The sequence below is a fragment of the Photorhabdus kayaii genome (genome assembly GCF_025384895.1).
GTDB classification, from domain to species: Bacteria; Pseudomonadota; Gammaproteobacteria; order Enterobacterales; family Enterobacteriaceae; genus Photorhabdus; species Photorhabdus kayaii.
Map to the genome: position 1 here is coordinate 1 of NZ_JAJAFZ010000014.1, position 57,671 is coordinate 57,671.

Genomic DNA, 57,671 nt, shown 5'->3' on the forward strand with positions numbered 1-57,671 from the left:
ACTATCCTGACTAGACTCTCTTAAATAATTACCCTCCGACATTAAGCAACTTATCCTTTCATAATTATCCCTTGTTGACGGAATATCTCTTAATACCGAAATGATTTCAGAAGATATTCTTATCTCCTGTACATCATACCTGAACGCATTAAGTTTCTTTGTTATAGAATCTCTAATTATTTCCAAATCTGTTCCTACAGCGCCAACTAACGCAATAACGACCTCAGAATCAAAATCACAAGGTATCTGATCATCCTCATATGGATATGTTTTATTTATATTAATCATGTTAAGTATTTCTGCCTATTATCGTTTTACTCTATTTAAAATAACCGTTAATTACATTTGTAAAAAACGGGCAATAACATTCAAACAAATATAATTTCGTAGCTAAATATAGTCTTTTTATTTACTATACCCTGTACATTCTGATTAGGAAATATGAATTAACATCACATAATTTACCCTTTTTCATAAATTTACCTCCCTTCTATTATAATAAAGACTAAATTGTATCTCTAATTAGAGGAAAGGTGTATCCTTAACATATCAAGAGCGATGAGAATATAAACCAAAAACAATCCATGAAGCAATTAAAATATCAAAATCATGTCGAACAGGCAGAACATCGTCATAATAGTTCTGCCTGAAAATAAATAGATTAGATAGAAAATATCTTTATGATCTCAATCTAATTTTCTTATCCTTCTAGAAAAACACGGTTCTTAATTCATATTTACAACCCTATCAATTAAACCAAGACGAATTCTATCTTCCAACAATATCCATCATTAACATAAACACGAGGTTCATTTGTATCAGAGTTAAATTCAAAATCAATAATCAACTCTGTCGCCGGAAGAAAATAACTGTTCCCATAAATCCACCGTAAAGCTTCTCTCTTTCCCGGTAAGATAATTGCATCAATATAAATCTCATCACCTAATACTTCAATATTGATAATCGATTCTGTTTCATGATTATAATAACGCCCTGACAATCGATGAATATCGATATCACCTTTATCGATCATCTTTTTCAAATAAAAAATATTGCCATTTTCATTAATCTGTTCCAATGCAATAACACGCTCATTTTCAATGATAGGTTTGAAGCGGATTTGCCCACCTTCTTCTTGAAATGTTCCATCCGCGTTAAAGATAATCGGATTGCCTTTTTCGAACAAATTACCTAATAAATAGCAATCTTCTTTGGTAATAATATAAGGAAAAGGCTCCATTCCTTTGAAAATACCGGTAATATCAATATTACTGGTCCGGCAAGGCTGTTTGTTTGGTTCAGTAACACCAGTATTAAACAACACATCAAGACACTGCCTGATAAACTTATAGACATTAGTATTTGCTGCGGAGGTAATAGCGATACCTAATTTAGCATCAGGCAAAATGCACGTTTCTGATTTGAAACCACTATAAGAACCACCATGTCGCATTATCGTTTGCCCTTCACGTTGGCTAATAATCAAACCGTAGGCATAATTGTTACGATCGCCGTTAGTTAGATCTGGCATATGGGATAACTGAGGCAATAATTCCTGAACAATCGATGGCGAATAAAATGCCCTTATCCAACGACACAAATCATTTACCGTAGAATAAAGCCCTGAACCACCAACCACCGCATCATTGAGATCATATCTTCTCCACTGACGCAACGCCTCGTTATAAGCATAACCCATTGCCCGATCAGAGATAATCTCGGTTATATCATCATAGAAAAAGGTATTTTTCATCTTTAATGGGGCGAAAACATTTTCTTCCGCATATTCTCTCAATGATTTACCTGAAACCACCCTGACTATTTCCGCTAATAAATTATAGCCCGTATTACTATAGAGATAATATTCTCCAGGCATAAAATTAAGCATTTGTTGCCGTTGAACCATTTTTCTCACCAAATCAATATGACGGTGGTCAAAGTCCGAGTTTTTACCTGCCAGATTATAAAGCCCAAATTGATCCTGTAATCCACTGGTATGGTGAATAAGATGTTCAATGGTAATATCAGAGAAGTGCGCAGGGAAATAATCCAAATATTGTCCAACTTTATCCTTGACGCTGAGCTTTCCTGCTTTCTCCAACAAAGCTATGCAAAAAGCGGTGAATTGTTTTGAAACACTCGCCAAATAGAATTTAGTATTAGGTTTTACCGCCACAGTATGTTCTATGTTAGCCTTTCCTATATGGCGCTGATAAATAGTTTTATTGCCGTGGGTAACAGCAACAGCGAATGCTCCACCCTTTTTTTTATTTTCAATATTAACTAGTTCGTCTATTTTTTTGAGAAAAGAATTAATGTTATCTGTAGATATGGTAGATTTCATTATGCATTTCCTTATTTAAGGTTATAAGACAAAACATATATATTCAGCCTAATAGCGATATATATGTGGGCAGTACTGTAAGACGTAAACAGGAAACATCCAAGTGGTAATGGTTATCATTTAATATATTAAAGGCAATATAAAGTAGCTACGGCTGTAAATCAAAATTGGTTAACCTTTGCAAACAGTTATTCGCTGTCAATAATCATTTTGGTGCTGATATTTTCAAAAAACAGGCAGAACATAAATATGATAGTTCTGCCGGGTAAAAAGTATATCTAAATAAAAATATCTTTAAAATCTCAATAATGTCAATTCCATTCTATCCGTCAAACCGCAACGAATTTTATCTTCCAACAACGTGAATTACTGATATAAAAATGAGGTTTATTGGCATCAGTATCTAATTCAAAATCAATAATCAGTTCAGTACTGGGAGAGAAATAACTATTCCCGTAAATCCGCCGTAAGACTTCCTTTTTACCAATATAAACTACCCCATCAATATAAATCCCATCGCCAAAAGAGGAAACAGTCATCGTTGCTTCTGTTTCATGACTATAATATCGCCCTGCCAATCGCTGAATATCGATACCTCCGTCATCAACCCTCTTTTTAAGATAAAAGACATTGCCATTTTCATTAATCTGTTCCAGTGCAGTAACACTGTCATTTTCAATGATGGGTCTGAATCGGATTTTACCCCCTTTCTCTTGGAATGTACCGTCAGAGTTAAAAATAATCGGGTTACCTTTTTCGAATAAATTACCTAACAAATAAGTCTCTTCCTTGGTAATAATATAAGGATAAGGCTCTTCCCCTCGGAAAATACCGGTGATATCGATATCACTGGTTAGGCTATACGGTTCTTCTGGCTTAATATCGGTGTCAAACAAGATATCAATATTCTGTTCCACCCATTTAGAAACATCAACACCTATTGCAGCGGTAATCGCGATACCTAATTTAGCATCCGGTAAAATACAAACATGAGATTTGAAGCCAGCATAAGAACCACCGTGTTCTATTATCGTTTGCCCTTCGCGTTGGCTGATAATCAAACCGTACGCATAATTGTTGCGATTACCGTTGGTTAAATCTGGCGTGCGGGATAATTGAGGCAACAGATCCTGAACAATCGATGGTGAATAAAAGGCTCTGATCCAACGACACAAATCACTTACCGTAGAATGAAGCCCTGAACCACCGACCACTGTATCGTTGAGATCATCTCTTATCCAACGGCATGAATCCTCGTTATAAGTGTAGCCCATTGCCCGATCAACGATAATTTCAGTGACATCATCATAGAAAAAGGTATCTTTCATCTTTAATGGGGCAAAAACATTTTCTTCTGCATATTCTCTTAACGATTTACCTGAAACCACTCTGACTATTTCCGCCAGCAAATTATAGCCGGTATTACTATACAGATGATATTCCCCAGGAGTAAAGTTAAGCGCTTGTTGCCGTTGAGCCAATTTTCTGACTAAATCAATATGGCGGTGATCAAAGTCCGAATTTTTACCTGCCAGCTCATAAAGTAAAAACTCATCCCGTAACCCGCTGGTATGGTGAATAAGATGTTCAATGGTAATATCAGAGAATTCCGCAGGGAAATAATTCAAATATTGCCCAACTTTATCCTTGACGCAAAGCTTCCCTGCTTTTTCTAGCAAAGTAATACAAAAAGCTGCGAATTGTTTTGAAACACTCGCCAAATAGAATTTAGTATTAGGCTTTACAGCCACAGCATGTTCAATGCTGGCTTTCCCGATATGACGCTGATAAATGATTTTATTGCCGAGGATAACCGCAACGGCGAGAGCGCCCCCCTTCTTTTTATTTTCAATATTCATTAATTCGTCTATTTTCTTGAGAAATAACTTAATCTTATCTGTAGATATAGTAGATTTCATCATGAAACTCCTTATTTAAGGTTACAAAATAGAATATATACGGCCTGATATCAATACATATACAAACAGTACTGTAAGACGTAAATAAGAAATATCCAAGTGATAATGGTTATCATTTAATGTGTGAATGGCAATATAAAGTAATTATCGAAGCTGATGTTTAAAAAACAGGCAGAACTAAATATAATATTTCTGCCTGGAACAAAATGCATCTAATGGAAAATATCTTTAGGCCCTCAACAACATTAATTACACCCTGTTATAACAATGCCATTCTTCATTCTGATTTATCACTTTAAAAATTAAACTGCAACAAATTCTACCCTCCAGCAACCCCAGTCATTGATATAAAGGTGAGGCTTATTCATATCAGAGTCAAATTCAAAATCGATAACAAATTCAGTACTCGTGGAGAAATAACTATTACCGTAAATCCGCCGTAAAACCTCTTTTTTCTCAGAATAAGTAACCCCATCAATATAAATTTCATCTCCAGAAGCAGAAATAGTCACCGTTGCTTCTATTTCATGACTATAATAATTCCATAACAATCTCTGAATATCGATAACATCGTCATCAGTCATCTTGTTAAAATAAAAAACATTGCCATTTTCATCAATCTTTTCCAATGCGATAACACTATTATTTTCAATGATAGGTCTGAATCGGGTTTTACTTCCCTGCTGTTGGAATGAGCCATCAGAGTTAAAAGTAATCGGTTCGCCTTTTCCGAATAAATTACCCAATAAATAGCAATCCTCTTTGGTGATAATATAAGGATAAGGCGTTGCTCCTCGGAAAATTCCTGTGATATCGATATCACAGATTAGACAATGTGGTTTTTCCGGTTCAATTATATTCGTGTTAAACAACACATCAAGACACTGTTCAATCCATTGAATGACATTAATATTCGTTGCAGAGGTAATAGCGATACCTAATTTAGCGTCAGGTAAAATACAAACATCAGATTTGAAACCAGCATAGGAACCATCATGCTGTATTATTTTTTGCCCTTCTCGTTGGCTGATAATCAAGCCGTAAGCATAATTATTGTGATTGCCATTGGTTAAATCTGGTGTACGAGATAATTGAGGCAACAGTTCCTGAACAATGGATGGTGAATAAAATGCTCTGATCCAACGACACAAGTCATTCACCGTAGAATAAGCCCCTGTGCCACCTACCACCGAACCATTGAGATCATATCTTGCCCACCGGTTCGGTTCCTTGTTATAAGTGTAACCCATCGCCCGATCAAAAATAATCTCTGTGACATCATCATAGAAAGAAGTATCTTTCATCTTTAACGGAGCGAAAATATTTTCTTCTGCATATTTTCTCAATGATTTACCTGAAACCACACTGACGATTTCCGCCAGCAAATGATAGCCCGTGTTGCTATAAGTATAATATTCGCCAGGCGTAAAATTAAGCGCTCGTTGCCGCTGCGTCAGTTTTCTTATCAAATCAATATCATGGTAATCAAAACGCGAGTTTTTACCTGCCAAGCGATAAAGTAAAGATTCATCACGTAATCCACTGGTATGATAAATAAGATGTTCAATAGTAATATCAGAAAATTCTATCGGGAAATAATCCAAATATTGCCCAACTTTATCTTTGACGCTGAGCTTTCCTTCTTTCTCCAATAAGGCAATGCAAAAAGCTGCGAATTGTTTTGAAACACTCGCCAAATAGAATTTAGTATTAGGTTTTGCAGCCACAGCATGTTCAATGCTGGCTTTCCCGATATGACGCTGATAAATGATTTTATTGCCGAGGATAACTGCAACGGCGAGAGCGCCACCCTTCTTTTTATTTTCAATATTAACTAATTCGTCTATTTTCTTGAGAAATAACTTAATCTTATCTGTAGATATAGTAGATTTCATCATGAAACTCCTTATTTAAGGTTACAAAATAAAATATACACGGCCTGATATCAATACATATACAAACAGTACTGTAGGACGTAAATAAGAAATACCCAAGTGATAATGGTTATCATTTAATATGTGAATGGCAATATAAAGTAATTATCGGAGCTGATGTTTAAAAAAACAGGCAGAACTAAATATAATATTTCTGCCTGGAACAAAGTGCACCTAATAGAAAATATCTCTATCTCCTCAATAGTATTAATTCCATTCTACTATAACCATATCGCTCCTAATTCTAATTTATCATTTTATAAATTAAACTGTGACGAATTCTATCTTCCAACAACGTGAATTACTGATATAGATATGAGGTTTATTGCTATTAGGGTCTAATTCAAAATCAATAATCAGTTCAGTACTGGGAGAAAAATAACTATTTCCGTAAATCCGCCGCAAGACCTCCTTTTTACCAATATAAACTACCCCATCAATATAAATCCCATCGCCAGAAGGGGAAACAGTTATCGTTGCTTCTGTTTCATGACTATAATATCGCCCTGCCAATCGCTGAATATCGATACCTCCGTCATCAATCCTCTTTTTAAGATAAAAGACATTGCCATTTTCATTAATCTGTTCCAGTGCAGTAACACTGTCATTTTCAATTATAGGTCTGAACCGGATTTTGCCTCCTTGCTCTTGGAATGTACCGTCAGAGTTAAAAATAATCGGGTTACCTTTTTCGAATAAATTACCTAACAAATAAGTCTCTTCCTTGGTAATAATATAAGGATAAGGCTCTTCCCCTCGGAAAATACCGGTGATATCGATATCACTGGTTAGGCAATACAGTTCTTCTGGCTTAATATCGGTGCCAAACAAGATATCAATATTCTGTTCCACCCATTTAGAAACATCAACACCTATTGCAGCGGTAATCGCGATACCTAATTTAGCATCTGGTAAAATATAAACGTGAGATTTGAAGCCAGCATAAGAACCACCGTGTTGTATTATCGTTTGCCCTTCGCGTTGGCTGATAATCAAACCGTAAGCATAATTGTTGCGATTGCCATTGGTTAAATCTGGTGTGCGGGATAATTGAAGCAACAGATCCTGAACAATCGATGGTGAATAAAATGCTCTCATCCAACGACACAAATCATTCACGGTGGAGTGAAGCCCACCACCACCCACAGCAGAATTATTGATATCGTTTCTTACCCACTGGTGCAGCTTCTTATTATAAGCATAACCTATAGCCCGATCAGGAATAATCTCGGTTATATCATCATAGAAAAAGGTATCTTTCATCTTTAATGGGGCAAAAACATTTTCTTCTGCATATTTCCTCAACGATTTACCTGAAACTACGCTGACTATTTCCGCCAGTAAACTATAGCCCGTGTTGCTATAGAGATAATACTCCCCAGACGTGAAATTAAGTGCCTGTTGCCGTTGGACCAATTTTCTCACCAAATCAATATGACGGTGATCAAAGTCTGAATTTTTACCTGCCAGGTGATAAAGTAAAAATTTATCCCGTAACCCGCTGGTATGGTGAATAAGATGTTCAATGGTAATGTCAGAAAATTCTGCGGGGAAATAATCCAAATATTGTCCGACTTTATCCTTAACCCTGATCTTTCCTTCTTTCTCCAATAAAGCTATGCAAAAAGCCGTGAATTGTTTTGAAACACTCGCTAAATAGAATTTAGTATCAGGTTTTACAGCTACAGTATGTTCAATGCTAGCTTGCCCAATATGACGCTGATAAATGGTTTTATCGCCGTGGGTAACCGCAACGGCAAGAGCCCCTCCCTTTTTTTTATTTTCAATATTAACCAGTTCATCTATTTTATTGATAAATAATTTAATATTATCTGTAGATATTGTCAGTTCCACCATTAATTTCCTAATATTTAAAGTTATACAAGCAGGGCACATATATACAATCTGGTGATACAACATATGCGGGCAGAACTATAAGGCGTAAACAAGAAACACCCAAGTGATAATGATTATCATTTAATGTATGGATGACAATATAAAGTAACTGTGGGTGAAAATCAAAATTAGCTAACTTTTATAAATAGTTATTTGATTTCAGAAATCATTTTAGATCTAATGTTTACAAAAAACAGGCAGAACATAAATATAACCGTTCTGCCTAGGATGAAGTGCATCTAATATAAAATATCTCCAGACTCTCACAATAGTATCAATCCTATCCTACTAACGAAATACTGTCCTAAATTTGCATTTACTAACCTGTTAATTAAACCGAAACAAATTCCAAATTCAAGCAGCGCGAATTACTGACATAGAGACGATATTTATTTGAATCTGGATCAAATTCAAAATCAACAATAAGATCAGTTCCTGGGGATAAATAACTATTCCCATAAATATGCCGCAAAACCTCTTTTTTTACCGGATGGATAATCGCATCAATATAAACATTTTCATCAGCCGATATAACATTAATTACCGCCTCTGTTTCGTAACTATAATAGCACCCTGACAATAGTTTAATATCGATACTCTCTTCATCATTCATTTTTTTAAAATAAAAAACATTACCATTTTCATCAATCCGTTCTAGTGCGATAACATTGTCATTTTCAATGATAGGTCTGAACCGGGTTCTACCTCCTTGCTCTTGGAATGTACCGTCAGGATTAAAAGTAATCGGGTTACCTTTTTCGAATAAATTACCTAAAAAATAAACATCTTCTTTGGTAATAACATAAGGATAAGACTCTATCCCTCGGAAAATACCGGTGATATCAATATTATCGGTTAGGTAATGCGGCTTTTCTGGCCCAACATCGGTATTAAGCAATATATCAATATACTGATCCACCCATTTAGCAACATTAACACCTATTGCAGCGGTTATCACGATACCTAATTTAGCATCCGGTAAAATACAAATATTATTTCTGAAGCCAGCATAAGCACCACTGTGTTGTATTATCGTTTGCCCTTCGCGTTGACTGATAATCAAACCGTAAGCATAATTGTTACGATTTCCATTGGTCAAATCTGGTGTACGGAATAATTGAGGCAACAGATCCTGAACAATCGATGGCGAATAAAACGCTCTCATCCAACGGCACAAATCATTCACGGTGGAATGAACCCCTGCACTACCCACCACAGAATTGTTGATATCGCTTCTTATCCACCGTTGAGAATTCTCATTATAAGTGTAACCCATCGCCCTGTCAGAGATAATCTCGGTTATATCATCGCAGATAAAGGTATCTTTCATCTTTAATGGGGCGAAAACATTTTCTTCTACATATTTTTTCAACGGCTGGCCTGAAACTACGCTGATGATTTCCCCCAGCAAATAATAGCCCGTGTTGTTATAAAGATAATATTCCCCTGTGGGGACATTCAATGCCTGTTGTCGTTGAATCAGTTTTCTGACTAAATCAGCATGGCAGTAGTCAAGATCTGAATTTTTACCTGCCAGACCATAAAGTAAAAACATATCCCGTAACCCACTGGTATGATGAATAAGATTTTCAATGGCAATATCAGAGAAATGCACGGGTAAATAATCCAAATATTGTTTGATTTTATCCTTGACGTTGAGCTTTCCTTCTTTCTCCAGCAAAGCTATACAAAAAGCCGTGAATTGTTTTGAAACACTCGCTAAGTAGAATTTAGTATTAGGTTTTATAGCCACAGCATGTTCAATGCTCGCTTTCCCAATATAACGCTGATAAATGGTTTTATTACCGTGGGTAATCGCAACGGCGAGAGCGCCACCCTTTTTTTTATCCTCAATATTAACTAATTCATCTATTTTCTTGATAAATAATTTAATATTATCTGTGGATATTGTCAGTTTCATGATTAATCTCCTAATATTTATAAAAAACAGACAGAACATAAATATAATCGTTCTGCCTGGAACAAAGTGTATCTAATAGAAAATATCTTTAGGTCCTCATAATATTAATTCTATACCCGTCATCTTTCAAGTTGCCTCTTTGTTGGATTCACTCCCTTGCCGTCGCGATGCATCTTGAAATCTATAGGGTATATACTCAAGATACTTCAAAGTGCATGTTTGAAAAACGATTATGTTGTTGAATTTAAATGTTTTTATATCTGACGGCTCAAGCATTTTGAAGTTCATTCGGTATATATTTACTAACCTGTGACTAAATTTCAACGAATTCCACATTCAAGCAACGTGAATTACCGATATAAAAACGAGATTTATTCGTGTCAGGATCAAATTCAAAATCAACAACAAATTCAGTACTGGGAGAGAAATAACTATTCCCATAAATACGTCGCAAAACCTCTTTTTTTACCGGATGGATAATCCCATCAATATAAATATCATCACCAGACGCTATAATATTAATTACTGCCTCTGTTTCGTGACTATAATATCGCCCTGACAATAACTGAATATCAACACTATCTTCATAGTTCATCTTTTTCAAATAAAAAACGTTACCAATTTCATCAATATGTTCCAATGCGATAACACTGTCATTTTCAATGACGGGCCTGAACTGGATTTTACTTCCTTGTTCTTGGAATGTACCGTCAGAGTTAAAAATAATCGGGTTACCTTTTGTAAATAAATTACCTAAAAGATAAACATCTTCTTTAGTAATAATATAAGGGTAAGGCTCTATCCCTCGGAAAATACCGGTGATATCAATATTACTGGTTAAGCAATGTGGTTTTTCTGGCTCAGCATCGGTATTAAACAATATATCAATATACTTATCCGTCCATTTACCAACATCAACATCGGTTGCAGCAGTCATCGCAATACCTAATTTAGCATCTGGCAAAATACAAATATTAGCCCTGAAGCCAGCATAGGTACCACTGTGTTGTATTATCCTTTGCCCTGCGCGTTGGTCGATAATCAAACCGTAAGCATAATTGTTACGATTGCCATTGGTTAAATCTGGTGTACGAGATAATTGAGGCAGTAAATCCTGAACAATAGATGGCGAATAAAATGCTTTAGCCCAACGACATAAATCATTCACGGTGGAGTGAACCGCTGCACTACCCGTCACAGAATTATTAATATCGCTTCTTATCCACTGTTGCGAATTCTCATTATAAGTGTAACCCATCGCCCGATTAGAGATAATCTCGGTTATATCATCACAGATAATGGTATCTTTCATCTCTAATGGAGCGAAAATATTTTCTTCTGAATATTTTTTTAACGACTTACCTGAAACCACTCTGATGATTTCCCCCAGCAAATAATAGCCTGTGTTGCTATAAATATTATATTCCCCAATGGGAGCGTTTAGTGTCTGTTGTCGTTGAATCAGTTTTTTCACTAAATCAGCATGGCAGTAGTCGAAACTTGAGTTTTTACCTGCCAGATTATAAAGTAAAAATACATCCCGTAACCCGCTGGTGTGATGAATAAGATGCTCAATGGTAATGTCAGAGAAATGCTCGGGTAAATAATCTAAATATTGCCTGACTTTATCCTTGACATTGAGCTTTTCTTCTTTCTCCAGCAAGGCTATGCAAAAAGCCGTGAATTGTTTTGAAGCACTCGCCAAATAGAATTTAGTATTAGGCTGTATAGCCACAGCATGTTCAATGCTCGCCTGCCCGATATGACGCTGATAAATTATCTTATCATCGTGGATAATAGCAACTGCGAAAGCCCCACCTTTTTTTTCATTTTCAATATTAACCAGTTCATCTATTTTTTTGATAAATAAATTAATATTATCTTTAGATATCATCGATTTCATCATGAATTTCCTTATATAAGATTATAAAACAAGACATATATATGCAGTCTGATAGCAATAAATATGTTGTGAGTACTGTAAGACGGAAATAACCAACATCCAAGTAATAATGATTATCATTTAATATATAAAGAGAAACAGAAAGTAACTGTGGTTACTCATCAGAACAGATGAATTCGTGCTAGTACTGATTTCAACATTCATAAAAAAGCAATTACCGGACTAATTGTAAGCCCGGTAACCCAGATTTATTCAGTGGCAAGAGAGACTCTCTTTGTACGAAAGACTAATACAAGTCCTGATAAAATGGCTACCATTCCCAACAAACTTAGAGCAGGTAATGAATTTCCCAGAAACAAATAATCCATTACAGCGGTTACACTAGGAACGAGATAAAAAAGACTGGTTACATTCACCAAATTACCTTCCCGAATGAGTCGGTAAAGTAATAATTGAGCCACAACAGAGATAATTAACCCTAACCATAGCAATGAAATAATAAAGCCAGGCACCAGTTGAAACTCAAAAGGTTGGAAAGGAACAAACAATAAACAAAGTAGTAGGCTAACACTATATTGCAGGGGTAAAACCGCAGAGGGAGCTTGATGAATTCGTTTCTGTAAAATCGCACCAATACTAATACAAGCCAATGCGGCTAAGGCAAAAGTAATACCAGCAATAGAAAACCGAGACAGCACCAAGCTTTGATACACCACTAATACCAAACCCAGTAATGCTAATAATAAACCCGCTAAACGTACAACCGAGAAACGACGTTCGATCACCAACAATGTGATAATCGGTTGAATTCCCATAACTGTAGCCAAAACGCCAGGCGTGATCCCATTATCCAAAGCAAAAAAGTAACAAATAGAATAACCGCCAATTAACAAAATACCGGTGCCTGCTATCTGTTTGCGAGTACCATGCTCAGGTAAATAATAGCCCTTATGCCTGAATAATAATCCCAGAAATATCAAAAAAATAAGCGCAATAGCAAAACGCATCGTGAGAATGGCAAACGCGGTACTATGATCGAGTCCCCACCGAGAAAAAATCGCACCACTGCTCCACAATAAAACAAAAATCAAAGTCGAGCTATAAGAGATCCATTGAGCTTTAGAAATCATAGAGAATCCACACCCTGTCTTACATTTAATGTACACAAGTCAACGCAGCAGCCAAATCTAACACCGATTAAATATCAACCCTCTCTCAGAGGCAATCATATTATACGATTATATACCCGTCATCTTTCAAGTTGCCTCTTTGTTGGCTGCACTCGCTCACCCCGGTCTCATAGTTATCTATGCTCCCGGGGATTCACTCCCTTGCCGTCGCGATGCATCTTGAAATCCATAGGGTATAGATAAATATCTGTGAGCAGTTTTCAATCTCCATGAGCACGTTACGTTAGGTCCACCAAATAAGATCACCATTTTGCTGTAATCCCATAAAACAGGTCATCAGTAAACGCCGTTCTGGTGCAGAGATAGTATTACTATTCAGTACCGCATGGACCAAGTTCCCATTCAGTAATACCAAATCTCCCGCCTCAATATTAATCACCATACTTGCATGATCTTCCAATAACTCCGACGGGTATGGAAAACCACTGTAAGTTAAACCAAGGGCACTACGCGATTGGTCATCAGGTTGAATATTCCATACTTTTAATTGTCCGCCATTTTGAGGAACGTCAGCGTAAAAATTTACCGCCATAACACGATTAATCTGTTGGATCTCAAAATCACTCTGGCTCGGATCACTTAACTGTGCAAGATCATCATGAGGTAATAAAAGAAATTCGCCAAAATTATTCCAATACACAATTTTTACATTACCCGCCGCAACACCATGATACATTGCAGGACGTATTACCCGTAGGGTATTACTACTAAAATGAATTACTTGATCAATGAAATGATCAATTGGATTGATCGTATCTTGAAACACCTCATTAATTGAAGAACGGAAATGTTCCGCTTCTTCAATATATTGGCGGGTATCTTTTTCAATATGCGATGCTCCAATGAAATATCCCTCAACACCTTCAATACCTTCTCCGTAACGAGGAGTCCGTGCCGGGGAACGCCAAAAGTTCTCAATTATTTTCCTGCTTTGTTCTGACGGAAGAAAATTACGAACCCGACAAGCCGCAAGGCGACCATCCAAAAGGGCAGAAAGTGCGTGTATAGATATATTGTTTGATGTTTCATATATCATAAACTCCGATTCTGCCAGCGTTGCTCCTCTAATCTCGAATTTTTTTGCATTATAGTCGATTCACCCATTATTTTTGGTTTATACCCGTCATCTTTCAAGTTGCCTCTTTGTTGGCTGCACTCACTCACCCCGGTCACATAGTTCGCTATGCTCCCGGGGATTCACTCCCTTGCTGTCGCGATGCATCTTGAAATCCATAGGGTTTATAGATCTATGAAGTAACGATCTACGTCTATGTAAAAAACCCAATATTGCAGGTACCGGACTAATAACCCTCTTCTGTGCAGAAAGCTGAGTCGAATATTTCCTACGTAAATCAGGTAATAGCCTCCAATGCGTGTTTCCTGAGATATGATGTTCTTGGTGATAGCCATCATTAAACATCAAAAAATTATAGACACGACCATAGTAACTCGCTGAATTTGCAAATTTATTTTCCGGCAATGCACCATAATGCTCATAATAATTTTGTATATTAACCAGAACAAAGGCAAAATATAGAGAAGGTAGATAGCAAAATAAGCTCTATTCCCAAGACCAAGTGAATAAGATAATAACCCACATCGCTTGAAATAATCTATCCAGTCTCAATTGCCACAACTCTTTCATTCTCCTAACTTTTACTCTTGAAAGAAGTTTTTCATATCCTCTATCAGCTTTACTAAGCGGTTTATGCCATATAAATATAGCCCATAACATACGAATTAAACTGTTATAAAGAGTAAATATTCCACCAATGGTAGAATAACGCCAAAGAGCATTATGTTCCCCTATTTCTTTTCCATTGATAAAGGTTGAAGAAGTATCCTGAGGTCCACTTTCGCCGACTCCCCGGTCGTTATTATATTTGTGGTGATTACGAACATGGGACAAATGATAAGACTGTATAGATTGCCCAATATTCATTGAATTCAATATAGACACAAACATATTCATGGTATTAGAAACAAACCAGGGAGTATGGGTAAAAAAATGCGAGATCACCATTATGTTGTAAGTTATCATCAATGTCAGGAGAATAACATGAGTCAACCACCCCATAATAGTGAAACCATTCCAATAAACAACTAGCGTAATAGTGGCTACCGTATGCAAGATACTTAATGCAAACATTGCTGCATCCCAAAGGGAATATCTCCAGATAGCCATCATTATTCCTAGTCAAGATAAGACTGTAAAGTTCCACGCCGTCTTACATCCACTGTTGCACAATGGAAGGAACCGCCGAACGTATTAAAATTCCTGAAATTACATGGAATAGGCGTAAAGCCCCAGCGTTTCATCGCAGCGATCATTGGTTCATCCTGCTTTTCAACAATCACTCGCTGTTCATCCAACATCAGAATATTCATGTTGATCCATTTACTGGTCGTATACAGAGGATGGTCATCAGGAATAACCGGTTTCGGTGCATGTAATACATCCCAGTTCCTAAACAATTCAGGAATTTTTAATACTTTTTCTGGGTGAATTAACAGTTTTCCTGGCGCCATAGGAACAAAAGTGGCATCAATGTGCATAGGGCTATCATCGTTAAATTCAAAAACATGAATACGATATTCATCACCTATATGACGACGAAGCCATTCAATACCAAATTCATTTGTAACATGGCTCTTTTGAGCAATGATGTCTCGCCCACATCGAATAAAATCCGCAGCATCAAAAGTTGGTTCAAACTCAGTTATAGCAAGGGGAACACGCTCCTTGCTATTAGGCTGATGCCATTCGAAATTATATTGTTCCTCGGTCAACTGTGGCTTTGGCCCAGCGCTCCATTTTGCCCCTTTCTTAAAGTAATCTTTAAGTAAAGTCTTATATGCCGCTGTCTCAAAATAACGAGAACGCCATGCTAGCGGGCATTCAATAATATCATTTCCAATAACTAACAGCACATCGCGAGGCATTGCACAATAAAACCCTGTACTACTCCAGCCTGGCGCACCAAATACCTGAGATTGGTCTTGCGGATCCGGACGACGTACTGTCACGCCTTCACCTTCAAGAATATGGACAAACTCTTCTAATTCTCTAGATGCTGCATCAATTTGCTCTTGCGGAAATGACCGACCTGCATACCGATGAAAATTAGCAATCTGATTCGGTGGTAGTATTGGCTCTATCGCCATATGCCAACCGGGAAATCTGGCGCCATCAACGACACCGACAATAACCTCCTCAAGTGGATCCCATTCATTAAAAGAACAAACTGGGGAAGAATTCTTACTATCATTATCTGTTAAATTCGAATCAAGCATGTCGTCTCCTGATATTTTAATATTATGTCGCTTTAAAACTATAACAATTGTATTAATTGCGACCCTGTTTTAATCAATATAAATCTCTTAGAAAAAATTCAATTTCAATATATCATCATACATAATATTATAGATTTACATTTCTTTCCGTTTAAAAATTCAAATTAACTATGATTTTTTTAGATCTGACAAATCCAACAAAAAATCATAACATTAGCTATTTAAAACAGTAAGAAACTGTTAAAAAATTTATTTTTTCATCATAAAACTTTCAATTAAGGTAATAATATAAAAAACAACTTTATAGTTTCACTGTGGTTTTATCACTTTAAAATAAAAATATAAGTTTTTCTTCGAGCAATAATATATGGACATTTAAATTTGTAAAGGAATTAAATTTAAGCATTGTAAAATAGAGTTAATGTGATTGTTTGCTATATAATTATTTACTTATAATAATATTACCGAAGATAAGTAAAGTGGAATTTATTTATGAGATATTGTTGTTTTATTTTTCAATAATTAATTCCAATAGAGGAAGGCAGAGCGATAATATTATCATTCTGCCTTTGACTAAGTGCATTTAGTAGAGAATCTTTCTACATTTTAATAAAATTAATTTCATTCTACCAAGGAAATACTTCTCTTAATTCCTGCTTGTAATATCTCTGTATTTAGTGAGGCTATTAATCAGAAAATTATAATTTATCTGAACTAATAGACCACTATACACCAACTTTTATTCCAGTAATGATATTTACTTGAGAGTTAGTTTGATCAACATCAATCGTTACTTTCTCACCCTTATAATAAGCGTGTACAAGAATAAGATAAGCCTGAGTAAAATCATCGCCCGTCAAGGCATCACTATCCAATACACAAACATCGCCTGAGATATAAAATTTTACTACATTTCTCTCTGTCTTACTTTTCGCGAGGGCAAGTTCAATTTTAACTATTTTACCAGAATTTTGACCTTTATCAATATCAGCATTACTGACAATTGTACTATCCATATCAAACTCCAAAATATAATTAATTTATAAATAGACTTATATTACCCAAGATGCAGAACAACAAACTGTTTACTTGTGGAATATAAGATAAAGGACACTTCTACTATAAAATCAATATGCATTAATAGGTCATCTACGCATCAGATATAGTAGTTAGCATTTTTAATACTACATTAATACTTTATCTAACACATATAACTATAGATGCCATTCATACGTTGTCAAATAAAGGTGATAGCTTAATTTAAAAATACGTCTACATTGTCACAAAAAACAGAAATTCAGATCTTTCATATGAAAACCTTGATATATCATTAACTTCTTCCACATCTAATAGTTACATATATAAATGATAATAATATGGGTATTTATCACTCTCCTTAAAAAGATAAAATTATTGGTACAATTACAGAGTTGAAAAATAAATTATAGAAATTATAATCGATGTATTGATCGTATAACTATATGCCGCTCTTCAGGTAATATTAATTATAACTCTCCACGTTTAGATCAAACTAATAGTATGTAAAATAGAGGAAATTTAGTTTCTTTCTATACCATTATTACCACAGATAAATAAACTGCGTTTATTTATCTGATTTTATTACTTTAATTACATAACAATTCATTAAAATAGAAAAAGGCAGAGCGATAATATTACCATTCTGCCTTTGACTAAGTGCATCTAGCAGAAAATATCTTTTTGAATTTAATAAAACCAGCTCTATATGATTATATCTTTCAAACAAAATTCAATTATTCTACAGAATATATTATTCTACGCACTCATTTAGAAATTTAACAAATACTTCTTAAATTTCAACTCCTACTATATATTTTATCTTAGTAAGATTACTTTTTGCGATTTTTACTTTCACTTCTAATTTTTCATGAAGAACACGTAAAAGAGAAAGATAGAGCAGCACAATCTTGTCTTTATCTTTATCACCATCAATGAGTAATAGATGAAAATCATCAACTACGCCTAAAATATTTAGACTAACGATAACTGAGCTGGGTGACAGAATATCAATATTGACCTTCTCTACTTTACCCACTTTAAGCTCATCATCGACAATTAGCTCTTCATTTAATAAAATATCTTTCTTAATTATCATAATATAAACTCCAAAATTTAATCTAACTAATTGATAAATAACTTATATCACTCAAAAATATATACAATAAGCTATTTATCTTGCCCACACAAAACGGTAACCATTTTCACTAGAAAATAAGGTGTTTATCAGGAATTTATCCAGCATTTAGATAATATCTACAGCATTTTTGATGCCATATTGATGCTTTATCTAATACATATAACTATAGATGCCATTAATGTATTGTCAATAAAATAAAAAAATAAATTTAATTAATTTAAAATCAATATTTTATTACCCAATGGAAAATAAAAAAGATATTACATCCTGTAATGAGCAGGATATTTCAGTAATTTTTTCAATCGAATATAATGACAGAGATAAATAATAATGAAAAATAATGAAAAATAAACAGCTATTTCCCTCTACTCTACAAAAGCTAAAGTCGAGAACATCATTTCATAAACAACAAATAATTCATAACGTTTTAACACTATATTTTGTAGAAATAATAAGCGGTATATTAATCAAGTGATGATTTATAGTAAATATTATAATTACATCCCATTCACCCATTATAATAACAAATGAGATATGGAATTAATAACAATCACTACGCAAAAATAATACAAAAAAACGTGGTGTCAATTTTGACTATACCACGTTTTATTTCCAAATTTAATATCACTTCCCAATATGAAAAAATCGGCGAATTAATACTATTTTAGATAACAGACGGTTATCCATAATCCCTATACCCTATGGATTTCAAGATGCATCGCGACGGCAAGGGGGTGAATCCCCGGGAGCATAACAAACTATGTGACCGGGGTGAGCGAGTGCAGCCAACAAAGAGGCAACTTGAAGGATAACGGGTATATACCCTATGGATTTCAAGATGCATCGCGGCGGCAAGGGAGCGAATCCCCGGGAGCATAGATAACTATGTGACCGGGGTGAGTGAGTGCAGCCAACAAAGAGGCAACTTGAAAGACGACGGGTATAGATAACCAATTCTTTATATCTTCAACTATAGGAGTAATCTGCAAAACACCTTCATTATTCCTAAATCCATGACTTAGACCTGGGTATTGATAAAAGGTAATATTATCTTTCTTTAATTGTTCTTCCATTTTTATCGCTGAGCCAGCGCTGACGGAATTATCATTTAGTGTTTGAATAATCAAGATAGGTCTTTTAGTTTGACTTAACACTTTATATTGATCAATACCAAGTGAGATTCTCCACCAATTAGCACCGTGATTACTCATCTCTATATGACCCATATTATTCCCGGTAGCTATTTTTTGCTGAAAATCCCTAAATTCTTTAATTGCTTCATCGATATGCTCTGGTGGCACCTCACTCCTCATACTATGAATAACATCATCAGCGAAATACCGACCTCCACCATTCAGTGACACGGTTCTATGAATATAATTGACTTGTGATGTTATTAAATTAGCAACCACTGCTCCTTCACTTCCACCCAAAATGACGATCTTTTTATATTTATTCTGATGTTTCAGATAATCAATGATCTGAATATAATCCTTAACTCGCTGCTCTGGCGTATCCAACCGAATATAAGCCTTAGGACAATCTGAACGCTCAACAACATCAGACCAAGGGAGTGATGCATTAATGCCATATTTTTCCACAGTCAGAACATCACTATCGGGATAAATATCGCTGAATGTATTATTCACAAACTTATTATTGGCGATACTATTACAATCAGAGCCCTGTATCAGCACCAATAGATTCTTACCACCTCTTTGCTTAAGATAGTAAGTTATTTCACTACCATCATGACGGAAAAACTGTTTATGCGCATTTGTATTTGAGTAAGCAAAACCTATATAACATGAAAAAAGCAGAGCAAATGTCAAAATTCTCTGTCGTAAATTAAAATAATATGCTTTCATTAATCCCTCCTTTAACTAACATATACAAAGACCACAAATTAACGATATTGTTCCTGTCAGAAAAAATTTTAAAATTTAAAAACAAGGTTCAGTGATTTTTTATCCAAAGTGCTAACTAAAACACCCATACCTTTGGAGAGAAGAAATACAAACAACTTTATCCACAGAAATTACATTACCCGATAATTATCATACCCACGATTTTTTCGCTCTTCATCAAAGGGATAAACAAAATATCGCTGAAATTGTGGAACAGAATAAAATTCAAAAAGGGATGATGTGGGATGACAAACCTGCGGAATTAACCATAGCGATTAATGCAAAAACCGCACATATACAACTTAAGATTGATGGTGACACAACAGGCCCTGATGAGCGCTTATCTACTTTAGCATCACATATGCTAGGGCTTCTACAGCCAGTTCATCTATTTGAGTGTTTATATAAAGAACACCCGGTTATTGGTTCACTTATTGCCAGACAATCAGGTCTAAAAATTTATCAATCGGCCACACCGTTTGAAGCATTAAGTTGGGCGGTTATAGGCCAACAGATCAGCGTCAGTGCAGCCATCTCTATTCGCAGGAGATTTATTCAGGCAATGGGCGTTCAGCACTCTTCCGGGCTATGGTGCTTTCCAACCGCCAGACAAATTGTCAACCATTCAGAAGATGAATTACGCCAATGCGGATTTTCCGTCAGCAAAGCCAAGGCATTACTCCGCTTAAGTCAATTAATTGAATCTGGTGAATTAACATTAGCAATCTCTAATAGTGAGACAGATATTCAGCAATTGATAGATAATCTACTCGCTATAAAAGGCATTGGTATGTGGACAATTAACTATTCCCTGTTACGAGGATTTAACTATTTAAATGGCTCATTGCATGGCGACGTCGCAGTAAGACGTAATATCCAAAGATTATTCAATCAAAATGAAAAAGTTTCCGCAGAACAAGCAGAAAAATGGTTGGCAGATTTCGCCCCCTGGAAAGCCCTATTAGCCGCACATTTATGGCAACAAGAATCAAGTGCAGGGTATTGATATTGTTGTTAGTTTTCATTTCTTTAGCTGGTATGGTGTATTGTTGCTATTATTTAGTAAACCCGGCAAATATCACCGGGTATTATGATGCGTTTTTTTAACATCAAGGCATCATGATGGTTTTCGGAATGATGAGGGGTTCCTCTGAACCTGCTGCTCATTAGCGGAAGAAAATAAATAGTAAATTTTGTCCTCTACTGATGGGTCTCCTTTCATTTTTATGACAATTTTGGGAGCTTCTCTGGGAACACGATAATAAGCTATAAGCCCTTTTTCCTGATTCTCATAATCAAAATCGAGAACCAAAATTTTTTCATCCCCTGAATCCGGATAATAATAATACTCTTCGAAATAAACCACTTGCCCATCCTTAACAAAGATAATCTTGGAAAAGATATCAGTCCTTTCCTTTAACTCAGCACCAATGACAGACTTAATTTCGTCAAGATTCCAGCCACTATCAATAACATACAAAGTGTCCCATTTAAACGGCGTGATTTTGCTGATGTTAACCACGCAGTCTGTGCTTTGCTGGCAATGTTTATCAGCATAATCAAACATACTCTTCACAATGCTAAACTGTCGGTTACTATTGAACACAAAAAAAACTATCAGCAATGTACATGAAAAAAAAATGATTTTATTTTTTCTGCTGTTCCAATTGCATCGCCAATAGTTACTCAGGTGAAAAGCCATCTTCATTTCCTCTTTCAAATACCGAGTTCATATAAGAAAACTGCTCATCGGTGATTTTTTCTTTGACAATCTCAAACCCCATCGCATTTTTCTTGGCAACATACAGTCCCTCTTTATGAAAGCGATTCAACACTGCCTTGGCCTGCGCTTTCATTGACGAGTTCCCGCTCTGTAGGCCAATCCTACGCCCTATCTGGTTATTGAGTAAATCAATTGTCTGATCAGCGTCCTTAAGGGCAGCAAACTGCCGGATGTTAAGATCTATTTTAGGATTACTTTCATGAGCATTGCCTGCATGGAGTGCGACTTCCTCACCATACCGAGCAGCAATGGTAGCTTGCCATAGTGTATGCCGGAAAGCATTGACCTGGGAGCCTTCCTTATATTTATTATCCAGTAATGTACCATTGGGGTTCGTTTTACTATTCCCCTGGGTTGAAAAACGTACCGCATTAGTCGTGATATTGGTAGCACCTCTTTCGTAGAGCCCAATATCATAGGCTGCAATAGGGTGCCGCATCGCAAATAAGATTTCCTTCATTTTCTGAGGCAAGTTATTGCTCTCACCAGTATAAGCACCATACCAGTCTTCAGAATAGCTAGCATCTTCTCCTGTTCCATACCCATATTTTTTATCAAAATCAGCTAAGTATGTAGTTAATTTTTTTATTTTCCCTACCTCATTATTAATATTACCATTTGCTTTTATTAATTCATTTAAAACAAAAAGATTTCTTTCTGTCAGCGGCATATTATCATGTAGCTCTTTTATAGCTTTATTATAATTTACTTCTCCTATAGATCCTTTAAGGTTATTATAAAATTTATCATATTTTGAATCTCTTGCATCCCTTCCATAAACAAATATTTGTAAAACAGCTTGAATTTTAACTGGTAGTAATCTAAATGAATTTATCTTCTGCTCTAAAAAGAATCGATCATCAAAAAATTCTCTCAGAGTATTTACATTTGAATTAATTCTTCCTTCAAACTTAGATACATAACTCATTACAACAGGTAATGTTGAATTAAAAACGTATCTATTAGCCATAATTGGTCTGGTGATATTTGGATTACCCATCAAAAATGCTTTTTTCTCTGAGCCAAATTTTTTTATCCCCCTCAATATATTCTCACAATCTCTTTTTAAAACCGGACAATCTTTTTTTTCACAAATAGGGCAATTCTCTTTGTTATATTTATCTTTATAAGTATTAACTATATCCGCAAAGCCAATGCCTCCCATTGGAGCATATTTAGCACCATCTGTTAGTGCCTTTACCATTTGCCCAGAACTCATGTAACCACCAGTTGCTGAAAAATTTGGCAAAAAACTTGTTTCTGAATCTAATTGTAATTTATCCTGAATTTCAATTTTTTGATCATTAGAATCAAAGGGAGAACTACCTTCATAATATGAAATTGGGTGAACACCTTCAATATGAACATCATATGGACCTATTTTAGTATTCATTGAACCACCAACCGCAACATTAGGTTTATCATTATTACTCATAAAAAACTATCTCTCTTTAATTTTACTTTTAAATTTAATGAAATCTTTTACTAGCTAAGAAAATCTATTACATAAATTTCTCAGCAGAAATTAAAATTTACATACTACATTGCATTAGCATAATAAGTGAAAATAATTTTGCCTATACTATAAAATAACTTTCTTTATTAAAAAATAATTCATTATATTTATTAATGTTTTCGATGCTATCGTATTCACTCTCAAAAACAGCAGTTATGAGTTCATCAGGCTGAACATCTCTCACTAAAAAAAGCTACCATTCTTTCTATAATCTCGTTTACTTTTATCATCCTCTTAACTTCTTCAAGTATTCGAGCTAATGCCTTTTTATTATCTAGTTGATTAAAATATTCTCTAATTTTAATGTATGCCTCAATCTGAGGCATTCTTAATTTCTTATTTCCCTCAACATTAACTGCTGTATAAAAAATAAGACATACATATTCCTTTTACTCTACCTATTATATAATCATCATTAAACTCATATTCATGTAAAATAGTCTATGTAGTATGGAATTTATAACTTGGTCGCTCAATAAATTATTTTTCACTTTTCCTAATTGTTTCATTTACGCTATCCATTCCAATGAAAACACAATAATATTTCACAGTATATAATCCTATGAATAATTTAATTACCTAATAAGATGGAACTGTAATTATAAGGATATTACATCTTTACATTCCCCTCTCATGAAAACAAAAAAGGACCTCTGTATAGAGATCCTTTAACTATATACTGTCAGTTATTAGAATCAATAATATCCCCGGAAAGTCTGCAAGGCAGGATTATCACTGTAATCGGATAGGGTTCCTGTAACATAATTATCCATTAATGTAATCATGACTCAGCCCTTCCTGTTGCATGACATCGTTGTTACTCCTTTGTCAGAAGATTAAAACTGGTCATCAGGTTACGGTAATCTGGAATATGGCTGGAGAATAGATTTGCCAGTCCTTCGATATCATTTCGCCAGTCACGATGCAGCTCACACGCAACTGCAAACCAGGTCATCAACTGAACCCCTGCTTGTGACATACGATCCCATGCTGCGTTTCGTGTCATTTCATTAAATGTACCTGATGCATCGGTTACAACAAAAACATCAAACCCTTCTTCAATCGCTGACAATGCCGGAAATGCTACGCACACTTCGGTGACAACACCTGCAATAAGAAGCTGCTTTTTACCTGTTGCTTTAACAGCCTTAACAAAGTCATCATTGTCCCAAGCATTAATGTTACCAGGTCTGGCAATGTAAGGCGCATCAGGGAACTGCTCCCTTAACTCAGGGATCAGTGGCCCATTTGGTCCGGTTTCGAAACTAGTGGTAAGAATTGTAGGAAGGTGGAAGTACTTAGCAAGATCGCTTAATGCCAGAATGTTATTCTTAAATTTGTCAGGCTCAATATCACGTACCAGAGAAATCAATCCGGTCTGGTGGTCAACCAGCAGAACGGCTACTTTATTTTTATCGAGTCGGACGTAAGGTACACCCATATTAACCTCCTTCATTGGGGATGTTTTTACTAAAAAATCAGATGAAACATTTCTTACTTAAACGTAGACCATTCAGTTGGATTTATTGGTTATTTCTCTATGCAATTTTGACGTGAGTCCTCAATTATGCCCCCACATATTTTTCCGACCATCATTGGAGAAATAAGCATTTATTCGCGGTTCAACGGAAACATGATGATGTTTGATCTCTACCCTCTCCTGCCAAAGAGCAAAACCGAGTGAGATGCTGACGATAATGATGCCGACAAACGCGAGGATAGTGTCCCGGTACTCATTGAAAACATGACGCATAGACGCATAAATGTTGTCTCCCTACCCTGAATTACGCGATCCGATGTAGGATCTTCTCCAGAAAGTCATTGGCCTGATGTCTATGTAGGTAGTCCTTCACTTCCCTCTCCCAAGATTCGCCATCACCCAGCACGGCACGGCTATGGGTAGATGCATAGAGATAGCGCGTATCATATAGATTGATTAGTGTCTGGTTAATGCCATCGATATTGCAGCCGAAGTTATTGCGTTGCTGCACTTCTAATGCCCGCAGCACCCGTACCTGATACTCTGGATCCGGCACGAACGTCCGTTCACTGAGTTCGCTGAGCACTAGGAACTGCGGTGGGATCCCTTCTTCGATTGCCGCCCCACCACCAATCCACCAGCGAGATGCGCTTAGGGGTTATCAGATCGGGGAAATCTTCGCCGTATAGTGCCCAGTCACAACCGATATTCCCGGCGCTGGCAGGCGCGTGAAAACACCAGCACTCAACCGGTATCTGTCGTTCAAGGGTATAAGGCGCAGTGGGCGCGACGGGTGACATGGGCCGCAACAACCAGCGGCGGGCGGGCAAAAGCGTAACGGAGGACTCTAGCAGATGACGGGCAAAATAGCGGCACCATCCACCGGTCCATGCTTGCGGCCCAGCACGTTGAATCGACCCCACCTCCTGCGAAGTCATGGGCGGCAACAGTGCGTGCTGGTCCAGATGATCTGTGTTAAACACCAGCCAAACGCCGGAATGATCTTTTAACATCGAGGCCCAGAATAGCGGCGTCTCGCGAATATACAGTGTCATGCGGCCATTATGGCCGCTACACATTTCCATCGCTGCAACCGCAGCGGGATCCGCCTGATTATGCAGTTCCAGCCCCTGCCAAGTGTTGTTCCGGTCGAGAAGATCCTTCCACCAGTAGTGCGACATGTGATTTTCCTTGTACCAAAGATAGGAAAAGTTTAAGGCAATGAGAGGAAGATGCAAATGGCGATCCGTTGAACGATGCACACGTTACCCAATTAATGTTACAACAATTTGTTGAGTTTGATGGTGTTCAAAAGAACTCAATTGGCGATCACAGGAGTCGCATTAGATGGATAATCATGTTGAATTTATTGAGTATTTTTCTATACGATTTGTGAGTATGCCCCCAATTATGCCCCCACATGTTTTTCCTTGTCAGTTAACTGGTTAAATTATAAACGTTCCATGTTGAGTTTAAATCGCGCTCGGTGGACATCCATAGATGTTAACCAAGGTTCTTGATCTTGCACAGAGAAGCCTTTTTGGTCAATACGAACTAGCTCATAGCGTTCAACCAGAAAATTTACGGCATCGGCCAGAGTAATACCGGCCTCAATGTGTTCCTGAATAACAGTTTCATCACTGAACGGCGTGTCGTTTAGCGTCAGGCCATAGTGCTGTTCCAGCAAGCTTGTCAGTAACATTTGCCAGACAGCCACGGGCGACAGACATGGCTTCGCCGCCTGTGGAGTTGTTGCAGGTTGAGTATTCATGTTTGCTCTCGTGAAATTAGTTAGCGTTGAGTGGGATAAGCGGCGATGTACACGTAGCCGCAACTGCCAAGGTGTCGGCTTCGCAGGTAAAACCGTTGTGGTAGAGCGTGACACAGTGATGATGGCAGGGGGTCAGTTCACCAGTGGTCAGCATCGATTCCATCTGGCTGATAAAGTGCAGAAATGCGTCATTCAATTTGAAGCATTCCGTATCGCTGAAATTGCCCATTAAACCAGCCCTGTCAGCCAGATAATGCAGCCGGTTGCCTTCCTGAACTAATCTGGCACCAAACCGTGGAACAATTTCTCTTTGTAGTCCCCATTCATGGGCTGGTATTAATGACATGAAAACCTCCTTTTAAAGTAATCCCAGCTCAGCAAATGAAATTGTCTCATTCCCGACTACGAGATGATCCAGCACACGCACTTCCACCAGCGCCAGCGCTTTCACGATCCGCTGAGTAATATTTTTATCTTGCTGGCTGATTTCTGTCGTACCAGATGGATGGTTGTACGCCAGAATTACCGCAGCAGCATTATGCTTCAGGGCCGATTTCACCACTTCGCGGGGATGCACCTCGGTATGGCTCAGAGTGCCGGTAAACAGTGTTTCTCGTTCCAACAAACAGTGCTGATTGTCGAGATACATCACGATGAAAACTTCACGCTCAAGGTGTGCCATCCTGAGTTGAAGCCAGGTTTTAGTAACGCTGGTGCTAGTAAATGATTCACTGGGTTGACGCTGATACTTCTCCAGCAATCGCAGTGCGCGGTGAATAACACGTTGCTCGTTTACAGGAAATTCCGGGAATAAATTGAGTGCAGACATAATTGTTCCTTAAAGCAAAAAGCCCTACGAGTTTAGTCGTAGGGGCAAAAGAGCCTTCATGATAGAGTTTATGAAGCAAGTTGCAGCATATTCTCAGCCATAACCCACAGTGCTCGATTGAGCTTCACATCACCGTCGATACCTTTCACTGCACGGGTATGTGCGCGTTTACCTTTGATGGTTCGTCCCGATAGCCCACCTTTAATCAGGTTTTCTTGAATGCGTTGGTAGGTAGTCCAAAGGTCGTTGCTTTCATCCTGCCATCTGCGTGGCGAAAGTATCTGCGATTCCGTCACTGGTTGATGCTCTTCACCAAAGCGATAGGTTAATGCAGCTTTCGCCATTGCCTGCTGAGCGGGTGGCGGTAACAGAAGTGACTGCATGGCATCGCGCTTCTCTTCTACCCGGTCAAATATTCCGAGCACTTCATAAGCTCCTTCAATCACTTTCTCCACCACATTTCCTTTATGCGGTACGCGCACTTCGCCAAAACTCTCACCGCATATTAGCCCGTTCTAGCAAACCGCACGGAACAATCCCGGCAGCATCTGGTATGAGCTTGAACCGTCATGGCTATTGAGCAGAATTATTTCTGGCACCTGTTTGCCGGTAATTTGTCCTTCGCGACGCAGGCGCAGCATGTGTTTGGTGTGCTCTCGCTTACTCAGATCTCGCACGCGGGTCTGGCAGGCAAAGAACGGTTGAAAACCCTCGCGTTGAAGGTTGTCGAGGAGGGTAATGGTAGGGATGTAAGTGTAACGCTCACTGCGGGATTCATGCTTTTCTTCACTGAAGACACTCGGAACGTAATGCGCCAGTTCATCTTGGGTTAACGGGCGATCACGGCGCACTAAATTGACCGCACCAAAGCGGCTGGCTAATCGGGTCATAATTAATTCCTTCGGGCATAAAAGCGAAAAGGCCATACTTCCCTAGGGATGTATGGCCTCAGCATGCTGATAATGTTTTGGATATCTTTTGTCGCAGTGGTGGTTTGCACAGCCTGATAGTTCGGTAGAGCCCCGTCCGTTGCATTGCGGTTGCTGCTCAATCAAACCTATTGTTGCGGGTCTTACGCGAACAAGTACTCGTCCATCATCAGTGTAGGACTGACAAAAAGTCCCACTCACTTGCCATGCTGCGGAAACATTAAAAGCTGAGGCACCTAACATCACTGTCAGTATCGTAGTTTTAAGAGGTATGATTATTTTCATTAAAGGTTCTCCATAACAGATAAGATATACAGGCTAAATCAGGTCTTCCTGATAGCTGGGACTAATAGCGAAATGTGTTAATAACATCACTGATAAGAGGAAAATGCGGTAGTGCCGCAATAAAGCACTCACCAGCAGTCAGGTATGAAATATCTTCGCGACGTTTAAAGCGCCCCTCATCAAGCGTGACAGCGCCAATACTGGTCAGAGCAAACACACGGATTTTTCCCGACTGGCACACCACCAGATACCATTCCTCCACATAGTGAATAAGACGGTAAGGCTCCAATGCTTCATGACACTCCCCTTCAACCAACACAGTGATTTGTCGTTTCTGGCTGATAGCCTGCACAAGATGGGAAAAGAACTCGGGTAACGCGACATGGGATTTCAAGGGGGCATGCCAGATCAGACAAGGTGAAGTCCCGGACTCGTTCATTAGCAGGTTCATTAGTTGCCTGTCTTGCACCGGGATTATCCGCGCAATCCCTGTGGTACGGATAAACGAGAATGCGCCAGATGAATAATCGGGTGGTTGGCAATCATTCAAACGGTATCGTCCATTTTCATCCAGAATATCCAGGTGGATTAGCCTCTGATTGAAGTCACGTTGTAAAGTGCGTTCAGAGACACCGAATTCATCCACCAGAGATTTGAGTGAGAGTGTTTCTCCCGAAAGCAGGCGGCTAATAATGACCGATAATCTGATCGCCAGTCGGTCGTAACGTGAGTCTTGCTCGTTGACGGACATATGGCCTCTCAGGGCAATAAATATGTTTCTATTTCATTCGGTTATTATGCAGCACAGGCCGGACACGTTATGTCGGCAAAGATAGGTTAAAGTACTGAAATCTGAAAAATAGTGCGGCACGATAACGCATTGTTAAGAAAGGTTTTGTCTGATAAACATTCATCATAGCGACACAACCTGACGGAGATGGAGTTAGCCAAAGACTCTGTCCCACAACACGGCGGCAAGTTGCACTAGTTTTTGGCGCAGTGTTCTCAAAAAGATGGTCCAGCCTGATGGGAAAGAGTCAGGGTTTATCACCGTATCAAATGCAGTTCCTGCCATCTCGCCAAACCGCTGGCGTACAGCATCGTTGCTCTCTGTGGTTAGGTTCTCTGGTTTCAATTGGCGATAAAAGGCGCTGCTAGCCTGTATCGGTAATGCATGCACTATAAGCTCTACAAGGACAGTCAGGTTGTAGCCAGTATGAGCGGAAACTGCTATTACCGGATAAGAAGAGGGAAACTGACCCGCAATTTGGGCGCTGATGGCGGCCAATGAAAGGCATTGTGTTGGAGAAGGCCGATCCCTGCACTCAGAGTTAGTTGGCAACGGAGGAATACATTCAGCCTGTGTTATCACAAATAAGAAACGTGATGCATCAGCGCCATTAGAAAGTAATAATCGGTGCGTTGTAATATCTATTGCCCGAGCGCGGTCTTCAGCCCGTAATACCCAAATAACCAAATCCAGTTCAACAAACAAACGATGATAGAGCGCCATATACTCAGCATCGAACTCAGGAGTTTCGCCCACACCAGGAAGATCGATAAGGGTTATGCTGCGTTCGCCCACAGTGAGGACCAAGCGCTGTGGCTCACGGGTACAAGCCATAAGCTCGCTAGTCAGACAAATTTGCTCCTGGAATAGTGCGTTGCAAAGGCTGCTTTTACCTGCGCCGGTTTTACCCATAATTCCAATCACTGGCTCGTAGTCGATGGATTGCTTTAATTGCTTCAGGATGCGTTCAGTTGTAGAGAAGGGTAGGAAGCTAAGGCAGGCTTGGAATGCGTTTACCGCATCCTGTGAATCAGTGTGTTTGGACATAAGGCGCTCCTTTGAATGTATTACCTGAAAGTCTTTCGGTACTTCAAAGGGGTAATGAGGGTGTGAAATTTTTTGGAATGGTAGTGGTAAGTTAACTTACTGTATTGTCGCCACAAAGCGTGGAAAAATGAGCGCCAAAAACGACAATTTTGGCGCTATTTGTGTATGGTATTGCATCACCTCTTCAACTTAGTTTAAGACCACTTCCGAAGGCGTCGCCTGACCCTGGTAGTGTGTCAAACACATACTCTGGGATGATAAAAAAGGTAGTCTCTTTGCTCTGCCTGCCCATGAAATAGAAAAAGCTAACGATTTGGCTCATCTCCCCGACGTCAACAACCTGAAGTGAGAAAAAGCTGTTGTAGAGATCAACAATTTCTTGGGGACTCTCAATAGCTGCGCCAAAAAAGTGCCGTAGATATCGCCTTAGAAGTAGGTACATGCATCTTTCGTAGTTGTCCCTGCCCCATGCCCGAAATGGATGCCTTGTGGATAAAGCCGTATCGTCAAACCAACGCTGAATCCTCATGAAACGCATCAGGAAGCGGTCACGATCACCTGTTAAGATCGCATAAAACATGATAGCAGCCACTAATTCAACATAGATAGGAAGAAGACCCTCGTAATCTCGCCGAATACCTTGAAGAAATTTAACAATGTCATGGTGCCCTAAGCGTAATAATTCCTCAATTAACAGCTTTAGTAGGGGAAATTCATGATGCATCCCCCTAAACTCCAGCTGTTTAGCGTAATTGCCATAAAAGTACTTTAGTTTGCCAATTGATGAAAGTTCTTCGTCTACTACCTTTTTTCCAAATCGTGTAACTAAATAAATTTTCAAAATAGTAGATCACTGGAAGGGAACTCAGTCCGATTTTTGCGATCTGATCAATTGCGAAAAATCCCAAACCCCAACACGGACTGAGTGATGCCTATCATAGCACCCATACCTCAAGATGAATGCCAGAAAATGAGAAAACTTATCCATAAAACTCGCGATAAGAACTATTCCCGTCGATTGACGGCGCTATTGATGCTCAATGAGGGATTGACGGTGACTTATGTTGCTAAAACCCTTCACGCCGCGCGTTCTTCCGTCAATCGTTGGGTTGAGTGGTTTACGTTATATGGGCTCGAAGGACTCAAAAGTTTACCCGTTGGCCGACCTGCTGTCTGGGATCTCTCCCCTCTCTATAACTTATTGCTTGTCTTATTACAGCAATCCCCCCAAGAATTAGGCTATCTCCGCTCTCGCTGGAGCCTTGAGCTCATGACTCATACCCTTAATGAATGACTCAACCTCTCTCTGACGCAAAATGTCCTCTATCGTTACTTTACTCAGGCGGGGATTGTCTGGCGCAGAGCGGCACCCACGGTGAAACAACCTGATCCTGAAAACGTCATATCAAGATGTTTTGGGCAGTATACCTAAGAGTTGTAACTTGATAGATAACCGTCCCAGGTGAGTTTACTGCATTCTTCATCTGAGGGGGCGTCCTATAAGAGGACAGCATCGAACTCCTGCGTAACTGTCCGTACGTTCTCGCCATAAAATGTATACAAAATTGGTAAACTTTATGAGGAAAAAGAACTATAATATACCATGTTTTATTTTTTGCATTGTAAATCAATGAATTGGTGGTTACGTGAATGGTAAATTGATTGTGCGGTTGGTGGACTCAGCGCTGTCAGGCAAGTTGGAGCAAGTGAAAATCATTGCTAATATTTTAAGCAGTGAGCTGCGCGCAACTGACCCCGAGTCAAGTAAGCAATTATCAAAAATGATTGGTAATTCATTACGCTCAGCGCCAGAAAGGATCAATCCGCACCTCATAAAAGGTGAGGAAAATAACACGTTTTTATTCGATGCAAAAAAGAATGATGATGAATTGAATAAATTAGTGCTGTGCTCACAAAACAAAGAGGCTCTAAGCCAAGTTATTAAAGAGCACAAAAATGCGAGAAAACTAGCTCAACATAAATTAGAGCCAATCAAAACTCTTATTTTTAAAGGGCCGCCGGGTGTTGGAAAAACACTTACAGCAGAATGGCTAGCTCGTGAAATGGGATTGCCGATTAAAATAGTAAATTTAGCTGCCATAATGAGTAGTTTATTAGGGCAGTCAGGTAATAATTTAATAAATATATTTAAAGAGGCATCTAATACTCCATGTATCTTATTGCTCGATGAATTTGATTCATTAGCAAAGAAAAGAGATGATGAACGCGATATTGGCGAGCTTAAACGACTGGTCACTGTGTTATTACAAGCAATAGATCATTGGCCTAGCACTTCTATATTAATAGCGGCTACTAATCATGCTGAGCTTCTTGATCCTGCGATCTGGAGACGGTTCGAAATAAAACTCGATTTTAAATATCCGCAAGACAAGGAAATAAAAGAGTTTCTGTTAAATTTAACCGGTAATAAAAAAATAGCTGATTTATCAATTTTGTTCAAGGGTATGTCATATAGTGATATCAGAAATGATATAAATCTTATCCAAAAATCAGTTATTTTGGATAATAAAGATATGATTTCACAATTAGCGACATCTTTTTTAAAGAATGGAGAAAAAGATAATTTCACGCTGGAAGAAAAAAAGAATATTGCTGTGCATTTAGTAACAGCAAATGTTTCACAACGTAAGGTTTCCGAAATATTAAATATTTCTAGGCCTACGATAAAAAAAGCTCTTTCTGAATAAGGGATGTACATGAAAAAAGTTATTTTAGGTAATGGTGAAAAATATGCTATTCCGAATGATTATTCAGGAAGACCACCTGGTGATGAACCTCACCCTTATCCTTACAACATATCTTCTAGGCGTGTTGCAACAAAACTAGCAAATACACTGATTGAAGCAGATGAACTTCCTGCTGACGCCAAGCCTAATGATACGATTGTAACAGCTTTAACCCTTCATCCAAGTTTTTTAGCTAAGAGCTATTATCCTAAAGCTTTGCTAAATGACTACGGACTGACTAGTATTGGTAGCAAAGAGGTTTTTGTTAAACCTGAGACTGCTGTTAATAAAGTTCAAAAGACTCAATCCGTCTCAAGTTCGCTATATTTTTTATCCGGGAAAAAATCTTCTTTTGAGAAGCTTCTTGCCGATATTGAAGAAAATAATCTCAGCGAGGAGGTTAGTACTGATATTGGTAAAATAGAGGAGCTACGATTATATTCATTCAAAGATAAAATAAAATCAAAAGAAGATGAGCAATATAACACTTATGAGGTGGTTTTGCATGCCGACGAGACAGAGAAAGATAAAGTCTTAAGTTTTATATCTTTTATCGAAAAGATGGATGGTGAAATAGATAAAAGTAAGATAAGGTTTATTGGTGGGTTAGCATTTTGTTTTGTTAAAATTGACTGTTCTAAAATAAGTGAACTAGCTAAATTTGTATTCGTGCGTGTTGTTAGGCCTGCATCTAAAATAAATTTATTTAATTCTTTTTTAGATATGGATGATGTTAACTCAGATGCAAAAAAACAAGTATCTGGTAAAGAATCTATCGCTGTATCTAAACATGAGATTCAAAATGCAAATGCTCAACCATTGGTTGCAGTTTTTGATGGCGGTTTAATATCTAGCCAGCTATCAACTACGCATCTTAGATATTTTGATCTGACAGGAAGTAACGATGGTGATTCTAAAATATTTACTCATGGCGAGCTTGTAACATCCGCTGTGATGTATGGAACGATGGAAGAACTTTCTTCAGATGAACATGAAATCATTCCATTAGATCACTACAAAGTCTATTGCGAAAAAGATGATGAAGATATTGGTTTAGTAGATGTTCTTGACCGTATATGCTTAGTCCTTTCTAAAAGAAAGTATAAAATAGCCAATATAAGCTTAGGGCCGGAAGTTCCTTGCCCAGATGATGAGCCGAATCTCTGGACATCGACTCTAGATAAAATTGCTGCTGATGGTTCTGTGCTCTTAATAATTGCGGCTGGTAACACTGGAGGAATGCTTAATGATTTTCCAGAGGATGAGGATTTAGCTCGAATTCAGCCTCCGGCCGATATCCTTAACGGTATGAGTATTGGCGCAACTGACTCTCAGAAAAACAAATGGTCTAGAGCAAATTATAGTAGTATCGGCCCTGGTCGACGTCCAGGATATGTTAAACCGGATGTTATTTTTTTTGGTGGATGCAATTCTGACCAAGGAGAAAAACTTAGACTTATTGGTTTATACGATTTTGAGGAGAAAAAGAAATATGGGACAAGTTTTGCAGCACCCTTGGTTACTCGATTAGCTGCACGATTAGATCGAATGACTCTAGGTAAGTTACCTCCTGCCACTTTGAGAAGTTTGTTAATCCACTCTGCGGAATCTAACAATGATAAAAAAGGTTGTGGTTGGGGGCGGGTTGATAAAAATTTACATAATTTTGTATTTTGTTCTGATGATTCAGTTACAATTATTTACCAAGGTATTTTGAACAAAAGTAGTGGTGTAAGAGCCGCTATTCCGTGTCCTAGTATTTTACAAAAAATAAAGACGAATGTCGCATTGGAGGCAACGATTTGTTTTTATACTGAGGTCGATCATCAACATCCAGTGAGTTATTCACGCGCGGGAATTGAAGTCACTTTTCGTCCGCATAGCAAAAAATTTACTTTAGATAAAGTTACGGGTAAATTACCATCCGAAGCTGCTACTAGAACTCTTTTTAGTAAAACAAAAATTTATGGTAACGAACAAACACTTAGAAGAGACGCCCATAAGTGGGAAACATGTTATAAAGTGAGTGATTCATTTTTCTCAACAAGTATCTTAGAGCCATGTCTTGATATTCGCTATTTAACTAGAGATGAAGGTCACGCATTATCCAATAAAGAAATGCGTTCATTGCCAGAGTTAAATTATTCTTTGGTCGTCACCTTAAAAACTAAAAAAACGACTAAACTGTATGATTATATTGTCAATGAATATAATTTGTTAAAGCCATTAGACATTAATGTTAAAGAAGAAGTTATTGTTTAACTTGGAGAATTTATGAAACGAATTATGAGTTACTCCGCTTTACGAGACAGTGAGGCTAAAAGCACCCTAGATTTTTATGAAGAGCTTTCAAATAAGGCTTTGAAATGTATTGGTGTATTAACATCTCATGATGCAAACTCAACTACAACAATTAAGCAAATAAAATCTATCATGGGTATTAATTACAATGCATTATCAACAATTGTTAAAGGTTTAAAAAAATCAGGATATATATCCGTCAGCATCATAAATCATGAACGTGTCGGGGATTCTAATAATGTTGGCCCAGATAATTTAAATATAAGACTTACCAGAGAAGGCCTGAATGCCATTCTTAAACTTACGAAATAACAGCAAAAAATATGATGATAGCACATTTCCGACTAGGGCTATCTTGCTGATTTTATTGATGATTGCTCCTGCTAACTTCTTCAGTCTTGAGGGGATTATGGAATACTTTTGTGTTTTTATAATTGGTGTTCTGTTAAGTGCTATCGAGTTAGGTTCAAGATATAAAGATGAACCTGTTTCAGTAATGAAATGCCTTCCAGGGGCATTTTATTTATTCATTAACGGCTTGATTTGTTGTGCTGGGTTATTCTTATTACATACCTTTGGTGTCAATCAACAAGTTTCTGAAAGCCTAAATCTTACAACAACGAATGAAGCGAGTAAGCAAGTCGCTAATGTTCTTTATGCCTCTATTGGTAGTTTTTTTGTAATGCGTAGCTCCTTTCTTAAGCTTGGGTCCGAAAATTCCCAATCACAAATTGATTTAGGCCTCAACTTGATATTAAAAAAAATGATAGACATTATTGATAGGCAAGTTGATCGAGACCAAGCGGGGCGGAGATCTAAGGATATAACTGAAATTCTTAATGATGTCAGTTATGAAGATTTATCATCAAAGGTCCACTCATTTTGCTTACAGCTTATGCAAAATGTTCCAGGTGATGAATCTGATACTCTGTTTAAAGAGTTGGAATCAATTAAAGCTTCAGATGTGAGTCTTGAGTCGAAAAAATTGGCGATTGGTTTGCAGTTATACAACATTGTAGGAAAAAAACTGTTTTCATCTATTGTTACTGATCTAAAAGTTAATGCAAAATCGACCACTCCTAATGAAGAGATTATCGAAAGTGAAGAGAATGATTTTGAAAGCTCTTTTAGTGATATAGTGGCTGAGGCAAAAAATAAAACACAAGAAGCGCAAGAAGCGCCATTGGCGACCTCCTAGAGGAAGTCGAAAACTATTAGACGATCAATCGTGCCAGTAAAGGCACGTATTGGTTGGAAGATTCTAAAAATAAGATTCAACGTGTTTAAAAAGTTTAATAAATATAATTTTCGTGAATTTCTTTGATCTCTTTTGCAATGTTAAATTTTATTTTTCATTAAATTTCATCTTAATAGATGTGAACATTTATTAAGAATGGAGAAATATTTTTTTCTTCTTATTAATCTATACCGAATGAACTTCAAGATGCTTGAGTCGTCAGATATAAAAACATTTAAATTCAACAACATAATCGTTTTTCAAACATGCACTTTGAAGTATCTTGAGTATATAATTAAAAATCAACCTTTAAAATTTTAATAACCTTTGATTACTTAACTTAGTAATATAATCTCCGTACCACTGCATCATTTCTTTCCTTCCATCCAGATATTGCGCATGGTTGTAAGCCCCACGAATCGCATTCTTATCCACATGAGCAAGCTGAGTTTCAATCCACGCCGAGTTAAAACCTTCTTCATGCAGAATGGTACTCATTGTGTGACGAAAACCATGCCCCGTCAGCCTTCCTTTGTATCCTAATAACTCAATCACCTGATTAATGCTTTCCTTTGAGATCGGCTTAGTACGATCATTACGTCCAACGAAAACAAGAGGGTACATGCCGGTAACTGGCTTAAGTGATTCAAAAAGTGCCACTACCTGATCTGACAGCGGAACGGTATGTGGTCGTTTCATCTTCATTACTTCAGCTGGTATCTCCCAGAGTCGCTTTTCAAAGTTGATGTCTTCCCAGCGGGCGAAACGTAACTCCTGAGTTCGTACACCTGTAAGCATGATAATTTGGGTTGCCGTTTTGGTGATAATACTGCCGGGATACCCTGCAAGATCGCTAAGGAAGTGCGGTAGTTCTTCGGCAGTCAGGAAGGGAAAATTTGTTTTCTTTGGTGTTGCAAGGGCAGTAGCGAGATCAGGGGCTGGATTATATTCAGCGCGTCCGGTCACGATCGCATGACGGAATACTTCACCACAGCGTTACCTGCTGCCAGTACCTTTTTTGCAGCTTCACGTTTATCACGCGCTTCAGCCAAGGAGACTTCTGGATATACACCAAAAGCCAGACGTTTTTCTTTACCTGCGTAACGATACTTCAAACGCCAGTAACGTGAGCCGCTGGTTGCTACCTCAAGGTAGAGGCCACCGCCATCAGATAACTTGTAAGGCTTTTCTTTCGTTTAGCAGTATCAACTTGTCGGGCTGTTAACTTCATTGGGGGCACCTCAAAATAGGGGCATCTTTTATACCCCCCATAATGCCCCCAGAATGTACTTGATTCTGGTAGACATGAGTTGACCTCAGGAGAACATAACTGATTGCAATGGCAGGTAGTATAAGGGATTTATTGACTGTGGTGGAATTCAGGGGAGGCTAATTGGCGGAAGATCACAGGAGTCGAACCTGCCAGAGACCGCTGGCGGCCCCATCTGGATTTGAAGTCCAGCCGCCCCACCGGGGACGATGATCTTCCATATAAATACAAAGAATTATGAAAAGCGACTCATCATAGCGCATATTATCTGGCTTCTGAATCCGTTTGCTGAAATCATTCTCAATTTGCTAAAAAGCATTAAATTTTATTGTTCATAAGCTCAACATTCGCGTTGTGTTTGCCAAATTTTACCTACATCTTATTAGCCGATACCCATTACGATACAGGGTTGCTCCGCTCAGCAATGTATCCAACACATAAACAGGACGCTTTATATGACTAATCCGTTACTCGTTCCATCAGGTTTACCAAAATTTTCTTCTATTAAACCAGAACATGTTGTTCCGGCTGTAAAGGAAGTCATTGCCAATTATCGCCAAACCGTCGAAAAAATATTGGCCGAGAATACCGTTTTTACCTGGGATAATCTGTGTCAACCATTGGCCGAAGCAGGGGATAAACAATCCCGTGCATGGTCACCAGTCAATCATCTGAATGCAGTTAAGAACAGCCCAGAATTACGCGCCGTCTATGAAGAAAGTTTGCCATTACTGTCCGAATTCAGTACCTGGTTAGGTCAGCACAAGGGATTATATCAAGCCTATAAGTCATTACGTGAAAGTGCTGAGTTTGAGAAGCTCTTTCTGCCTCAACGCAAAGTTGTCGAAAATGCACTGCGTGATTTTAAACTATCAGGTATTGGTCTGCCCGAAGAGAAGCAGAAACGTTATGGCGAGATCAGTGCACGTTTGTCAGATTTAAGTTCGCAATTCAACAATAATGTGCTCGATGCCACTATGGGCTGGACTAAATTAATTACTAATGTGAAAGATCTGTCTGGTCTGCCTGAAAGCGCGATTGCCGCCGCTAAAGCACAAGCAGAAGTTAAAGGACAAAAAGGCTGGCTACTGACTTTAGAAGCACCAAGTTACCAGCCGGTTATTACTTATGCAGATAACCGTGAACTGCGTCGGGAAATTTACCACGCCTACAATACCCGCGCATCCGATCAAGGCCCAAATGCAGGTAAATGGGATAACAGCGAAGTGATCGCCGAAATCCTTGCGCTGCGTCACGAACAGGCTCAATTGCTTGGTTTCAAAAATTATGCTGAACAATCCCTTGCAACCAAGATGGCAAAAACCCCGAAGGAAGTATTGGATTTTCTGAATGATTTGACAAAACGCGCGCATCCACAGGGCGAAGAAGAAGTAGATGAATTAAAAGGTTTTGCTAAATGGCATCATTGTGCCCACAAGCTGGAAGCTTGGGATATGACGTACTATGGCGAAAAACAAAAACAGTACGAGTTCTCTATCAATGATGAGCAGTTACGTCCTTATTTCCCTGAACAAAAGGCTGTTGAAGGGTTATTCGAAGTTGTTCGCCGTATCTATGGTATTACCGCCAAAGAGCGCCATGATGTAGAAACTTGGCATCCAGATGTCCGTTTCTTTGATCTGTACGATGACACCAATGAGCTGCGCGGTAGCTTCTATATGGATCTGTACGCACGCGAGAATAAACGTGGTGGCGCTTGGATGGATGAGTGTATCAGCAGAATGCGTCGTTCCAACGGTGAACTGCAAAAACCTGTCGCTTATCTGAACTGCAACTTCAATAAACCTGTTGGTAATAAACCAGCGTTGTTCACCCACAATGAAGTCAATACGCTGTTCCACGAGTTCGGTCACTGTCTACAGCATATGCTGACCCAGATTGAAACTGCCGGCGTTTCCGGTATTGGCGGTGTACCGTGGGATGCAGTCGAAATGCCAAGCCAGTTCATGGAGAACTGGTGTTGGGAACCAGAAGCACTGGCATTTATCTCTGGTCACTATGAAACCCAAGAGCCTCTACCACAATCCATGTTGGATAATCTTTTAGCAGCGAAAAACTATCAAGCGGCTATGCGGATCTTGCGTCAGCTTGAGTTTGGTCAGTTCGATTTCCGTCTGCATGTTGAGTATGATCCAAAGAAAGGTGCTCAGACCATGAAGACCTTAAAGGAAGTGAAAAAATTGGTCTCGGTAGTGCCTTCACCTGAATGGGGCCGTTTCCCACATTCATTCACCCACATCTTCTCCGGTGGTTATGCCGCGGGTTACTACAGTTATCTATGGGCTGATGTGTTAGCAGCCGATGCTTACTCCCGCTTCGAGGAAGAAGGCATTTTTAACCGCGAAACCGGGCAATCTTTCCTTGATAACATTTTGTCCCGTGGTGGTTCCGAAGAACCAATGGAGCTGTTCAAACGCTTCCGTGGCCGTGAACCAAAACTGGATGCAATGCTGCGCAAGGCCGGTATTAAAGGATAATTTAAGGTGGGAATCTGTTTAATCTGTGAACAAGGCGCTGATAACAGCGCCTTATCTCAACTGGTAGAGCGCTGGGAGTTAGTGCATAACGAAAGCGCTATTATGGCGTTGGTCCTTACCACTCAACGCCTTGAACTTCGCAAACGAGATGAACCAAAGCTAGGTGGCATCTATGTCGATTTTGTATCAGGTGCAATGGCCCATCGCCGCCGCTTTGGTGGCGGACGCGGTGAAGCTATCGCTAAGGCCATCGGGATCAAAAAAGATTATCTGCCAACAGTCGTAGATGCTACCGCAGGCCTGGGGCGCGATGCCTTTGTACTGGCATCACTAGGTTGCCATGTAAGAATGCTGGAACGCCATCCTGTAGTCGCAGCATTGCTGGATGATGGGCTGCAACGGGGTTATCAGGATGAAGAAATTGGTAGCTGGCTGCAAGAACGCATGACACTGCTCCATGCCTCCAGCATTACAGCGCTGGCCGATATTACGCCACAGCCCGATGTCGTTTATCTTGATCCTATGTATCCACATAGGCAGAAAAGTGCACTGGTTAAAAAAGAGATGCGAGTGTTCCAATCTCTGGTTGGCGCTGATGAAGATGCTGATAGTTTGCTATCCCCTGCACGCGCTTTGGCAAAACGCCGCGTCGTGGTAAAGCGGCCTGATTATGCAGAACCCTTAGCTGGAGTTGCTGCATCAGCAGCTATCACCACGAAAAACCACCGTTTTGACATTTATCCTTGTTAAAAAAATCAGCCGTATATTGCGGCTGATATCTTTTAGCCTACAGAATACCTTGAGCAAGCATGGCGTTGGCAACTTTCACAAATCCAGCAATATTCGCACCCTGAACATAATTGGTCTGTTTACCCTCGCCACCATACTCAACACAGGCGTGGTGAATATCTAGCATGATGTGATGCAAACGTGCATCCACTTTTTCAGCCTTCCAACCTAAACGGGCCGCATTTTGTGCCATTTCCAAACCAGATGTTGCCACGCCACCCGCATTGGCTGCTTTACCTGGTGCAAATAGCACACCGGCTTCAATAAAGGCTTCAGTTGCTGAAATAGTTGCTGGCATATTCGCCCCTTCAGCAACAGCTTTAACGCCATTCTTGATAAGAACCTTAGCCGCATCTAAATCCAGTTCATTCTGGGTAGCACATGGCAAAGCGATATCAACCGGCACAGACCACGGTTGTAACCCTTTCAAGAAAGTCAGACCCCGCTCTCTGGCATATTCTTCCACTCGGCCATAGTGTTGGTTTTTTATCTCTTCAAGATGAGCCAGCTTCTCTGGTGTGAAACCTTCCTCATCGACTAAGGTACCGCCGGAATCCGAAGCGGTTACCACTTTCGCTCCCAATGCCATACATTTTTCAATCGTATATTGCGCGACATTACCAGCACCGGAAACCGATACGCGCATACCTTCAAACCCCATGCCATGACGTTTTAACATGGCATTGACGAAATAGACCAGACCATAACCAGTTGCTTCCGGGCGAATCAAACTACCGCCAAAAGAGAGACCTTTGCCAGTGAATACACAAGCCGTGTTGTTAGAAAGCTTTTTCATCATCCCTGACATAAAAGCCACTTCACGGCCACCCACACCAATATCACCTGCGGGCACATCGGTATCTGGCCCCAAATGGCGGTACAATTCTGTCATTAATGCCTGGCAAAAACGCATCACTTCGCCTTGGCTTTTTCCTTTAGGATCAAAATCTGAACCGCCTTTACCTCCACCCATTGGTAAGGTTGTCAGCGCATTTTTCAAGGTTTGTTCAAAGCCCAGGAATTTCAGAATAGAGAGATTCACCGATGGATGAAAACGCATACCACCTTTATATGGCCCAATGGCTGAGTTGAACTGCACTCGCCATGCACGGTTTACCTGAACTTTACCCTGATCATCGACCCAACAAACCCGAAACTGGATAACCCTTTCTGGCTCCACCATACGCTCCAATAAGCTGTGTTCGCGGTATTTTGGATTTTGTTCAAGAAACGGCCAAAGAGAGGTGAATACTTCCCGAACAGCCTGGAGATATTCTGGTTGATATTCATCCCTGCGTTGAATCGATCCAAGAAATGAAGACAAAGATAGTAAACAGCTCATTTAGTTATTCCTTATTTCTACTTCGGTTGTGATGGGACCCCAGCCATTTTCTAATAATTATTTTTGTCGAAAATGTGAGGTAAGTTGTGTTTGCCCTTTGAATATATCACTGTTCTATATTCATCTTTCAAGAAGTTTTTTTGCAGAAAGGTAAAAAAAATTTCTTGATTGCATCGGGTATAAACCAAACAACACTCCATTTCACCCCAAAAAACGCCTGCATAAGCAGGCGATTTTATCGAATAACTTTTCAATCTGTTGTCATTCATCATCACGCAGAGGAACAATCAGCATATCAACATGCACCGTATTAATTAACTGACGAGCAGAAGACATCAATTTGCTCCAGAAATCCTGATGATGACCGCAAACAACCATATCTATGTCATATTTCTTAATTGCATCAACGAGTACTTGCCCCAGATCACCGCTACCACTCAGGGTTTCCTGAATGTCATAATCTGAATTTGCAGAGAGAGCTTTCAGCGCACTGCGGGTCTCGTCAGTAATACGTTGCTGCATATCACCGAGATTAACATCAATCAAACCGGTGTAGAGATCGGAATAGTTAACATCAACATGGATCAGGGAAACTTTGGCATTGTCCGGTTTAGCCATAGAAACAGCTTTTCTCACCAAAACCTGACTTTCCGGGGATAAATCAACCGCAACAAGAATATGTTTGTAAGCCATAAGCGAACTCCTTCCATAATGCCGAATTAGTGAGTTGGCAGGGCAAATTGCCACTATCCTGTGTTTATACCCGTCATCTTTCAAATTGCCTCTTTGTTGGCTGCACTCACTCACCCCGGTCACATAGTTATCTATGCTCCCGGGGATTCGCTCTCTTGCCGTCGCGATGCATCTTGAAATCCATAGGGTATATTACTACTGAGGATGTTCTTCAAGTACTGTTTCGATCACAGATCATCGTATTCAACGACTGGACAAAGAACATCCACCAAACAACATATACCACAATTGTTCTTCCTGCCACTTGATGGATAACAAAATCCTACTCTGAATTTATGGCCTTCCTTGAAACTCAACATATTTACGCGAACAACTAATCAGTCTCTCTAGAGTTGTATGGTTGAATAAAACTGACTAGATAAGTGTTTATGATGTTTTTCTGCCAGTTTTGTCCCAACTGACACAGAACAGGTTTTTTGTACTATCTGACTATCTTTCCTACAATAAATATAAGGTGTCACCACCTGCAATTTTGATTTTTTCTTTTTTGTGACAGCTCTAGCTAACCATTCTAAGGAGGGGATTATGTTCAGTACAATCGCACTGTTTTGGGCACTGTGTCTTGTCTGCATTATCAATATGATGCGCTACTTCTCTTCACTACGAGCATTGCTGTCCATTCTTCGTCAGTCTGATCCCTTGCTTTATCAATCAGTAGACGGTAACGGCTTTTTCACTACTCATGGGCAACTTAATAAGCAAATACGGCTAGTGAACTACATCAATTCACAACGTTACCTTGATCATCATGATCCAGAAGTTGTTCTTCGTTGTGAAAGGTTGAGAAAACAATTTATTTTGACCAGTGCACTGAGTGGACTAGTTGTTATTTGCCTGATTTCTATGTTGATTTGGTATTAAAGAAAAAGGCGGTATAGTTGATCCATACCGCCTTCAAATTATCCATTAAAATAATTAAATCAGTTTCAAAGCGAACCAGTAAAGCGTACCGGACAACCCGATTGAAACCGGCAGCGTCAGTATCCAAGCCAACATGATATTCTGGATAGTTTTCCTCTGAACACCACCGCCATCGACTAACATCGTTCCAGCCACCGCAGAAGAAAGTACCTGCGTAGTAGAGACCGGCATACCGGTATAACTCGCAACACCAATTGAAACAGCAGCAGTCATCTGAGCTGAAACACCCTGCGCGTAGGTCATACCTTTTTTGCCAATCTTCTCACCAATAGTGACTGCAACACGTTTCCAGCCAACCAGCGTTCCCAAAGACAGTGCTAGTGCTACCGCAATGATAATCCAGACAGGTGCATACTCAACGGTGTGTAATAAATCTTTCCGCAATTTATTCAGGAAACGGGCGTCTTCAGCACGGGTTTCCGGCAGTTTAGCCAAAGACTCAGCCGTATCAGCAATACACATCAACATGCGACGCATATTGTTACGCTGTTCAGCACTCAGCTCACTGTAGCTCTGAATGCCCTTTAATAGGCTTTCTGTCTGATCAAGAACAACAACAGCACGCGTAATATCACAATGGAATCGCCCTTCCGATTCATCTTCCGCAACAGCAACCGAGGGAGTCAGTTCAATTACATGGGATAACGCTGCGCCATGCTGCTGATAATATTGCTGCAAGTGAGTAATGGCATCGTAGGTACGGGCAATGTCATAACCATTGGCATTCATGTTTACGACAAATCCCGCTGGAGCCACACCAATTAGCACCAGCATAATCAAACCGATACCTTTCTGACCATCATTCGCCCCATGAGAGAAGCTGACACCTACCGCAGATAAAATCAGCGCAGTGCGTGTCCAGAAAGGAGGTTTACGCTTACCATCCTTCTTTTCTCGTTCAGCGGGTGTCAGATGAATACGTTTACGTTTCTTGGTGCTACTCCAGTAACGGCGCAGTAGAAACACGATTGCCCCCGCAATGATCAATCCGATTAAAGGAGAGAGGATCAACGACAGGAAAATCTGTATCATCTTTGGCACATTCAACGCATCAACCACAGAAGAACCGGTTACGATCGCATTGGTCAAACCGATACCAATGATAGAACCAATCAGGGTATGAGAACTGGATGCAGGTAAACCGAAATACCAGGTCCCAAGGTTCCAGACAATCGCAGCCAGCAACATGGAAAACACCATAGCAAGGCCATGAGCAGAACTGACATTGAGAAGAAGATCGGTTGGAAGTAAATGTACAATCGCGTAAGCGACACTTAATCCACCAAGAAGAACACCAAAGAAGTTAAATACCCCAGCCATAACAACGGCGAACTGTGCTCGCATAGCACGGGTATAAATAACTGTTGCTACCGCATTCGCGGTATCATGAAAGCCATTAATGGCTTCATAAAATAGCACAAACAGTAGTGCCAGTACTAACATTAAGCTGGTGTGAAAATCCAGGCCAGTAAAAAGATGTAGCATAAACGTTAAGCCAGTTAGTTGGACATGAACGCGGCGCATTATCAGTGACAAATGCTAGCGGGGGAAGTGAAATATGAACTTTTTTTGATTTCATGACAACTAGATAACAATAAGAAATAGGAATACTCCTTATATATCATTAAATTACATATCTTTTAAAAAATTGACAATTTTAAGTTATAAAGGACTTTTTCCCTACAAACTTATCAAAAATACAACATATTAGGGGAAATTCCCCACTAAATTATTTAGTCATAAAGAGAAAAACAGTGGAAAAATTTGATGCGGTGATTATTGGTGCCGGTGCAGCAGGTTTGTTCTGTGCAGCTCAGGCTGGACAGCTCGGTTTACGGATACTCGTTCTGGATAATGGTAAAAAAGCCGGGCGTAAGATTTTGATGTCCGGTGGTGGACGTTGCAACTTCACTAATATGTACACAGAACCATCAGCTTATCTTTCTGCTAACCCCCATTTTTGCAAATCTGCTCTGGCCCGTTACACACAATGGGATTTTATCGAACTGGTTCAGCGTCATGGCATTGCTTACCATGAAAAAACACTAGGGCAGCTTTTCTGTAATGATTCCGCCCAACAGATAGTTGATATGTTGCTGAAAGAGTGTGAAGCCGGTCAGGTCACTATTCGTCTGCGCAGTGAAGTTAGCCAGGTAGAAAAAAATGAGCAAGGTTTCGTTATCCTCGTTAACGGAAAAGAAGTAAGTACACGCTCACTTGTTATCGCTTCCGGTGGATTATCTATGCCAGGTCTTGGAGCAACGCCTTTTGGGTATCGAATTGCAGAACAGTTCGGCATGAAAGTCTTGCCAACCCGCGCCGCCCTTGTACCTTTTACTCTGCATAAACCACTACTGGAGCAACTTCATATGCTCTCTGGTGTGTCCGTTCCCGCCATTGTCACCGCCGAAAATGGCGTTCTATTCAAAGAAAATATCCTGTTTACTCACCGAGGACTCTCTGGTCCAGCAATCTTACAAATTTCCAGTTACTGGCAATCAGGAGAGTTTGTGAGTATTAACTTACTTCCAGATAATGATCTGGAAGCCCTTCTGGAGAAAGAGCGGAGTTCTCATCCAAACCAAAGCGTAAAAAATACTTTGGCAAAATTATTACCAAAGCGGTTGACAGAGTGCCTGCAAACGCTCGGCCAAATCCCAGATATTGCTCTTAAACAACTAACCCCAAATCAGCAAACACAGTTGGCGGTAAACCTCCAATCATGGCGGGTACAACCCAACGGTACAGAGGGCTATCGCACCGCCGAAGTGACAATGGGAGGTATCGACACTCACCAACTCTCATCCAAAACGATGGAAGCTAATCAGATAAAAGGACTCTATTTTATCGGGGAAGTGGTAGACGTCACCGGCTGGCTTGGTGGCTATAACTTCCAGTGGGCATGGAGTTCCGCCTGGGCATGTGCTCAGGCGTTGTGACTGGTGTGGAGAGACAATAAAGTTTGCCCGTAAGGAGATTTACAAGTTTCGTCCAACTAAAAATCGGGAAAAATGATACTGGAAAGCCGGATGAGGTCGAAAGTCTCATGTCCGGTTTGGAGAGGAGGCGTTCGGAAAAGTGTCATAGCAAATGGTAACTCGCTGGCGCTCTACTCTATTTCACGTCCAGTTGCGTGAGAGCCTATGGGTGAGATCCCCTCGGGCAACTCGACCATATCTAACTACCGGAATTATGACCTGGGTGGTTTATACCCGTTATCTTTCAAGTTGCCTCTTTGTTGGCTGCACTCACTCACCCCGGTCACATAGTTCTCTATGCTCCCGGGGATTCGCTCCCTTGCCGTCGCGATGCATCTTGAAATCCATAGGGTTTAGCTCTGTCAGTTGACGCAGTCATCATTCTGAAAATGACAGATATGGAGCATATTTTTAATTGAAGATTCTAATATTATGAAGAGGAACAGTTATTGCGGAGCGTTGATTGGCGAGTATAGAGCGCGAAAATGCCCCATAAACAGGTGTCATTATAATGATAGAATCATCGGGCTCCGAAAGTGCATTAATTATAATATCAATCGCAGTAACAACACCTGGGCTCTGAACAATCCAATCGGGTTCAATTGTCCAGTCATGCCTGTTTTTTTGCCAGTCTGTAATCGCATTTAATGTTGATAAGCTACAATTAGTGTAACCCAATATGCCATAATCAATGATGTTCAAAAGCGCTTTTCTGACAGAAGGAGGACTCTGAAAATCCATATCTGCTACCCATAATGGTGTTGGCTTGTTATCGGTATACAGTGAGTCTTGAGGGTATGTCCATTTAGTGGATGAAAAAACAGAACGATCGAATACAACATCAAAATTGAAATTCATACATCCACCATTAATTATTTTTTTTGATTAAAAAAGTATAATAAATCAATAGAGTTATCAAGCTAATTAGGGATAATAATGAAAACAGTAGAGTAGAATTAAATAAATCAAGCATGATCCCTCCGTAAATAGGTGCTAAAGCTGATCCGATACTTGACATATTGTAAGCACCAAAAAAAGCTCCCCTTAAATGGTGAGGTGTGAGCCTATCAACTTCGACATTAAACGTAGGTATGGCAATTATTTCCCCAAAACTCAGAATGACAGTTGCGACACAGAGATAATAAACTGTATTGATAGGTGAGAATGCAAAAATGATTTGAGCTATGGCAATTAACATGATACCGATTAATATTTTTATTCTTGGTGTAAAATTTCTTAATAAAACTAAAGTTGGTATTTGCAAAGTGATAATTGTCAATGAGTTGACAATAACTAATAAAGCAATAAAATTGGTAACATTGTTGATATTTGATCTAGATAAATATTGAACAAGCGTAGAATCAAAGTTAGCATAAACAAACATAACAAGAACATTACATAATAGAAGTATCATGAATGTTCGGTGAGAAATAATTATGTTCAATGTTTTTGTAAAGCTAATGTCATTGCTGAATTTTTTTATTTTCTCTTCCTTTTTTGAAGATAATAAAAAGACACGCAATATAATACCATAAACAAAATAAACAATGGCTGTAATTAGAAAAGTTTCTCTCTGTGCCGATAGGCCAGAGGCTAAGCCAATATAAGGACCAATTGCAGCGCCAACATTGACCAAATAATATCGATAGTATTGTATTGACTCTCTCTTTAGGAGAGTCAATATAATCGCCAATTAAGAGCCTATCTCAATAGGCGTAATTGTTGCAGGCCATTCTTATCAATGAACAGTGAACACGGACAGCGCGGAAAAACCGGAGCGTACACGTAGTACGTGAGGATTTTGAGCACTACCCAGGTTCAAAATGGCAAATAAAATAGCCCTATTGAGATAGGCAGTAAGGCTTTGCTACACGCTTCTAACAGAGCACGCCCAATACTAATTCCGGATATAGCGATTAAATATAAGATAGGTGAAGATGAGAAGGACATCATGATGAATGAGATAATGCTTATCATCACCCCGATAAGCATTATTGTTCTGCGGCAAAAAATATCAGACAAATATCCGGTATAAATGCCTGTCACTGAGCCTAAGATACTCGACAGCGCCAATAATCCGCCAATCCCTGTCGCTGACATGTTAAACTGCCGATAAAGGATCATCGCTAAAAAAGGCCAAACCATAAAATAGGCGGCTCTTGTTAACAGTGTCCCCAGTAACATGATAAAAATTGGGGGAGGTAAATGTTTTAATAAAGATAATCTGAATAGAGATGCCATTGGTTCACCAGGATACGTATTAAGTTACTCTGACTCTATTTCGATAATAACACTCTCTTTAAGGTGGTGACTATCAAATTCAGCCTGCTCCGCTGTTACGCCACACGCAATAGCATACCCTAATCGTTGAGAGCTATTTTTCAGTGATTCAATATGTTCTCCAACATTAACATCAAAATGGACAAAGCCATTCTTGGTGTAATTTATCTTTTTAACAATGCCAGAAGGTGCTGTGATATAAGAAATAGAGGCATATCTATTGAACTTCTTACTCAAGTCAGGTGAAATATCTAACGAAACTTGGATAACTGCTTTCCACATATCAATACCGGTAGCCATTTCCACTAATTCAGGAATATGATCTCCTCCTAACCGAGCGCCTACTTCAATGACTTTGACACCATCACTTGTTACCTTAACCTCGGTATGTCCTCCTCCATTATAAATACCTAACGCGAGCAAGGCTTGTGTTACCACTTTTTCTATTTCAATTTTTTGTTGTAATGGTAGATTAGCAGGCAATGTATGCCCTAATTCAACAAAATAACCATTATTTGATACGTATTTTTTAGTAATTGTGATAATGTTCACAACACCATTAAAGGAAATAGATTCAATACTGTATTCTTGTCCTTCTAGATATTCTTCTATCAAAAGTAAAGAAGATCTTTTTACTCCAAATGGAGGAGTTATTTCACAGACTTCACGGAAATTCCTTTCCAATTCGATGACATTATCATTACGTAAAACACCTCGACTTCCGGCCATGTTAATAGGTTTTATAATGTTTGGATACCCAATTTTGGCTGCTTCTATTTTTGCACTATCAACATTCGAAATTAGAGCGTATTTAGGGATAGGAACATTTTTTTGCCCAAAAGATTCTCTCATTAGGTGTTTGTTTCTTGCTTTCAATGCATTTTCATATGTTATTCCCTTAAGACCTAATGCTTCTGATACTTTAGCCGTAAGGGGAACATAGAACTCCATAAATGTAATAACACCCTGTATTTTTTTCTTAGCATTGATATGCTCAGCCATATTTAGAACAAGTTCATCGTCATTAGTATCTGCTTCGAAGAATTCATCAATATAGAGTAAATCATTATCAGATACTTTATTATAGTACTTCCTTGATCCAATGAATATAATATAAGCACCCAGCTCTTTTGCTTTTTTTAACCCAATCGAACCGGATGGGTTTTTTTCTATTACCAATAATCTATTAGACATTTTTAATCTCTATCGATCTACTAGAGAGGTTATTCATTAGCTCACGAGAAAAACACCCATTATTTAACACACCGTTTAATCTTTTATTAACAAGATCGTTAATTTCATCAAGATAAATATGAATATCTTGAGGCTTTATATCAGTAAAAGGTGTATTTAATGGTTTATCACCATGAAAATCATAGACAATCGGTTTATTTATCATTTTTATTTTCCTTGCCTAGAATGTTTGAAATTAAAACTTATTATTTACATGATTATTTTCAAGTGTTTTTTGATAGCCAAGAAAAAATATTTTTGTCACATTAACGGAGAAGTAAGACAGAACATTTGTTCAGCTATTGGTTGAGTAAAGCTAAGTCGGTAGAGGGTTTTGGAACCACCGAATTTAACTACATAACACGTAATGATCAGAAGAAAGCAAAGTGTTTAACACTCCTAAAAAAAGTAACTCAATTGCAAGCATTAGCAGGGAAATAGGCAAAAGTCGCTGCTTTGTAAAAGCTGTTGCTCTTGGGGCAAAAATAAGTACGCGACTAAAGCCTATTAAGCCAACCCCTTTGGTTTGCCAAATTGCAATTGAACTTGCTACGAAAGGCTTTCACCGTAAAGAAATCGCGCGAAGATTGTCTATTTCAACCGGGGGTGTTGAGCCGATCGTTTCTACTACGGATGGACTGGTAAATTGGCGTAAACAGTGTAAACATGAATCAAAAAGGCGACGCTATCAACTTCAGATTCTTCTTTATCGTCAATACCACCCAGAAGCCATCCGACATGACATAAAGTCTGACTGTAATGCGGCATTCTTCTGGCTGTATAAACATGAAAGAGAGTGGCTAGAGATAAACTTGCGCGAGCCTACTCCGCTACACCAAAGCCCAAGAGCAAAGTAAGTCATAAAGTGAACATCTGCACTTTTTATATCTAATTTACACCTCAGAGTGACTGCTCTTATTGTGCATGATTAATTGTTATACATTGTAATCCTCCCTATTTTATGAGAGGTTTACAGATGGTAGGCACTGATCGATGACTTTTCCGACGCCGACATGTGTGCATGTTGTGTCGCTCCCGCAAATAAACACACTGCCATCCTGATGTTGTCTGAACTGATAGGTCAACCCGTCGTCACAACACCACACACCTGATAAATCCATCTCCATTGCTGTTCCTTATTCTGTTTGTGTCACCCAGTCTCTTGATTGATGCCCCTGATTGGCATGCTGGCTAACTGGCCTAAGTTCTTGCGTTTGATTGAAATATTGGGAGAGTCTATTTTTCAGCCGGAACAAAAACTATTACAGAGTATTACAGCACCTGCAAAAGGGTTCACTGCTATACTTTGAAAGAATATGAATTCAATGGCGGATGCAATATGTCTCAAAGCGATATCTCTCAAAAGAATACAAACAGAACGATGCAACTGGAAACGCGGGCCATTCATAGTGCTTCAGAACAATTTGAAGACCCATATCAGGCGATTTCCCCGCCACTGTATGTGAACGCCTCTTATACCTTTGAGACCTGTGAAGAGGCCGCCATGGTGTTTGCGGGTGAAAAACAGCGCTATGTGTATGGCCGGGTCCATAATCCAACCCAATCGTTATTAGAATCCAGACTGGCTGATCTGGAAGGCGCAGAAGCCGGAGTGACGTTCGCATCTGGGATGGCGGCGCTCAGCAGCGTTGTCTGGAGTTTACTTCAGTCCGGGGATGTTGTGATTGCGCACAATAAGATGTATGGCAACAGTTATAATTTGCTGACTCAGGAATTACCGAAATTTGGTGTGCAGGTGATTTTGATTGACATGACTGATCTTCAACAGCTCAGGGAGGTGCTGTCTGACAAGACAGTACTGGTGTTTTTTGAATGTCCCTCCAATCCTTTACTGGAACTCATTGACATTCAGGCGGTGGCATCTCTTCTCCAACCTTACCATGCGCAAATGGTAGTCGATAGCACCTTAGCCTCGCCCATGATGCTCAGGCCGATTGAGCACGGCGCAGATATGGTGATTCATAGCCTGACCAAATACATCGGCGGCCATGGGGATGTCCTTGGCGGGGTGGTGCTGGGCCGTGAAGAGACGATGAAAACGGTTCGGATGCATGGCTTGCGATGTTTGACGGGTGCCACACTGTCGCCTTTGTCGGCTTTTCTTGTGTTGCGTGGGTTGAAAACACTAGGCATTCGAATGCAACGGCATAGTCTCAATGCGCTGGCGGTCGCCCACTTTCTCGAGGATCATCCCATGGTCAAACAGGTGTACTATCCCGGATTAGCCACTCATCCCCAATACGCGCTGGCGACCCAGTTGCTGGATCTCTATGGCGGGTTGATCTCGTTTGAATACCGAGGAGATCAGGCTGCAACGCAGGCGTTTCTCGATCGACTTCAGTTGGTGAAGCGGGCTGTGAGCCTTGGGGATGTTGAAACGCTGATTCAGCATCCGGCCTCGATGACGCATTCGGCTTACCCGGAAGAGGCCTTACAGGCGTATGGGATTCACCAATCTTTGGTCAGAATGTCTGTGGGGCTGGAAGATGTGCAGGATATTGTGGCGGATTTAGCGCAAGCCTTTTATGAGAATATGTGAGGATGAATCGTTCTATGTCTATTTTTGAGTCTGCTTTCGGTATGTTGCGTGCTCACCTTTATCGCTTCTTTTGATTACATTGAACTCGCTACATTGACTCTTTTGGGATGTATCCATTTGAATCGGGTCAGGTATGTTACGCACCAACCTTCACCGCTCCCTTTTACTGCATCGTGTGCGCCCCTGCCTGTTTTTGAGGGCTCAAAGACAGGCGAAAAACTCTTTTTGATTCAACATTATCATAGCAAAACGGGATCGGTTTCTAAGCTCCTCCTGAGTTGAGAAACCTAAAAATTCTTCCTTGAATTTTTTCCCTCACTCCGAGTTCAAATCATCTACCAGTGCATCTTTTGATTTCTTCAAAAAACGAGCACCCATTCAAATGAAGAAAAAGCCCGCAGGAGTCGGGATTGAGGATTTTGAGTACAGGGATGTGCTTGAAAATCCGATTCTGGCAAGCGTATGAAAGAAGACCTTTTCCATGCTTTTGGGTCTTTCCAAAAGCATGTGGGGCGTGTTCGATAATGTCAAATTGATCGAGAAACGTCACCGCGCACCAAACCAGATCCAGCATCTAAATTAAGCAAATCAGTGGACAGGCTTTTTACTGATGCGAAGCTGCATCGGCCATTGAATCATCCGGGATTGATGCGCATCTCCCCACAGCGGTAGCAAAGCTTGTTCAACAGCATCAAGCGGATTGTGATGCCGAGCCAGTTGATACCGCCGGGTGGCGGACCAACTGTATAAGTAGCCCATTAATTGCTCGAATCTCCATTCCGCCAGCATATAAAAGGTGGGGGATGGTATGGCTTCAAATCCTGAAGGCAGTGGGTAGTGGGTGACGTCCGCTTGTTTGGCTTCGGTGGGCCAATAGTCTTGCAACGTGGTCTGTCGATACGTATGAATCACAGCGTCCATGGTATCAGACACATGGCAGTGACCATAACTCCAACAGGCCAGCACCCCACCGGGTTGGAGTACCCGAGCAACTTCTGCATAGAAGCGGAGCAGGTCAAACCAGTGCATGGCTTCTGCAACCGTGATTAAACCGATGGACTGATCACGAAATGGCGGGTGCTCAGCCGGGCAGACCTGATAAATCACCCCTGCGCAGGCTTTAGCAAGATTGATTTGTGCCGCGCTGGCATCGGTGGCGATAACCGTCGAAAAGCAGGTGGCAAGGCCTTGAGCGGCCTGTCCGTTGCCTGTCGCGCAATCCCAAACAGGAGGATCGCCTGTCACCCATGACCGTAAATATTCGAATAGGGCAGCCGGATACTGCGGGCGAAACTGCTGATACACCGCGGCCTGCTCAGAGAAAAAATCCTTAAACGCGGCCTCGTTGGGCGATGTCGGGGCCGCCTGAGTCACGGATTTGCTGACCATGGTCATTCGCCCTTATGCACTGGAAACCCGCCGACACAGAATCTGATCCGCACCGCCAATCATCTGATGGAAATAGACATACATGACTTCTTCGTGGAGCTCTTCGCCTTTCCATGTCGGTAAAAGATAAGACTGGTCCTCGGATAGGGTGATGAGATCCTTCTGAATCAAGGTATCAAAGACTTGCTTGTAAGGCGCTTCTTTAAGAATGTGAACCCCAAACTGAGTCTGATAATCCTGCACCCGAATCGGCTGATTGGCTTTATAAGCGAAGGCGAGCTTAGTCCCGATGGCGACATTGCCTTCAAGAACACGGCCAAATGCGAGTGGGGGCGCAGTCGGGTTGCTTTGCATGTAGGTCATATAGAGGTTGATGTTGGTCTGATTGTGCGTTTGGATGATGGTGTCATTGCCGCCGGAGAGCCAGCCATACGCGCCCGGCCCTAAAGCAATCATGGTGTTGTATTTTTCCCACTTATCTTTAGAGACACGGGGAATATTGCTATCCTTGTAGGTGCCTTTTTTATTCCACCAGCCACATGGACTGGGGTGATAGTCATTGGCCCAAAGGATCTTGGTAATCGCATCCCGCATTTTGTAGGTGTCAATCACACCCGGCAGCAAGTGTTGTGCATCGAGCTTTTCTTTCTGCCGATCTGCATTCCATACCGACGCGTTGCCAATGCCCATACTTTCCCGATCAGAATTTCTCAGCCGATAGATGGTAATCGCCGGTACCTCAATTTCGACCAGCGTGCGGATATCTTGCGTGACCGTGTCGATGGTTTGGTGCGGCAGGCCAAACATCATATCGGTACTGAAGGGTTTCCCCGTTTGTTTTAAAACGTGAATGGCATTCAGGGCGTCTTCTTTTTGTATGACGACGATTGGTGAAGTCATTCACCTCATTTTGCAGGCTTTGAATGCCGATGCTGAAGCGGTTAAATCCTAGCGACAGGGCGAGTTCGACATGCTGCGGGAGATAATTTTCCGGGTTGCCTTCAATGCTGATTTCACAGTCATCCGCCAGCTGATAATTCTCGCGAATATAGGTCATCAGTTTGGTGATCGCCACCGGATTATTGAGTAATAATGCGCCAGTGCCGCCGCCGATGTAGAATGACTTAATCTGCGCCTGACGCACCCACGGCACCTGCGTCAGATACAAATTGGATTCCTGAATCAGCAAATCTGCCCAAATCTCCAGCTCATGCATTTTGTCATTGGCTTTGATCCGTCGTTTGACGTAATTACAGTAGTGACAGATGTAATCACACAAAGGCAAGTGCAGGTAGAGATGGGTCTCTTTGCCGGCACCATCAAAGTCTTTGTAGGCCTGAAAGGTGTCTACATCATTGAGAATATCCCCGTGATTTGAGGTCACATTAATATTGTACTCGTGAACCGGAATATTGAGTTCTGGATTGTCATGTAACAATGTTTCTAAAACAGTCGGATGGGCCATGCGCATCATGATGATGCTCCTCGAATGTCAGTAATGATTCAGGGCATGAATCACTCGTTAGTCATAGTACTGTGCCATAATGGCCGAGATCCATGCAGGCTCACGTATTTCTGTTTGTGGCTCAAAGGCTTGCATATAAGGTTTGATGTCGATCACCGGTGTGCCATCAATGGCATCAAGGGCTTTGACGGTTAAGGTCAGCCCATCACAGGCCAGCAGTTCACAGCAAGACACCCCCAGCCGATTGGGGCGCGCTTTGGCCCGTTGCCCGAAGATGCCGACTAGCGGCAGCTCCGTCTGACCCCGCGGGTGCCTTGCACCGGTGACGATTTTTTCAGCAGGGACTTTGTGCATCGCAAACACAATTACCAAGTGAGAAAACTCACTCAAACCTTGCGTCGCTGCCGGGGTGAACTGGTTGCTATCGAGCGTGATGGTTGAGATCACGCTGCCCCAGAAATCGTCTTGAGTGGTCGTTCTCTCATTTCTCACCCAGCCAATCGGGTGTAGGGTAAATATAGTGGTATCTACTGGCTCCATAGCTGCCCTCTTACGAATAAATGGTCAGGATGTACCCGATCGACAACGATATAGATCTCATCCCGGTTGACGCCAAATACCTCAACAATGCCATTGGCAACACAGGTGATGATGTCTTGCACGGCTTGGTTGGAGTACGTGGATTTACAGCGAATTTTGACCAGCGGGGCCGAAGCGCTCGCGGTTTCCCAGTCCGGTTTGAAGAAACAAGCCGGATCGATCGGGTGCCAGAACGACCACACATGATTGGGCGCGAGCTGCAAGATCACCTGAATCCGGTCACAGATAGTTTTCAAAAATGCTTCTGGCGGTGCAGGTTCCAGCGAGAGGTATTCAATGATTGGCATGATTCGCCTCAACAGATGCGGTACATGGAGATTTGGATTCGCCGGCGATCAGAGCCGCAAGATAATCGGCCGGATCGCAGGGCGGGTTGTCTGTCGTCTGCATATCC

48 protein-coding genes, 1 tRNA gene and 7 pseudogenes (1 of these 56 running past the window's edge) are annotated in these 57,671 nt (G+C 39.9%); 12 read left to right on the forward strand and 44 right to left on the reverse strand.

Annotated features, from left to right (window positions below; genetic code table 11):
* From LGZ98_RS07590 to LGZ98_RS07660, 15 genes and pseudogenes are all read right to left on the reverse strand, one after another.
* Window positions 1-288 (reverse strand): annotated as a pseudogene (locus tag LGZ98_RS07590) (anti-phage dCTP deaminase); the annotation flags it as partial.
* A 463-nt stretch (window positions 289-751) separates the two neighbouring features.
* The gene (locus LGZ98_RS07595; RefSeq protein WP_113041239.1) at window positions 752-2,344 is read right to left on the reverse strand and encodes a serine hydrolase domain-containing protein; all 1,593 of its coding nucleotides are present in this window, start codon (window positions 2,342-2,344) and stop codon (window positions 752-754) included.
* Between the two features lie 329 nt (window positions 2,345-2,673).
* The gene (locus LGZ98_RS07600) at window positions 2,674-4,266 is read right to left on the reverse strand and encodes a serine hydrolase domain-containing protein (protein WP_191214745.1); all 1,593 of its coding nucleotides are present in this window, start codon (window positions 4,264-4,266) and stop codon (window positions 2,674-2,676) included.
* 299 nt (window positions 4,267-4,565) lie between these two features.
* Window positions 4,566-6,161, reverse strand: a complete 1,596-nt coding sequence (locus LGZ98_RS07605; protein ID WP_113041241.1) for a serine hydrolase domain-containing protein — start codon at window positions 6,159-6,161, stop codon at window positions 4,566-4,568.
* A 300-nt stretch (window positions 6,162-6,461) separates the two neighbouring features.
* Window positions 6,462-8,054 carry a serine hydrolase domain-containing protein gene (locus LGZ98_RS07610; RefSeq protein WP_191214743.1) on the reverse strand — a complete coding sequence of 531 codons (1,593 nt, stop codon included), beginning with the start codon at window positions 8,052-8,054 and terminating at the stop codon, window positions 6,462-6,464.
* Between the two features lie 370 nt (window positions 8,055-8,424).
* Window positions 8,425-10,014, reverse strand: a complete 1,590-nt coding sequence (locus LGZ98_RS07615; RefSeq protein ID WP_262977902.1) for a serine hydrolase domain-containing protein — start codon at window positions 10,012-10,014, stop codon at window positions 8,425-8,427.
* Window positions 10,015-10,327: 313 nt separating this feature from the next.
* Entirely contained in the window at window positions 10,328-11,920 is a 1,593-nt protein-coding gene (locus LGZ98_RS07620; RefSeq protein ID WP_262977903.1) for a serine hydrolase domain-containing protein, read from the reverse strand.
* 245 nt (window positions 11,921-12,165) lie between these two features.
* Entirely contained in the window at window positions 12,166-13,047 is an 882-nt protein-coding gene (locus LGZ98_RS07625; RefSeq protein WP_262977904.1) for a DMT family transporter, read from the reverse strand.
* Window positions 13,048-13,330: 283 nt separating this feature from the next.
* Window positions 13,331-14,143 (reverse strand): 2OG-Fe(II)-dependent halogenase WelO5 family protein, encoded by an 813-nt coding sequence (locus tag LGZ98_RS07630; protein ID WP_113041246.1) that lies wholly within the window; start codon window positions 14,141-14,143, stop codon window positions 13,331-13,333.
* A complete protein-coding gene (locus LGZ98_RS07635) occupies window positions 14,140-14,280 on the reverse strand; it encodes a hypothetical protein (RefSeq protein ID WP_158536495.1) in 141 nt (46 codons plus the stop codon). Before LGZ98_RS07635 ends, LGZ98_RS07630 begins: the two co-directional genes overlap by 4 nt.
* Window positions 14,264-15,295, reverse strand: a pseudogene (locus LGZ98_RS07640) (fatty acid desaturase family protein). Before LGZ98_RS07640 ends, LGZ98_RS07635 begins: the two are co-directional and overlap by 17 nt.
* Before the next feature lie 5 nt (window positions 15,296-15,300).
* Window positions 15,301-16,401 carry an amidinotransferase gene (locus LGZ98_RS07645; RefSeq protein ID WP_113041247.1) on the reverse strand — a complete coding sequence of 367 codons (1,101 nt, stop codon included), beginning with the start codon at window positions 16,399-16,401 and terminating at the stop codon, window positions 15,301-15,303.
* Between the two features lie 725 nt (window positions 16,402-17,126).
* Entirely contained in the window at window positions 17,127-17,417 is a 291-nt protein-coding gene (locus tag LGZ98_RS07650; RefSeq protein ID WP_113041248.1) for a hypothetical protein, read from the reverse strand.
* Between the two features lie 812 nt (window positions 17,418-18,229).
* On the reverse strand, window positions 18,230-18,535 hold the full coding sequence (locus LGZ98_RS07655; RefSeq protein WP_113041250.1) for a Cro/Cl family transcriptional regulator: 306 nt from the start codon (window positions 18,533-18,535) through the stop codon (window positions 18,230-18,232).
* 875 nt (window positions 18,536-19,410) lie between these two features.
* Window positions 19,411-20,445 carry an alpha/beta hydrolase family protein gene (locus LGZ98_RS07660; RefSeq protein WP_262977905.1) on the reverse strand — a complete coding sequence of 345 codons (1,035 nt, stop codon included), beginning with the start codon at window positions 20,443-20,445 and terminating at the stop codon, window positions 19,411-19,413.
* 247 nt (window positions 20,446-20,692) lie between these two features.
* Here LGZ98_RS07660 and LGZ98_RS07665 point away from each other — a divergent pair, with 247 nt between their 5' ends.
* Window positions 20,693-21,490, forward strand: coding sequence for a DNA-3-methyladenine glycosylase family protein (locus LGZ98_RS07665; RefSeq protein WP_315901988.1), 798 nt, complete (start codon window positions 20,693-20,695; stop codon window positions 21,488-21,490).
* A 111-nt stretch (window positions 21,491-21,601) separates the two neighbouring features.
* Here LGZ98_RS07665 and LGZ98_RS07670 read toward each other — a convergent pair whose 3' ends face one another.
* The 13 genes and pseudogenes from LGZ98_RS07670 to LGZ98_RS07730 form a co-directional block, all read right to left on the reverse strand.
* Window positions 21,602-22,051 carry a hypothetical protein gene (locus LGZ98_RS07670; protein WP_113041253.1) on the reverse strand — a complete coding sequence of 150 codons (450 nt, stop codon included), beginning with the start codon at window positions 22,049-22,051 and terminating at the stop codon, window positions 21,602-21,604.
* A 115-nt stretch (window positions 22,052-22,166) separates the two neighbouring features.
* Window positions 22,167-23,702, reverse strand: coding sequence for a DUF6973 domain-containing protein (locus tag LGZ98_RS07675; protein ID WP_262977906.1), 1,536 nt, complete (start codon window positions 23,700-23,702; stop codon window positions 22,167-22,169).
* A gap of 898 nt (window positions 23,703-24,600) precedes the next feature.
* Window positions 24,601-25,224 carry an isochorismate family cysteine hydrolase YcaC gene (gene ycaC / locus LGZ98_RS07680; protein ID WP_113041256.1) on the reverse strand — a complete coding sequence of 208 codons (624 nt, stop codon included), beginning with the start codon at window positions 25,222-25,224 and terminating at the stop codon, window positions 24,601-24,603.
* A gap of 120 nt (window positions 25,225-25,344) precedes the next feature.
* Window positions 25,345-25,536: a hypothetical protein gene (locus LGZ98_RS07685; RefSeq protein WP_262405107.1), complete on the reverse strand. Its 192-nt coding sequence runs from the start codon at window positions 25,534-25,536 to the stop codon at window positions 25,345-25,347.
* A 31-nt stretch (window positions 25,537-25,567) separates the two neighbouring features.
* A pseudogene (locus LGZ98_RS07690) lies at window positions 25,568-26,444 on the reverse strand (hypothetical protein).
* A 269-nt stretch (window positions 26,445-26,713) separates the two neighbouring features.
* Window positions 26,714-27,034: a TA system toxin CbtA family protein gene (locus LGZ98_RS07695; RefSeq protein ID WP_113041257.1), complete on the reverse strand. Its 321-nt coding sequence runs from the start codon at window positions 27,032-27,034 to the stop codon at window positions 26,714-26,716.
* Window positions 27,035-27,054: 20 nt separating this feature from the next.
* Window positions 27,055-27,380 (reverse strand): annotated as a pseudogene (locus tag LGZ98_RS07700) (type IV toxin-antitoxin system YeeU family antitoxin).
* Window positions 27,381-27,392: 12 nt separating this feature from the next.
* Window positions 27,393-27,863: a RadC family protein gene (gene radC / locus LGZ98_RS07705; RefSeq protein WP_113041258.1), complete on the reverse strand. Its 471-nt coding sequence runs from the start codon at window positions 27,861-27,863 to the stop codon at window positions 27,393-27,395.
* 68 nt (window positions 27,864-27,931) lie between these two features.
* Window positions 27,932-28,753, reverse strand: a pseudogene (locus LGZ98_RS07710) (DUF932 domain-containing protein).
* A gap of 42 nt (window positions 28,754-28,795) precedes the next feature.
* Window positions 28,796-29,077, reverse strand: a complete 282-nt coding sequence (locus LGZ98_RS07715) for a hypothetical protein (protein WP_228902798.1) — start codon at window positions 29,075-29,077, stop codon at window positions 28,796-28,798.
* Between the two features lie 61 nt (window positions 29,078-29,138).
* Window positions 29,139-29,828 (reverse strand): helix-turn-helix transcriptional regulator, encoded by a 690-nt coding sequence (locus LGZ98_RS07720; RefSeq protein ID WP_113041259.1) that lies wholly within the window; start codon window positions 29,826-29,828, stop codon window positions 29,139-29,141.
* 192 nt (window positions 29,829-30,020) lie between these two features.
* Window positions 30,021-30,914 carry a GTPase family protein gene (locus LGZ98_RS07725; RefSeq protein ID WP_113041260.1) on the reverse strand — a complete coding sequence of 298 codons (894 nt, stop codon included), beginning with the start codon at window positions 30,912-30,914 and terminating at the stop codon, window positions 30,021-30,023.
* A 184-nt stretch (window positions 30,915-31,098) separates the two neighbouring features.
* Window positions 31,099-31,638 (reverse strand): hypothetical protein, encoded by a 540-nt coding sequence (locus tag LGZ98_RS07730; RefSeq protein WP_191214742.1) that lies wholly within the window; start codon window positions 31,636-31,638, stop codon window positions 31,099-31,101.
* 204 nt (window positions 31,639-31,842) lie between these two features.
* On the opposite strand from LGZ98_RS07730, the pseudogene LGZ98_RS07735 reads away from it, so the two are divergent.
* The 5 genes and pseudogenes from LGZ98_RS07735 to LGZ98_RS07755 form a co-directional block, all read left to right on the forward strand.
* Window positions 31,843-32,310, forward strand: a pseudogene (locus LGZ98_RS07735) (helix-turn-helix domain-containing protein); the annotation flags it as partial.
* 250 nt (window positions 32,311-32,560) lie between these two features.
* Entirely contained in the window at window positions 32,561-33,622 is a 1,062-nt protein-coding gene (locus LGZ98_RS07740) for an AAA family ATPase (RefSeq protein ID WP_262977907.1), read from the forward strand.
* A gap of 9 nt (window positions 33,623-33,631) precedes the next feature.
* A complete protein-coding gene (locus LGZ98_RS07745) occupies window positions 33,632-35,923 on the forward strand; it encodes a S8 family peptidase (RefSeq protein ID WP_262977908.1) in 2,292 nt (763 codons plus the stop codon).
* A gap of 12 nt (window positions 35,924-35,935) precedes the next feature.
* Window positions 35,936-36,274 (forward strand): helix-turn-helix domain-containing protein, encoded by a 339-nt coding sequence (locus LGZ98_RS07750; protein ID WP_113041263.1) that lies wholly within the window; start codon window positions 35,936-35,938, stop codon window positions 36,272-36,274.
* A complete protein-coding gene (locus LGZ98_RS07755) occupies window positions 36,249-37,160 on the forward strand; it encodes a hypothetical protein (RefSeq protein ID WP_262977909.1) in 912 nt (303 codons plus the stop codon). The genes LGZ98_RS07750 and LGZ98_RS07755 overlap by 26 nt, the downstream gene beginning before the upstream one ends.
* A gap of 348 nt (window positions 37,161-37,508) precedes the next feature.
* Here LGZ98_RS07755 and LGZ98_RS07760 read toward each other — a convergent pair.
* Window positions 37,509-38,430: pseudogene (locus LGZ98_RS07760) on the reverse strand (tyrosine-type recombinase/integrase).
* A 163-nt stretch (window positions 38,431-38,593) separates the two neighbouring features.
* Window positions 38,594-38,688 (reverse strand) — tRNA-Sec (locus LGZ98_RS07765).
* A gap of 236 nt (window positions 38,689-38,924) precedes the next feature.
* Here LGZ98_RS07765 and prlC point away from each other — a divergent pair.
* Window positions 38,925-40,967, forward strand: a complete 2,043-nt coding sequence (prlC, locus tag LGZ98_RS07770) for an oligopeptidase A (protein ID WP_113041265.1) — start codon at window positions 38,925-38,927, stop codon at window positions 40,965-40,967.
* A gap of 6 nt (window positions 40,968-40,973) precedes the next feature.
* Window positions 40,974-41,717 (forward strand): 16S rRNA (guanine(1516)-N(2))-methyltransferase RsmJ, encoded by a 744-nt coding sequence (rsmJ, locus tag LGZ98_RS07775; protein WP_262977910.1) that lies wholly within the window; start codon window positions 40,974-40,976, stop codon window positions 41,715-41,717.
* Window positions 41,718-41,754: 37 nt separating this feature from the next.
* Here the strand turns inward: rsmJ and gdhA are convergent, their stop codons facing one another.
* Entirely contained in the window at window positions 41,755-43,098 is a 1,344-nt protein-coding gene (gene gdhA, locus LGZ98_RS07780) for an NADP-specific glutamate dehydrogenase (RefSeq protein WP_113041267.1), read from the reverse strand.
* 261 nt (window positions 43,099-43,359) lie between these two features.
* Window positions 43,360-43,791, reverse strand: a complete 432-nt coding sequence (uspA, locus tag LGZ98_RS07785) for a universal stress protein UspA (RefSeq protein ID WP_113041269.1) — start codon at window positions 43,789-43,791, stop codon at window positions 43,360-43,362.
* A gap of 585 nt (window positions 43,792-44,376) precedes the next feature.
* Between uspA and uspB the strand changes: the two genes are divergently transcribed.
* Window positions 44,377-44,712 carry a universal stress protein UspB gene (uspB, locus tag LGZ98_RS07790; protein WP_049583893.1) on the forward strand — a complete coding sequence of 112 codons (336 nt, stop codon included), beginning with the start codon at window positions 44,377-44,379 and terminating at the stop codon, window positions 44,710-44,712.
* A 54-nt stretch (window positions 44,713-44,766) separates the two neighbouring features.
* On the opposite strand, the gene pitA is transcribed toward uspB, so the two are convergent.
* Window positions 44,767-46,257, reverse strand: a complete 1,491-nt coding sequence (gene pitA, locus LGZ98_RS07795; RefSeq protein ID WP_113041270.1) for an inorganic phosphate transporter PitA — start codon at window positions 46,255-46,257, stop codon at window positions 44,767-44,769.
* A gap of 269 nt (window positions 46,258-46,526) precedes the next feature.
* Here pitA and LGZ98_RS07800 point away from each other — a divergent pair, with 269 nt between their 5' ends.
* Window positions 46,527-47,711: a BaiN/RdsA family NAD(P)/FAD-dependent oxidoreductase gene (locus LGZ98_RS07800; RefSeq protein WP_262977911.1), complete on the forward strand. Its 1,185-nt coding sequence runs from the start codon at window positions 46,527-46,529 to the stop codon at window positions 47,709-47,711.
* 450 nt (window positions 47,712-48,161) lie between these two features.
* Here LGZ98_RS07800 and LGZ98_RS07805 read toward each other — a convergent pair whose 3' ends face one another.
* The 5 genes from LGZ98_RS07805 to LGZ98_RS07825 all read right to left on the reverse strand — a co-directional run bounded on the left by LGZ98_RS07805 (window position 48,162) and on the right by LGZ98_RS07825 (window position 51,429).
* A complete protein-coding gene (locus LGZ98_RS07805) occupies window positions 48,162-48,608 on the reverse strand; it encodes an aminotransferase class I/II-fold pyridoxal phosphate-dependent enzyme (RefSeq protein ID WP_262977912.1) in 447 nt (148 codons plus the stop codon).
* A gap of 10 nt (window positions 48,609-48,618) precedes the next feature.
* On the reverse strand, window positions 48,619-49,431 hold the full coding sequence (locus tag LGZ98_RS07810; RefSeq protein ID WP_262977913.1) for an MFS transporter: 813 nt from the start codon (window positions 49,429-49,431) through the stop codon (window positions 48,619-48,621).
* 137 nt (window positions 49,432-49,568) lie between these two features.
* The gene (locus LGZ98_RS07815) at window positions 49,569-49,991 is read right to left on the reverse strand and encodes an MFS transporter (RefSeq protein ID WP_113042832.1); all 423 of its coding nucleotides are present in this window, start codon (window positions 49,989-49,991) and stop codon (window positions 49,569-49,571) included.
* A 24-nt stretch (window positions 49,992-50,015) separates the two neighbouring features.
* Window positions 50,016-51,224 carry an ATP-grasp domain-containing protein gene (locus LGZ98_RS07820; protein ID WP_262977914.1) on the reverse strand — a complete coding sequence of 403 codons (1,209 nt, stop codon included), beginning with the start codon at window positions 51,222-51,224 and terminating at the stop codon, window positions 50,016-50,018.
* Entirely contained in the window at window positions 51,217-51,429 is a 213-nt protein-coding gene (locus LGZ98_RS07825) for a hypothetical protein (RefSeq protein ID WP_228901663.1), read from the reverse strand. The genes LGZ98_RS07820 and LGZ98_RS07825 overlap by 8 nt, the downstream gene beginning before the upstream one ends.
* Window positions 51,430-51,649: 220 nt before the next feature.
* Between LGZ98_RS07825 and LGZ98_RS07830 the strand changes: the two genes are divergently transcribed.
* Together LGZ98_RS07830 and LGZ98_RS07835 are read left to right on the forward strand one after the other, a co-directional pair.
* Window positions 51,650-52,120 carry a TnsD family Tn7-like transposition protein gene (locus LGZ98_RS07830; RefSeq protein ID WP_113042825.1) on the forward strand — a complete coding sequence of 157 codons (471 nt, stop codon included), beginning with the start codon at window positions 51,650-51,652 and terminating at the stop codon, window positions 52,118-52,120.
* A gap of 482 nt (window positions 52,121-52,602) precedes the next feature.
* Window positions 52,603-53,823 carry a trans-sulfuration enzyme family protein gene (locus tag LGZ98_RS07835; protein ID WP_202967588.1) on the forward strand — a complete coding sequence of 407 codons (1,221 nt, stop codon included), beginning with the start codon at window positions 52,603-52,605 and terminating at the stop codon, window positions 53,821-53,823.
* A gap of 588 nt (window positions 53,824-54,411) precedes the next feature.
* On the opposite strand, the gene LGZ98_RS07840 is transcribed toward LGZ98_RS07835, so the two are convergent.
* The 6 genes in view from LGZ98_RS07840 to LGZ98_RS07865 are tightly spaced (at most 48 nt apart) and all read right to left on the reverse strand, a layout consistent with a single transcriptional unit that may run on beyond the window.
* Complete coding sequence (locus LGZ98_RS07840; protein WP_228901661.1) at window positions 54,412-55,212, reverse strand: class I SAM-dependent methyltransferase; 801 nt, start codon at window positions 55,210-55,212, stop codon at window positions 54,412-54,414.
* A 12-nt stretch (window positions 55,213-55,224) separates the two neighbouring features.
* Window positions 55,225-56,022: a hypothetical protein gene (locus LGZ98_RS07845; protein ID WP_262977915.1), complete on the reverse strand. Its 798-nt coding sequence runs from the start codon at window positions 56,020-56,022 to the stop codon at window positions 55,225-55,227.
* Entirely contained in the window at window positions 55,952-56,686 is a 735-nt protein-coding gene (locus LGZ98_RS07850) for a radical SAM protein (protein WP_262977916.1), read from the reverse strand. Before LGZ98_RS07850 ends, LGZ98_RS07845 begins: the two co-directional genes overlap by 71 nt.
* A gap of 48 nt (window positions 56,687-56,734) precedes the next feature.
* Window positions 56,735-57,217 (reverse strand): SAM-dependent methyltransferase, encoded by a 483-nt coding sequence (locus LGZ98_RS07855; protein WP_046975493.1) that lies wholly within the window; start codon window positions 57,215-57,217, stop codon window positions 56,735-56,737.
* On the reverse strand, window positions 57,205-57,564 hold the full coding sequence (locus tag LGZ98_RS07860; RefSeq protein ID WP_046975492.1) for a tautomerase family protein: 360 nt from the start codon (window positions 57,562-57,564) through the stop codon (window positions 57,205-57,207). The genes LGZ98_RS07855 and LGZ98_RS07860 overlap by 13 nt, the downstream gene beginning before the upstream one ends.
* Window positions 57,551-57,671, reverse strand: the 3' end of a protein-coding gene (locus LGZ98_RS07865; protein ID WP_046975491.1) for an alpha/beta fold hydrolase. Its footprint extends 653 nt past the window's final position; 121 of the gene's 774 nt are visible here — the last part of the coding sequence; the start codon falls outside the window, past its right edge — the gene reads right to left on this strand; the stop codon is at window positions 57,551-57,553. Before LGZ98_RS07865 ends, LGZ98_RS07860 begins: the two co-directional genes overlap by 14 nt.

Coding starts and splice junctions, on each gene's coding strand:
- LGZ98_RS07610 (WP_191214743.1), bottom strand. CDS start 8,054: ATGGTGGAACTGACAATATCTACAGATAATATTAAATTATTTATCAAT.
- LGZ98_RS07620 (WP_262977903.1), bottom strand. CDS start 11,920: ATGATGAAATCGATGATATCTAAAGATAATATTAATTTATTTATCAAA.
- LGZ98_RS07725 (WP_113041260.1), bottom strand. CDS start 30,914: ATGTCCAAACACACTGATTCACAGGATGCGGTAAACGCATTCCAAGCC.
- LGZ98_RS07645 (WP_113041247.1), bottom strand. CDS start 16,401: ATGCTTGATTCGAATTTAACAGATAATGATAGTAAGAATTCTTCCCCA.
- LGZ98_RS07845 (WP_262977915.1), bottom strand. CDS start 56,022: ATGATGTTTGGCCTGCCGCACCAAACCATCGACACGGTCACGCAAGAT.
- pitA (WP_113041270.1), bottom strand. CDS start 46,257: ATGCTACATCTTTTTACTGGCCTGGATTTTCACACCAGCTTAATGTTA.
- LGZ98_RS07805 (WP_262977912.1), bottom strand. CDS start 48,608: ATGAATTTCAATTTTGATGTTGTATTCGATCGTTCTGTTTTTTCATCC.
- LGZ98_RS07660 (WP_262977905.1), bottom strand. CDS start 20,445: ATGAAAGCATATTATTTTAATTTACGACAGAGAATTTTGACATTTGCT.
- uspB (WP_049583893.1), top strand. CDS start 44,377: ATGTTCAGTACAATCGCACTGTTTTGGGCACTGTGTCTTGTCTGCATT.
- LGZ98_RS07685 (WP_262405107.1), bottom strand. CDS start 25,536: ATGCGTCATGTTTTCAATGAGTACCGGGACACTATCCTCGCGTTTGTC.
- LGZ98_RS07755 (WP_262977909.1), top strand. CDS start 36,249: ATGCCATTCTTAAACTTACGAAATAACAGCAAAAAATATGATGATAGC.
- LGZ98_RS07855 (WP_046975493.1), bottom strand. CDS start 57,217: ATGGAGCCAGTAGATACCACTATATTTACCCTACACCCGATTGGCTGG.
- LGZ98_RS07670 (WP_113041253.1), bottom strand. CDS start 22,051: ATGTTTGATTATGCTGATAAACATTGCCAGCAAAGCACAGACTGCGTG.
- LGZ98_RS07860 (WP_046975492.1), bottom strand. CDS start 57,564: ATGCCAATCATTGAATACCTCTCGCTGGAACCTGCACCGCCAGAAGCA.
- prlC (WP_113041265.1), top strand. CDS start 38,925: ATGACTAATCCGTTACTCGTTCCATCAGGTTTACCAAAATTTTCTTCT.
- LGZ98_RS07820 (WP_262977914.1), bottom strand. CDS start 51,224: ATGTCTAATAGATTATTGGTAATAGAAAAAAACCCATCCGGTTCGATT.
- LGZ98_RS07840 (WP_228901661.1), bottom strand. CDS start 55,212: ATGGTCAGCAAATCCGTGACTCAGGCGGCCCCGACATCGCCCAACGAG.
- LGZ98_RS07750 (WP_113041263.1), top strand. CDS start 35,936: ATGAAACGAATTATGAGTTACTCCGCTTTACGAGACAGTGAGGCTAAA.
- LGZ98_RS07720 (WP_113041259.1), bottom strand. CDS start 29,828: ATGTCCGTCAACGAGCAAGACTCACGTTACGACCGACTGGCGATCAGA.
- gdhA (WP_113041267.1), bottom strand. CDS start 43,098: ATGAGCTGTTTACTATCTTTGTCTTCATTTCTTGGATCGATTCAACGC.
- LGZ98_RS07595 (WP_113041239.1), bottom strand. CDS start 2,344: ATGAAATCTACCATATCTACAGATAACATTAATTCTTTTCTCAAAAAA.
- LGZ98_RS07615 (WP_262977902.1), bottom strand. CDS start 10,014: ATGAAACTGACAATATCCACAGATAATATTAAATTATTTATCAAGAAA.
- LGZ98_RS07625 (WP_262977904.1), bottom strand. CDS start 13,047: ATGATTTCTAAAGCTCAATGGATCTCTTATAGCTCGACTTTGATTTTT.
- LGZ98_RS07835 (WP_202967588.1), top strand. CDS start 52,603: ATGTCTCAAAGCGATATCTCTCAAAAGAATACAAACAGAACGATGCAA.
- LGZ98_RS07675 (WP_262977906.1), bottom strand. CDS start 23,702: ATGAGTAATAATGATAAACCTAATGTTGCGGTTGGTGGTTCAATGAAT.
- uspA (WP_113041269.1), bottom strand. CDS start 43,791: ATGGCTTACAAACATATTCTTGTTGCGGTTGATTTATCCCCGGAAAGT.
- LGZ98_RS07825 (WP_228901663.1), bottom strand. CDS start 51,429: ATGATAAATAAACCGATTGTCTATGATTTTCATGGTGATAAACCATTA.
- LGZ98_RS07600 (WP_191214745.1), bottom strand. CDS start 4,266: ATGATGAAATCTACTATATCTACAGATAAGATTAAGTTATTTCTCAAG.
- LGZ98_RS07815 (WP_113042832.1), bottom strand. CDS start 49,991: ATGGCATCTCTATTCAGATTATCTTTATTAAAACATTTACCTCCCCCA.
- ycaC (WP_113041256.1), bottom strand. CDS start 25,224: ATGGGTGTACCTTACGTCCGACTCGATAAAAATAAAGTAGCCGTTCTG.
- LGZ98_RS07715 (WP_228902798.1), bottom strand. CDS start 29,077: ATGAAAATAATCATACCTCTTAAAACTACGATACTGACAGTGATGTTA.
- radC (WP_113041258.1), bottom strand. CDS start 27,863: ATGTCTGCACTCAATTTATTCCCGGAATTTCCTGTAAACGAGCAACGT.
- LGZ98_RS07605 (WP_113041241.1), bottom strand. CDS start 6,161: ATGATGAAATCTACTATATCTACAGATAAGATTAAGTTATTTCTCAAG.
- LGZ98_RS07745 (WP_262977908.1), top strand. CDS start 33,632: ATGAAAAAAGTTATTTTAGGTAATGGTGAAAAATATGCTATTCCGAAT.
- LGZ98_RS07655 (WP_113041250.1), bottom strand. CDS start 18,535: ATGATAATTAAGAAAGATATTTTATTAAATGAAGAGCTAATTGTCGAT.
- LGZ98_RS07630 (WP_113041246.1), bottom strand. CDS start 14,143: ATGATATATGAAACATCAAACAATATATCTATACACGCACTTTCTGCC.
- LGZ98_RS07650 (WP_113041248.1), bottom strand. CDS start 17,417: ATGGATAGTACAATTGTCAGTAATGCTGATATTGATAAAGGTCAAAAT.
- LGZ98_RS07730 (WP_191214742.1), bottom strand. CDS start 31,638: ATGCATCATGAATTTCCCCTACTAAAGCTGTTAATTGAGGAATTATTA.
- LGZ98_RS07850 (WP_262977916.1), bottom strand. CDS start 56,686: ATGATGCGCATGGCCCATCCGACTGTTTTAGAAACATTGTTACATGAC.
- LGZ98_RS07695 (WP_113041257.1), bottom strand. CDS start 27,034: ATGAATACTCAACCTGCAACAACTCCACAGGCGGCGAAGCCATGTCTG.